This is a genomic window from Cellulophaga omnivescoria, assembly GCF_027915275.1.
Classification (GTDB): domain Bacteria; phylum Bacteroidota; class Bacteroidia; order Flavobacteriales; family Flavobacteriaceae; genus Cellulophaga; species Cellulophaga omnivescoria.
This window is the reverse complement of the sequence record NZ_CP115819.1, coordinates 2,988,358-3,046,028: the sequence shown is the minus strand read 5'-3', so window position 1 is coordinate 3,046,028 and position 57,671 is coordinate 2,988,358. Positions and strand designations below refer to the sequence as shown.

At 31.0% G+C, this 57,671-nt stretch carries 53 protein-coding genes and 1 other RNA gene (2 of these 54 only partly in view); 28 read left to right on the top strand and 26 right to left on the bottom strand.

All coding sequences use genetic code 11. The features are described from left to right. From PBN93_RS13465 to PBN93_RS13430, 8 genes are all read right to left on the bottom strand, one after another. Positions 1-165 carry the start of a LytR/AlgR family response regulator transcription factor gene (locus PBN93_RS13465; RefSeq protein WP_013622251.1) on the bottom strand. Its footprint begins 582 nt before the window's first position, so only the first 165 of its 747 coding nucleotides appear in the window; its start codon is at positions 163-165; its stop codon lies off the left edge, out of view. Between the two features lie 37 nt (positions 166-202). After that, positions 203-1,108, bottom strand: a complete 906-nt coding sequence (gene menA / locus PBN93_RS13460; protein WP_271080858.1) for a 1,4-dihydroxy-2-naphthoate octaprenyltransferase — start codon at positions 1,106-1,108, stop codon at positions 203-205. Between the two features lie 2 nt (positions 1,109-1,110). Further along, positions 1,111-1,719, bottom strand: coding sequence for an SPOR domain-containing protein (locus PBN93_RS13455; protein WP_077405513.1), 609 nt, complete (start codon positions 1,717-1,719; stop codon positions 1,111-1,113). A gap of 151 nt (positions 1,720-1,870) precedes the next feature. After that, on the bottom strand, positions 1,871-2,698 hold the full coding sequence (locus PBN93_RS13450; protein ID WP_077405510.1) for a CvfB family protein: 828 nt from the start codon (positions 2,696-2,698) through the stop codon (positions 1,871-1,873). A gap of 87 nt (positions 2,699-2,785) precedes the next feature. Further along, on the bottom strand, positions 2,786-3,130 hold the full coding sequence (locus tag PBN93_RS13445; RefSeq protein ID WP_077405507.1) for a DUF2853 family protein: 345 nt from the start codon (positions 3,128-3,130) through the stop codon (positions 2,786-2,788). A gap of 41 nt (positions 3,131-3,171) precedes the next feature. After that, a complete protein-coding gene (menD, locus tag PBN93_RS13440; protein ID WP_077405504.1) occupies positions 3,172-4,929 on the bottom strand; it encodes a 2-succinyl-5-enolpyruvyl-6-hydroxy-3-cyclohexene-1-carboxylic-acid synthase in 1,758 nt (585 codons plus the stop codon). A 64-nt stretch (positions 4,930-4,993) separates the two neighbouring features. Continuing rightward, a complete protein-coding gene (locus tag PBN93_RS13435) occupies positions 4,994-6,103 on the bottom strand; it encodes a chorismate-binding protein (RefSeq protein ID WP_077405501.1) in 1,110 nt (369 codons plus the stop codon). A gap of 4 nt (positions 6,104-6,107) precedes the next feature. After that, positions 6,108-6,533 (bottom strand): PaaI family thioesterase, encoded by a 426-nt coding sequence (locus PBN93_RS13430; protein ID WP_077405498.1) that lies wholly within the window; start codon positions 6,531-6,533, stop codon positions 6,108-6,110. 92 nt (positions 6,534-6,625) lie between these two features. On the opposite strand from PBN93_RS13430, the gene PBN93_RS13425 reads away from it, so the two are divergent. Next, positions 6,626-7,273 (top strand): alpha/beta hydrolase, encoded by a 648-nt coding sequence (locus tag PBN93_RS13425; protein ID WP_077405495.1) that lies wholly within the window; start codon positions 6,626-6,628, stop codon positions 7,271-7,273. Then, a complete protein-coding gene (locus PBN93_RS13420) occupies positions 7,270-7,836 on the top strand; it encodes a GNAT family N-acetyltransferase (RefSeq protein WP_077405492.1) in 567 nt (188 codons plus the stop codon). Before PBN93_RS13425 ends, PBN93_RS13420 begins: the two co-directional genes overlap by 4 nt. A gap of 1 nt (position 7,837) precedes the next feature. Here the strand turns inward: PBN93_RS13420 and PBN93_RS13415 are convergent, their stop codons facing one another. Together PBN93_RS13415 and dnaK are read right to left on the bottom strand one after the other, a co-directional pair. Continuing rightward, on the bottom strand, positions 7,838-8,779 hold the full coding sequence (locus tag PBN93_RS13415; RefSeq protein WP_139344249.1) for a hypothetical protein: 942 nt from the start codon (positions 8,777-8,779) through the stop codon (positions 7,838-7,840). A 123-nt stretch (positions 8,780-8,902) separates the two neighbouring features. Beyond that, positions 8,903-10,807 (bottom strand): molecular chaperone DnaK, encoded by a 1,905-nt coding sequence (dnaK, locus tag PBN93_RS13410; RefSeq protein ID WP_077405486.1) that lies wholly within the window; start codon positions 10,805-10,807, stop codon positions 8,903-8,905. A 225-nt stretch (positions 10,808-11,032) separates the two neighbouring features. Here dnaK and PBN93_RS13405 point away from each other — a divergent pair, with 225 nt between their 5' ends. From PBN93_RS13405 to PBN93_RS13395, 3 genes are read left to right on the top strand one after another with little or no spacing between them, the layout of a single operon-like run. Beyond that, the gene (locus PBN93_RS13405) at positions 11,033-12,457 is read left to right on the top strand and encodes an L-serine ammonia-lyase (protein ID WP_077405484.1); all 1,425 of its coding nucleotides are present in this window, start codon (positions 11,033-11,035) and stop codon (positions 12,455-12,457) included. A gap of 25 nt (positions 12,458-12,482) precedes the next feature. After that, positions 12,483-14,318 carry a Xaa-Pro dipeptidyl-peptidase gene (locus tag PBN93_RS13400; protein WP_077405481.1) on the top strand — a complete coding sequence of 612 codons (1,836 nt, stop codon included), beginning with the start codon at positions 12,483-12,485 and terminating at the stop codon, positions 14,316-14,318. A gap of 2 nt (positions 14,319-14,320) precedes the next feature. Further along, positions 14,321-14,812: a hypothetical protein gene (locus tag PBN93_RS13395; protein ID WP_077405478.1), complete on the top strand. Its 492-nt coding sequence runs from the start codon at positions 14,321-14,323 to the stop codon at positions 14,810-14,812. Positions 14,813-14,814: 2 nt separating this feature from the next. Here PBN93_RS13395 and PBN93_RS13390 read toward each other — a convergent pair whose 3' ends face one another. Continuing rightward, on the bottom strand, positions 14,815-15,267 hold the full coding sequence (locus tag PBN93_RS13390) for a 3-methyl-2-oxobutanoate hydroxymethyltransferase (RefSeq protein ID WP_077405476.1): 453 nt from the start codon (positions 15,265-15,267) through the stop codon (positions 14,815-14,817). Between the two features lie 115 nt (positions 15,268-15,382). Between PBN93_RS13390 and panB the strand changes: the two genes are divergently transcribed. Continuing rightward, positions 15,383-16,201, top strand: coding sequence for a 3-methyl-2-oxobutanoate hydroxymethyltransferase (gene panB / locus PBN93_RS13385; protein ID WP_077405473.1), 819 nt, complete (start codon positions 15,383-15,385; stop codon positions 16,199-16,201). Between the two features lie 42 nt (positions 16,202-16,243). After that, positions 16,244-16,942, top strand: a complete 699-nt coding sequence (locus PBN93_RS13380) for an RluA family pseudouridine synthase (protein WP_077405470.1) — start codon at positions 16,244-16,246, stop codon at positions 16,940-16,942. Position 16,943: 1 nt separating this feature from the next. Here the strand turns inward: PBN93_RS13380 and PBN93_RS13375 are convergent, their stop codons facing one another. After that, the gene (locus tag PBN93_RS13375) at positions 16,944-18,488 is read right to left on the bottom strand and encodes a hypothetical protein (RefSeq protein WP_077405467.1); all 1,545 of its coding nucleotides are present in this window, start codon (positions 18,486-18,488) and stop codon (positions 16,944-16,946) included. 146 nt (positions 18,489-18,634) lie between these two features. On the opposite strand from PBN93_RS13375, the gene PBN93_RS13370 reads away from it, so the two are divergent. Beyond that, on the top strand, positions 18,635-19,807 hold the full coding sequence (locus PBN93_RS13370) for a 2-isopropylmalate synthase (protein ID WP_013622232.1): 1,173 nt from the start codon (positions 18,635-18,637) through the stop codon (positions 19,805-19,807). Positions 19,808-19,809: 2 nt separating this feature from the next. Beyond that, on the top strand, positions 19,810-20,928 hold the full coding sequence (leuB, locus tag PBN93_RS13365; RefSeq protein ID WP_271080857.1) for a 3-isopropylmalate dehydrogenase: 1,119 nt from the start codon (positions 19,810-19,812) through the stop codon (positions 20,926-20,928). On the opposite strand, the gene PBN93_RS13360 is transcribed toward leuB, so the two are convergent. Continuing rightward, on the bottom strand, positions 20,921-22,159 hold the full coding sequence (locus PBN93_RS13360; RefSeq protein ID WP_077405461.1) for a peroxiredoxin family protein: 1,239 nt from the start codon (positions 22,157-22,159) through the stop codon (positions 20,921-20,923). The genes leuB and PBN93_RS13360 overlap by 8 nt on opposite strands. 126 nt (positions 22,160-22,285) lie before the next feature. Between PBN93_RS13360 and pheT the strand changes: the two genes are divergently transcribed. Then, complete coding sequence (gene pheT, locus PBN93_RS13355) at positions 22,286-24,712, top strand: phenylalanine--tRNA ligase subunit beta (RefSeq protein WP_271080856.1); 2,427 nt, start codon at positions 22,286-22,288, stop codon at positions 24,710-24,712. Between the two features lie 13 nt (positions 24,713-24,725). Here pheT and PBN93_RS13350 read toward each other — a convergent pair whose 3' ends face one another. Continuing rightward, the gene (locus tag PBN93_RS13350; RefSeq protein ID WP_245799635.1) at positions 24,726-25,280 is read right to left on the bottom strand and encodes a fasciclin domain-containing protein; all 555 of its coding nucleotides are present in this window, start codon (positions 25,278-25,280) and stop codon (positions 24,726-24,728) included. 123 nt (positions 25,281-25,403) lie between these two features. Then, entirely contained in the window at positions 25,404-27,026 is a 1,623-nt protein-coding gene (locus tag PBN93_RS13345; protein WP_077405456.1) for an ABC-F family ATP-binding cassette domain-containing protein, read from the bottom strand. Between the two features lie 169 nt (positions 27,027-27,195). On the opposite strand from PBN93_RS13345, the gene PBN93_RS13340 reads away from it, so the two are divergent. Beyond that, positions 27,196-28,590 (top strand): hypothetical protein, encoded by a 1,395-nt coding sequence (locus PBN93_RS13340; protein WP_077405453.1) that lies wholly within the window; start codon positions 27,196-27,198, stop codon positions 28,588-28,590. A gap of 87 nt (positions 28,591-28,677) precedes the next feature. Here PBN93_RS13340 and fsa read toward each other — a convergent pair whose 3' ends face one another. From fsa to ffs, 3 genes are all read right to left on the bottom strand, one after another. Continuing rightward, on the bottom strand, positions 28,678-29,331 hold the full coding sequence (gene fsa / locus PBN93_RS13335; RefSeq protein ID WP_013622225.1) for a fructose-6-phosphate aldolase: 654 nt from the start codon (positions 29,329-29,331) through the stop codon (positions 28,678-28,680). Between the two features lie 76 nt (positions 29,332-29,407). Continuing rightward, positions 29,408-30,217, bottom strand: a complete 810-nt coding sequence (locus PBN93_RS13330; protein ID WP_077405450.1) for an SDR family oxidoreductase — start codon at positions 30,215-30,217, stop codon at positions 29,408-29,410. Positions 30,218-30,300: 83 nt separating this feature from the next. Beyond that, positions 30,301-30,398, bottom strand: an RNA gene (gene ffs, locus PBN93_RS13325) — signal recognition particle sRNA small type. 88 nt (positions 30,399-30,486) lie between these two features. Between ffs and PBN93_RS13320 the strand changes: the two genes are divergently transcribed. The 7 genes from PBN93_RS13320 (at position 30,487) to PBN93_RS13290 (ending at position 37,204) form a co-directional block, all read left to right on the top strand. Beyond that, a complete protein-coding gene (locus PBN93_RS13320; protein ID WP_077405447.1) occupies positions 30,487-31,536 on the top strand; it encodes a glutaminyl-peptide cyclotransferase in 1,050 nt (349 codons plus the stop codon). Between the two features lie 4 nt (positions 31,537-31,540). Next, on the top strand, positions 31,541-31,933 hold the full coding sequence (locus tag PBN93_RS13315; protein ID WP_077405444.1) for an acyl-CoA thioesterase: 393 nt from the start codon (positions 31,541-31,543) through the stop codon (positions 31,931-31,933). A gap of 428 nt (positions 31,934-32,361) precedes the next feature. Further along, the gene (locus PBN93_RS13310) at positions 32,362-33,093 is read left to right on the top strand and encodes a LytR/AlgR family response regulator transcription factor (RefSeq protein ID WP_077405441.1); all 732 of its coding nucleotides are present in this window, start codon (positions 32,362-32,364) and stop codon (positions 33,091-33,093) included. Positions 33,094-33,231: 138 nt separating this feature from the next. Continuing rightward, entirely contained in the window at positions 33,232-33,648 is a 417-nt protein-coding gene (locus tag PBN93_RS13305; RefSeq protein ID WP_271080855.1) for a hypothetical protein, read from the top strand. An 89-nt stretch (positions 33,649-33,737) separates the two neighbouring features. Continuing rightward, on the top strand, positions 33,738-35,717 hold the full coding sequence (locus PBN93_RS13300) for a tetratricopeptide repeat protein (protein ID WP_077404734.1): 1,980 nt from the start codon (positions 33,738-33,740) through the stop codon (positions 35,715-35,717). A 23-nt stretch (positions 35,718-35,740) separates the two neighbouring features. After that, on the top strand, positions 35,741-36,406 hold the full coding sequence (locus PBN93_RS13295; protein ID WP_077404736.1) for a response regulator: 666 nt from the start codon (positions 35,741-35,743) through the stop codon (positions 36,404-36,406). A gap of 153 nt (positions 36,407-36,559) precedes the next feature. After that, entirely contained in the window at positions 36,560-37,204 is a 645-nt protein-coding gene (locus PBN93_RS13290; RefSeq protein ID WP_077404739.1) for a hypothetical protein, read from the top strand. A 52-nt stretch (positions 37,205-37,256) separates the two neighbouring features. Here the strand turns inward: PBN93_RS13290 and glyA are convergent, their stop codons facing one another. Next, positions 37,257-38,528, bottom strand: coding sequence for a serine hydroxymethyltransferase (gene glyA / locus PBN93_RS13285; RefSeq protein ID WP_077404742.1), 1,272 nt, complete (start codon positions 38,526-38,528; stop codon positions 37,257-37,259). 111 nt (positions 38,529-38,639) lie between these two features. On the opposite strand from glyA, the gene fahA reads away from it, so the two are divergent. Continuing rightward, positions 38,640-39,923, top strand: coding sequence for a fumarylacetoacetase (gene fahA, locus PBN93_RS13280; protein ID WP_077404745.1), 1,284 nt, complete (start codon positions 38,640-38,642; stop codon positions 39,921-39,923). Positions 39,924-40,129: 206 nt separating this feature from the next. After that, positions 40,130-41,314: a hypothetical protein gene (locus PBN93_RS13275; RefSeq protein ID WP_077402352.1), complete on the top strand. Its 1,185-nt coding sequence runs from the start codon at positions 40,130-40,132 to the stop codon at positions 41,312-41,314. 49 nt (positions 41,315-41,363) lie between these two features. Here PBN93_RS13275 and ytxJ read toward each other — a convergent pair whose 3' ends face one another. Continuing rightward, the gene (gene ytxJ, locus PBN93_RS13270) at positions 41,364-41,756 is read right to left on the bottom strand and encodes a bacillithiol system redox-active protein YtxJ (protein WP_077402349.1); all 393 of its coding nucleotides are present in this window, start codon (positions 41,754-41,756) and stop codon (positions 41,364-41,366) included. A 168-nt stretch (positions 41,757-41,924) separates the two neighbouring features. Between ytxJ and clpB the strand changes: the two genes are divergently transcribed. From clpB to PBN93_RS13255, 3 genes are all read left to right on the top strand, one after another. Further along, positions 41,925-44,513, top strand: coding sequence for an ATP-dependent chaperone ClpB (clpB, locus tag PBN93_RS13265; RefSeq protein ID WP_077402347.1), 2,589 nt, complete (start codon positions 41,925-41,927; stop codon positions 44,511-44,513). A 100-nt stretch (positions 44,514-44,613) separates the two neighbouring features. After that, on the top strand, positions 44,614-45,210 hold the full coding sequence (locus PBN93_RS13260; protein WP_077402344.1) for a TetR/AcrR family transcriptional regulator: 597 nt from the start codon (positions 44,614-44,616) through the stop codon (positions 45,208-45,210). Between the two features lie 121 nt (positions 45,211-45,331). Next, the gene (locus PBN93_RS13255; RefSeq protein WP_077402341.1) at positions 45,332-45,877 is read left to right on the top strand and encodes a histidine phosphatase family protein; all 546 of its coding nucleotides are present in this window, start codon (positions 45,332-45,334) and stop codon (positions 45,875-45,877) included. Here the strand turns inward: PBN93_RS13255 and PBN93_RS13250 are convergent. Continuing rightward, positions 45,864-46,601: a DUF6503 family protein gene (locus PBN93_RS13250; protein ID WP_245799605.1), complete on the bottom strand. Its 738-nt coding sequence runs from the start codon at positions 46,599-46,601 to the stop codon at positions 45,864-45,866. The genes PBN93_RS13255 and PBN93_RS13250 overlap by 14 nt on opposite strands. Before the next feature lie 85 nt (positions 46,602-46,686). Here PBN93_RS13250 and smpB point away from each other — a divergent pair, with 85 nt between their 5' ends. Next, on the top strand, positions 46,687-47,148 hold the full coding sequence (gene smpB, locus PBN93_RS13245) for an SsrA-binding protein SmpB (RefSeq protein WP_171974485.1): 462 nt from the start codon (positions 46,687-46,689) through the stop codon (positions 47,146-47,148). Here the strand turns inward: smpB and PBN93_RS13240 are convergent. After that, positions 47,145-47,786 carry a protein-L-isoaspartate(D-aspartate) O-methyltransferase gene (locus PBN93_RS13240; protein ID WP_077402335.1) on the bottom strand — a complete coding sequence of 214 codons (642 nt, stop codon included), beginning with the start codon at positions 47,784-47,786 and terminating at the stop codon, positions 47,145-47,147. The genes smpB and PBN93_RS13240 overlap by 4 nt on opposite strands. A gap of 173 nt (positions 47,787-47,959) precedes the next feature. Between PBN93_RS13240 and PBN93_RS13235 the strand changes: the two genes are divergently transcribed. Both PBN93_RS13235 and PBN93_RS13230 read left to right on the top strand, forming a co-directional pair. Continuing rightward, a complete protein-coding gene (locus PBN93_RS13235; protein ID WP_077402332.1) occupies positions 47,960-48,538 on the top strand; it encodes a PhnA domain-containing protein in 579 nt (192 codons plus the stop codon). A 29-nt stretch (positions 48,539-48,567) separates the two neighbouring features. Then, on the top strand, positions 48,568-49,308 hold the full coding sequence (locus PBN93_RS13230; protein WP_077402329.1) for a tyrosine-protein phosphatase: 741 nt from the start codon (positions 48,568-48,570) through the stop codon (positions 49,306-49,308). Between the two features lie 52 nt (positions 49,309-49,360). Here PBN93_RS13230 and PBN93_RS13225 read toward each other — a convergent pair whose 3' ends face one another. The 4 genes from PBN93_RS13225 to PBN93_RS13210 are packed head-to-tail and all read right to left on the bottom strand — an operon-like array spanning position 49,361 to position 55,583. Next, complete coding sequence (locus tag PBN93_RS13225; RefSeq protein ID WP_245799604.1) at positions 49,361-51,730, bottom strand: GumC family protein; 2,370 nt, start codon at positions 51,728-51,730, stop codon at positions 49,361-49,363. Between the two features lie 15 nt (positions 51,731-51,745). Beyond that, entirely contained in the window at positions 51,746-52,519 is a 774-nt protein-coding gene (locus PBN93_RS13220; RefSeq protein WP_077402322.1) for a polysaccharide biosynthesis/export family protein, read from the bottom strand. Positions 52,520-52,527: 8 nt separating this feature from the next. After that, positions 52,528-54,459 carry a polysaccharide biosynthesis protein gene (locus PBN93_RS13215; RefSeq protein WP_077402319.1) on the bottom strand — a complete coding sequence of 644 codons (1,932 nt, stop codon included), beginning with the start codon at positions 54,457-54,459 and terminating at the stop codon, positions 52,528-52,530. Then, positions 54,456-55,583 (bottom strand): DegT/DnrJ/EryC1/StrS family aminotransferase, encoded by a 1,128-nt coding sequence (locus PBN93_RS13210; RefSeq protein WP_271080854.1) that lies wholly within the window; start codon positions 55,581-55,583, stop codon positions 54,456-54,458. The genes PBN93_RS13215 and PBN93_RS13210 overlap by 4 nt, the downstream gene beginning before the upstream one ends. Positions 55,584-55,922: 339 nt before the next feature. On the opposite strand from PBN93_RS13210, the gene PBN93_RS13205 reads away from it, so the two are divergent. Both PBN93_RS13205 and PBN93_RS13200 read left to right on the top strand, forming a co-directional pair. After that, complete coding sequence (locus tag PBN93_RS13205) at positions 55,923-56,921, top strand: SDR family oxidoreductase (protein ID WP_271080853.1); 999 nt, start codon at positions 55,923-55,925, stop codon at positions 56,919-56,921. Between the two features lie 4 nt (positions 56,922-56,925). Next, on the top strand, positions 56,926-57,671 hold the 5' portion of the coding sequence (locus tag PBN93_RS13200) for a UDP-glucose dehydrogenase family protein (protein WP_271080852.1). 589 nt of this gene lie beyond the right edge of the window; the window shows 746 of its 1,335 coding nt (coding positions 1-746); it begins with the start codon at positions 56,926-56,928; its stop codon lies off the right edge, out of view.

The window sequence follows — 57,671 nt, the reverse complement described above, 5'->3', positions numbered from 1 at the left end:
TATAAGTACTAAATCTACCTCGGTAGTTCTTAGCACTTCTTCTGCTTGCTCATATACAATAACATTACCAACTATTTCATAGCCAATTTCTTCTAGCATAGATTGCATATCATCTGCTATAATAACGTTATCTTCTACAATTAAAATTTTTATGGGTTTTTCCAATTCAGTTGGTTTTATGATGGACTTAATCTATGCTAATTTACAAAAAATTATTAAAACTAAAATAAAACAAAATAGCGAATAAAAAACTGCTTAAGGCTACTATTTTGAGTTCTGGATCCATCGTTAAAGAATCCTTCATTTTTAATACTTTTATAAAGTGTTTAGCCAAAGGAATATAAGCAAACAGCCATATAAAATTAAAAACATTTGTATAGTTATAAACTGTAAATATTAATACACTTATAAAACTAATTATAAGTAATGAATAATGGTACTTTTTTCCGTTTAAAAAACCCATTTTAACAACAATTGTATTTTTCCCAGAGGTTTTATCGGATACAATATCTCTTAAATTATTTAGATTTAACACGGCCACACTTAGTAAACCAATAGTAATTGCTGGTAAAAAAGCCATAAAACAGAGTGTTTTTGTAAGTAAAAACATAAAGCCAAGAACGCTAACTAGTCCAAAAAAGATAAAAACAAACACATCTCCCAATCCTCTGTAACCATAAGCAGATTTACCTACGGTGTATTTGATAGCTGCCCAAACTGCAAAAACACCAAGTACAAAAAAGAGTATTATGTAAATTATACTATCTGCACTAAACGCCGTAAATATTAAACCTGCAATTAAAACTAGGCATAAAATAATAGCTATAAAAATTCCTTTTTTTAATTCTTTAGGAGTAAGTATTCCACTTTGTAACGCACGTTTAGGACCAATTCTATCTTCATTATCTGTGCCCTTAACACCATCTCCGTAATCATTTGCAAAGTTAGATGTTACTTGCAATGCTATGGTTGTTAAAAGTGCTAATATAAAAACAGTTATGTTATTATAACCATACAAGCAAGCCAAAGCATAACCAACTATTATTCCGGATATAGACAAAGGTAAGGTTCTTAACCTAGCGGCATTTACCCAAGCTTTTAATTTCATTTTTAGTTAGGATTCTCTATTTTTAATCTTTTGCCATCTTTATAAGAAGCAACAAAAGCATCTTCAAAACCCATCTTTACAAGCTGCAACCTAAAAGTTCTTGCTTCTTCAATAGTTTCAAAATTACCAATAGAATATGTATAAAAAGGGTTATTTTTTACAAATAACGTGTTTGCTAGTGAGTTAGATACTAAGGTTACATTATTATCTACAAAAGTTTTAACCTGTACAGAGTATATTACTTTTTTCTCCAAAATGTTACGAGCCAAATAAAAGTCGTTTACAAAATTTAACTCTTCATTTTGTTCTTTTAAATTATTTATTCTTGCTTTTATTACATCTAAACTATCTATAGATACAAGGATATTATTATTCTCGGCAGAATTAAAAGCTCTAGCTCTTGTAGATAAACCTGCAGAAAAAGAAGTAAAAACTAAAGTACCTAAGAAAAATACAGCTGCAATTATACCTAATACGTTACGCTGTCTTTTTTTTCTTTTTAGCTCTTTATTCTTAAATTTTATTTGGTCTAATAAACGCTCGTTCATTAATTGAGCCTTATCTATATCCTTGTGTAGTTCTAATAAATCAACTTCTTCTATAAATGGCATATTTTTAATTTACAGGTTGGTTAATGTTTGCTTATAGTTATATGGTCTATGCAATTTAACGTTTTTTACTCTAAAATAAAATTATGAATAACTTAATTTATATAACAAAATTAGTACTGTAAGTTTTATTTTACAAACTAACGTTAATTATTTAACTCAAGTATATGCCATCTGGCTTAATTTCTATTTTTCGTTCTCTGTATAAAGTTCCAATACCTTTTTTAAAAGCTTTTTTACTTAGCTCTAACTCTCTTTTAATATCTTCTGGGTCAGATTTATCATGTAAGCCTAGAAAGCCTCCATTTTCTTTTAATTTCTGGTAAATAGCGTTTGCTACTGGTTCTAAAATTAAATGACCTAGTGGTTGTAAGGATACATCAATTTTATTATCTGGTCTTATATTTTTTATATAACCAATTTGCTTATCTCCAATGGCAATATCTTTAAAAACTTCATTAGCGTAAACTAATCCTTTATGTAAGTTGTTTATTATTACTTCCCACCCAAGATCCGTTTTTCTAGTAAACAAAATATTAACCTCATCATTATTATCTACAGTTAACTCTTCATTAGATAAAAACTTATCTAATTTGTTAGATGCCACTAATCTGTCTGTTTGCTCATCTAAATAACAATAAACAATATACCATTGGCCGTCTACCATTTTAGTACGTTGCTCTCTAAATGGCACCAACAAATGCTTCTCCAAACCCCATTCCATAAAAGCTCCAAAATTGTTTACCTCTGCAACACGCAACAAATGAAAATCGTTACGAATAATATAGGGTTTTAAAGTAGTAGCAATAGGCCTTTCATCATAATCTAAATAGCAAAATACAGTAAGCATATCACCTATTTCAAAATTCTCTGGTACATACTTATTTGGTAATAAAACATCATTACCATCTGTATCTCCTAAAAACAAACCAACACTGGTATCTCTTAATATTTCTAAAGTGTTATATTTTCCTAATTCCATTTTAACTATTGTATGCTTGCAAAAGTACAGTAAAAAAAAGAGGCTACCTTGTTTAAGGTAGCCTCTTTTACATAATTCTTTAAAATTCTATTTATCGTAAACAGACTCTTTTTTAAAGTGCTGAGCTAATTTGTAATAAACTACAGCTCTATGCTTATTTTTGTTAGATGATCCGTATTTGTCCATAACAGCTTTAATACCTTCCATTAATTTTGGGTCATCACTCATCCCCAATTTTTTCATTAAGAAATTTTTCTTTACTGTTTCTAGTTCTTTTTCATCAGAACCAGATACTTTAGAAGAATCTTTATTATAAATAGAAGGACCTAGACCTATAGTAACCTTTGTTAATAAATCCATATCTGCAGTTTCTCCAAATTTATCTTTTAAATCGGCAGCGTACTTTGCAATTAAATCATCTCTTTGGCTCATAATTTTAATATTCTTTTGTATAGTTAATGTTAATAATGCTTCTAAGATATAAAATCAAAATAACTAAGCAAAATTTTATTGTTTATTATTCTAGGTGTTTTCACCTCTAATAAAATAGCCTTATCTGATTCTTTATAAAAATCTTCTAAATGTTGACTTAAAGCATTTTCATCTTCAGCAAACTTATAATCAACATTATACATACTACACAAGTTTTCTATTTCTAAATTATGAGCCGTTTCAAAATAAGTTTTATAATTATCTGTTTCTTCTTGGCCTGGTAAAATTCTAAAAATACCTCCTCCACTATTATTTATTACAATTATTCTAAAATTAGGTTTTACATAGTTGTTCCAAAGTGCATTACTGTCATACAAAAAGCTTAAATCTCCTGTAACTAGTAAGGTTGGTTTTTTATTATATACTGATGCTCCTATTGCTGTAGACGTACTACCATCTATACCACTAGTACCACGGTTACAATACACCTTTAATGTATTTTTTAAAGGAAACAACTGTGCATATCTTACCGTAGAACTGTTAGACAAGTGTACTTGGTAACCATCTGGTATACTTGGTAATATTTGTGAAAAAGCTAACATATCAGAAAATGGAATAGTGTTTAAATATGCTTCTCTTTTTTCTTCGTAGTTTGCTTTTACTTTAGACCATTTTGCAAAATAACTACTATCTACAAATTTTGTTTTATCTAAAAATGCATTAAAAAAAGTGTTTGTATCTACTTTAAAATGGTGAGACAAACTAAAAAAAGTGTCGTATGCTTTTTTACCATCAATATGCCAATGGTGTTTTGGTTTATACGTACGTAAAAATTGTTTAATTTTTTTAGATACAATTAAGCCTCCAAAAGTCAGCAAAATATCAGGTTTTAGCGCTGTAAACAGCTCCTCTTTATCATTGGACTTTTCTATAGGAGCTAAAATACTGTCTATACTGTTAAAAAAAGTAGAATGATGAATATTAGATGTTGTTTCTGTAAACACAATTACAGACTCGTCCTCCGCAACCTCATCTAAAAATTGTTGTTCTATAACATTTGGTTTATTTACACCTACTAAAATCATTTTTCTGGTAGATGTATTCCATATGGAGGCAAAATCATCTAGTGTAGAGCAACTAGGGAGCACTGTATCCTCTTCTTCTTTTACAGATGGGACAACACAACTATGCTCTTCTGTATTATACAAAGGTTCTTCTAAAGGTACATTAATATGCACTGGTGCTAATTCATCAATAGCAAAATCTATAGCATTTTGTAATTCTGCGCTATTAAATGTATTAATATCTTTTTGCTGTTCTTCTACCGTTTTTTTTACAGATAAAAGTTCTGCTCCAAATTTTTTTATTGTGGCCGTTGCGTGGGAAACATCTTGTTTTAAATTTGCCTGATAGCCAATATGGTTTTTAAAAACGTTTTCTTGCCTAATAGTTTGCCCGTCACCTATATCTATCCTATAACTTGGTCTATCTGCAGAAATAACTAACATAGGAATATCACTATAAAAAGCTTCTGCTACTGCAGGATAATAGTTTAACATAGCACTACCAGAAGTACATACCACAGCAACTATTCTGCCTGTATTTTGTGCAATACCTAAAGCAAAAAATGCAGCACAGCGCTCATCTACTATGCTATAACATTTAAAATAAGGGTCTTCTGTGAAACCTATAGTTAACGGTGCATTTCTAGAGCCGGGTGATATTATTATGTCTTTAACCCCTTTAGCCTTACAATGTAAAATTACAGATTGGGCAGTAGGTATGCTAGAGTATCTCAAATTACAAGAATATTTATTAGTAAAAACTGATGCAAAAGTACAGCGTAAACCATTGTTTACCCAATTATTTTAAAATAATACGCAACATTGTACCACTTTTAGCTACAGTTTCTTCCCATTCCTTTTCTGGTATAGACCCATTAGTTATACCTCCACCAACGTATACTTTTACTGTTTTGTTAGTAAGTTCTGCGCAACGCAGATTAACATATAAGTTACTAACCTTTGTGAGAGATGTATACGCCCTGTTTTCAATATTTTTTTTAGTCTTAGACCTAAACTGTTCTTTAGTAAAGTTAAGCTCTCCTAAAAAGCCTGTATAAAAGCTTCTATTATAATTTTCGTTTTTAAGTATAAACTCTTTAGCTTCTTGTTTTGGCAATCCGCAAGTAGCTGGTGTTGGGTGCAGTGCAACTAAAATATCTTGCAAGTTGTTTTGCATTAAACCAGTTATTTTAGTGCGTAAATGCCATAATTTACCTGCTCTTACAGATGTTACTTCTGTAGCTTTTAAATTAGTTACTTTTTCTGCTAATTCTTTTTTTATAAACTGCGTAACTACATCTTGTTCATTATATTCTTTTTCTCCCCAAACCGGCTCCTTTCCTTCTTCATAAACTTGTGTACCTGCTAATGAAGAAGTCTCTATACGCTTATTGGTTACTTTTAACAAAACCTCGGGTGTAGCTCCTAGCCACATTCCTACTTTAGGATGATACCACAAATAGCAAAATGCTGTTTTGTAAACCGAAAGTAGTTCTTTAAATAGTGCTATAGGTTTTGTAGCGGTATGCGTAGTTATACAGCGAGAGAGCACCACCTTTTCTAAATAGCCATTACCAATTGCGGTTATACCTTTTTTAACAAGTGCAATATGGTCTTGTTTTTCTATTGGGGTTGATGAAATACTAACATCATTGTCTATAGTAGAACTCAAAAGTTTATCTGTACTATAGTTTGTTGTTATTATAGTTTTATTTGGAATTAATATTGATGCAGAATTACTATCAAAAGGAGCAAATACAAAGCCTGATTCTTGGTAATTTTTTACGTAGTGTAAAACAGCATCTTCTTGCAACACAGCACTAACTACATCTTCATTAGGTTTTCTGTACACTACAAAAGGTTTTTGTGCATTAAGCTGCTCTTGTAGTCGATCAAAAAAGTGATTCATTTAGTTACTTTTTTCTTGGTAAAGAAATAGTGGTTAACTTACATAAAGAAACCAACTCACCTGCGTTATTGGTAATTCTAATTTCCCACAATTGCGTGGTTCTTCCTTTATGCATAATACTGGCTTTAGCATACACATTACCATCTTTAACACTCTTAACGTGGTTTGCGGTAATTTCTAATCCGCGTACAAAATACTCCTGTCCATCTAAAAAAATATAAGACGCTGCACTACCAACACTCTCTGCCAATGCTGCGGTTGCTCCTCCATGTAAAATTCCGTCTGGTTGATATACCTTTGGTGTTACTGGCATTTTGGCAACTAAAAAATTCTCTCCTACTTCTACATACTCTATATCTAATGTTTCCATTAGCGTATTTTTAGAGTTTTCATTACAAATACGTAGTATTTTTTCTTGAAATTCGTTCATCTCATATTTTTTTGTAAAAATAATCAATCCAAATACAACAAAAGCTATAACTTTAAATTTTGATTTTTTTACACATTTGAAACTACTGTTTTATGCAGCCAACAGAAAAAGAAGTAAGCTATACAACTACCAACTCCTACGCAACCCTTAACAACCTAACTACGGAAACTAAAAATGTATGGTTTGTTTGTCATGGTATGGGTTATTTAAGCAAGTATTTTTTACGCTATTTTAAAGAACTAAACAGTAAAGAAAATTATATAATTGCACCACAAGCACCATCTAAATATTATCTAAACAACAAGTTTACTCATATTGGCGCAAGCTGGCTTACTAGAGAAAATACAATTGCAGAAACAAAGAATGTTATTACCTATTTAAGCAAAGTATACCTTGCAGAAAATATTCCAGAACACTGTAACTTTATTGTTTTAGGGTATTCCCAAGGGGTATCTGTGGTAACAAGATGGTTAGCTAAAGAAAAAATTGAATGCAACCACATTGTTTTATATGCAGGCACTGTGCCCAAAGAACTATCTAATACAGATTTTATATACTTAAACAACAATAAAACCAAAACAACTTATATAGTTGGTAACGAAGATGCTTATTTTAATGATGAGCGTAAAAATTTAGAAAAAACAAGAATTAAAAACATCATAGACCCAAACACCAATTTTATAACTTTTAAAGGTGCGCACGAGGTAAAAAAAGAAATAATAAATTCGTTAGTAGAATGATACATACTATAAACAACCTGGAAGATAATACGGTACAACTATTACCTTTAGAGCAAAAACATATAAACTTGCTTTGGCCTACCGCACAACAAGTAGATTTATATAAATATGGTTCTAATGACGTATCAACATTAGAAAAATTAACCAATTATATAAAAACAGCTATACAAGATAAAAATGCAATTGCCTTTGCTGTGTTTGATAAAAGAACCTCTGCATTTATAGGTTCTACACGGTTTGGCAATATTGACAAAACAAATAAAGTATTGCACATTGGATGGACATGGATATCACCAATAGCCCAAGGAACAGGATTAAACCATAAAATGAAATACCTGATGCTTTCCTATGCTTTTGAAGAATTAAACTTTGAAAAAGTAGAGTTTAGAATAGACGAAAGAAATATAAAATCTAGAAAAGCTGTTGAAAAACTTGGAGCTACACTTGAAGGCATTTTAAGAAAAAATGTAATTACTAAGGGTAATTTTAGACGCAGCTCTTGCTGCTATGGAATTTTAAAAGAAGAATGGCCAAAAATTAAGCAAAAGTACTTTAACAAATAAACTATTGTTTAATTTCATCAGTAACTACTTTCACTTCTTCTGGGTAATATTCTATTTTACGTGTTGTATACGTATTGTCTGGTGATACAACTTGCTTAATCCAATTGCCTTTATCACCATCAAACTGGTGCATATAGGTAATATCATAAGTAGTTTTTGCTTTTTTAACGGTTATTTTGTCTACAACCTTTACATCTTTCTTGTAAGTGTATAATTCCTTTTTATCTAAAGTAAATTTATTTCCAGTAGCATCTGCAACAAAATAATCTTTGTATACTATTTCTCCATTTTCTTTGGTAACAACCTCTTCTGCTTTTAAAGGTTTACCATCTAAAAATTGTTTTGTTAAAGTTATTTTTAGTTTTTCTTTTTTTGCATTTGTTTTGTAAGACTCGCGTATGGACTTTAGTATTTTTCCGTTTAAGTAAAATGTTTGTTCTTTTTCTGTATCTGTAGTTGTATAAGTTATAGTTGTTTCATCTACCTCTTCATCATTAATACGTTTAATAATTTTTAATTTATCCTGCGCATCAAACTCATACTCGTATTGATCTAAAAATTTTTTACTATAGGTTAATATTTTTTCTGTTATATATTTGTTACCTACAGTGTCTATACTAAAAATATGTGCTATTGATGTACTTTTATCAAAAGCGCCATCTCTATAGTTTTCTAAGCGTTTTTCTAAAATTTGATTGTTTTTGTATTTGTAATACGTAATACTATAATCTTGGTCTGAGTATCGTGTTATAGATTTTGTTAGCTTTCCTTCTTTATTAAAATAAAATTCTTCTTTACCATAATTTGTAATTACAGTACTCTTTTTAACATTACCAGTTAAGTTAAAATCTGCTTTGGTAAAAATACGTAGTTCTTGAGCCTCAATTACAAAAGGCAACATAAAAACAATTAACAAGTATAGGTTTCGTATGGTTAAAGTCATACTCCAAAATTAGACTATTTATTATTTATAAAAAACAAAAAACAAGGTAAAAATTGTAGTAATACGTACTAAAAAACCCACTAAAAATTAATTTAGTGGGTTTTAATATGTTTATAAAAAATGTTATTTTACTTCTTCAAAGTCAACATCTTCTACATCATCTCCTTCTTTTGCTTCTGCACCTGCAGCTGCATCTGGTCCTGGAGCTGCACCACCCTGAGCTTCTGCTTGAGCTTTGTACATTTCTTCAGAAGCACCTTTCCAAGCTTCATTAATTTTATCTAAAGCAGGAGTAATAACAGCTAAGTCTTTAGTTTCATAAGCTTTCTTTAATTCTTCTAAAGCTTCTTCTACTGGCTTTTTATTGTTATCAGAAATCTTATCTCCAAACTCTTTTAATTGCTTTTCTGTTTGGAAAATCATTCCGTCTGCTTCATTTAACTTATCTGCAGTTTCTTTAGCCTTTTTATCTGCTTCTGCATTAGCTTCAGCTTCAGCCTTCATTTTCTTAATTTCTTCTTCAGTTAAACCAGAAGAAGCTTCAATTCTAATGTCCTGAGATTTACCTGTAGCTTTATCTGTTGCAGATACTTTTATAATACCGTTTGCATCAATATCAAAAGTTACTTCAATTTGTGGAACTCCTCTTTGTGCTGGTGGAATACCGTCTAAATGAAAACGACCAATTGTTTTGTTATCATTAGCCATTGGGCGCTCTCCTTGTAAAACGTGTATTTCTACAGATGGCTGATTATCTGCTGCTGTAGAGAATACCTGCGATTTTTTAGTTGGTATTGTAGTGTTAGCCTCAATTAACTTAGTCATTACACTACCCATAGTTTCAATACCTAAAGATAATGGTGTAACATCTAATAATAATACATCTTTAACATCACCAGTTAAAACACCACCTTGTATAGCTGCACCTACTGCAACAACCTCATCTGGGTTAACCCCTTTTGATGGTTTTTTACCAAAGAATTTCTCTACTGCTTCTTGTACAGCTGGGATACGTGTAGAACCACCAACTAAAATAATCTCATCAATATCACTCTTAGACAAACCTGCAGATTTTAATGCAGACTCACAAGGAGCTATTGTTCTTTTAACTAAATCATCAATTAACTGATTAAATTTAGCTAACGTTAGCGTACGTACCAAGTGCTTAGGACCAGAAGCCGTAGCTGTTACGTATGGTAAGTTAATTTCTGTTTGTGCAGAAGAAGATAATTCAATTTTAGCCTTTTCAGCAGCTTCACGTAAACGTTGTAATGCCATAGCATCTTTACGTAAATCTATGCTTTCTTCACTATTAAATTCATCAGCTAACCAATCAATAATTTTTTGGTCTACATCATCACCACCTAAGTGTGTATCTCCGTCTGTAGATAATACTTCAAAAACACCATCTCCTAATTCTAATATAGATACATCATGTGTACCACCACCAAAATCAAAAACTACTATTTTTTGGTCAGTATCTTTTTTGTCCATACCGTATGCTAAAGAAGCAGCAGTTGGCTCGTTAATAATACGCTCTACTGTTAAACCAGCAATTTCACCAGCTTCTTTAGTAGCTTGTCTTTGCGCATCGTTAAAATATGCAGGAACTGTAATTACAGCTCTAGAAACATCTTGTCCTAAATAATCTTCTGCCGTTTTCTTCATTTTTTGAAGAATCATTGCAGATAACTCTTGCGGAGAGTACAAACGTCCGTCTATATCAACTCTTGGCGTATCGTTATCTCCTTTAACTACTTTATAAGGTACTCTATCTGCTTCTTTGCTAGACTCAGAGTATTTGTTACCCATAAAACGTTTAATAGAATATATGGTTTTATTAGGATTTGTAACCGCTTGTCTTTTAGCAGGGTCACCAACCTTAATTTCTCCACCTTCTACAAATGCAATTACAGATGGTGTTGTTCTTTTCCCTTCTGCATTTGGAATAACAACCGCTTCATTCCCTTCCATCACAGAAACACAAGAATTGGTTGTACCTAAATCTATACCAATAATTTTACTCATATTATATTACTTAAATAAATTAGCGTTTATATTTTTATTTTTGATTTAAGATAGACAAACAATATGCCAAGCAAACAAAATATGACAAGGTGGCAGTACCCGTTCATAATTAATGATGATTAACAATATGCCATAATGGAATTCCAAATAAACAAATAGCACAAAAAGGTTTAATATATAATTCCAAAATGTATATTTGTCCGTACTAATAAAACGTTTTCGTAAATGGAATGTATAAGTGTTTTTGATATGCTTAAAATTGGTGTGGGACCATCTAGCTCACACACTTTAGGACCTTGGAGAGCTGCAGAAAGATTTCTGCAAGAATTACAAGAAGAACACCCTATAAACAGTGTTAAAACAATACACACAGAATTGTACGGATCTTTATCTTTAACCGGTAAAGGACACGCAACAGACCTAGCTGTAATGTTAGGATTATCTGGTGAAGACCCAGTAACTATGCAAGTACAAAATATTGGTTCTATAATAGAAACGATAAAAAAAAATAACCAATTATTATTACTTGGTAAGTATGCCATTACATATAATACTACAGAGCATATTGTGTTTTTAAAAACTTCTTTGCCATTTCATGCAAACGGTATTAAGTTTTCTGCCACTCTAGACAACGGTACCATTTACGAGGATACTTTTTATTCTATTGGTGGTGGTTTTGTTGTTAAAGAAGAAAGAGTACACGCCAAAGAAAATATACAGGTATTTAAAACTTTTCCGCATCCTATAAATTCTGGAGTTGCTCTTTTAGAACACTGTAATGAGGGTAATAAATCTATCTCTGACATAGTTTTAGAGAACGAACTATCTTTACGTACACCAGAACAAGTAGATACCGACTTAAAAGCTGTTTGGGATACTATGCTAGAATGCATGCATATTGGCTGCCACACACAAGGTACTTTACCTGGTGGTTTAAATGTACGTAGACGTGCTTTTGATATGCACGAGAAACTAAAAGGAGAACTACCTTACAGCTCTCCTGAAGAATGGTTACAAACTATACGTAAAACTGAAGTTAAGTTTAGACAAATACTTAAATGGGTAAGTTGTTTTGCCCTAAGTGTTAATGAAGTTAACGCATCTCTTGGTAGGGTTGTTACCGCACCTACTAATGGTAGTGCTGGTGTAATACCGGCAGTACTTATGTACTATATGGTTATAGAAAACCACCAAGCAGATTTTAACCATATTAAAAAGTTTTTACTAGTTGCTGGAGAAATTGGTAGTTTATTTAAAAAAGGAGCTACAATATCTGCCGCTATGGGTGGTTGCCAAGCAGAAATTGGAGTATCATCTGCAATGGCAGCTGGTGCTTTAACAGAATTACTAGGCGGTACACCAGAACAGGTTTTAATGGCTGCCGAAATTGCTATGGAACATCATTTAGGATTAACGTGTGACCCTATTGGTGGTTTAGTGCAAGTACCTTGCATAGAGCGTAACTCTATGGGAGCTATAAAGGCAATTAACGCTGCAGAACTTGCTTTAGATACAGACCCTGCAAATGCTAAAGTTCCTATAGATAAAGTAATTAATACTATGTGGGAAACCGCAAAAGATATGAACTCTAAATACAAAGAAACATCTACTGGAGGTTTAGCAGTTGGTGTATTTTTAAGCGATTGTTAAGATTTATATTTTATAACTTTACACTATGAAAAAGACATTTAAAATTATTGTAAGCTATTTACTTTTATCTCTAACTTCAATAGGTATAGCTCAAACTGAAAAAACATTACCTGTTTTTAAAGATGGTGAAGCACAAATTGTAGAGGGTTTTAGTGACTCTAACAATTGGATACGTCACGATTTATTTGTTGAAACAACTTTTGATACTGATGGCGATGGAAAACTAGATCGCATGCACGTAAGTGTTACTAGACCAAAACAAACAGAAACCGAAGATTTAAAACTACCTGTTATACTGTGTTCTAGTCCTTATTATGCTGGTACTGCAACAGGTGCAGAAGAAGGTTTATTTTGGAATGTAAAACATGAACTTGGCGAGAAAGCTCCAGAACGCTCACACCCAGAGGTAAAACGTAGAGGACAGCGCCCTATAATATCTAACTCTCATATAAAAAAATGGGTACCTAGAGGGTATATTGTTGTACATACATCTGCACCTGGAACAGGGTTTTCTCAAGGAGCACCAACTGTTGGCGGACCCAATGAAGCATTAGCTCCAAAAGCTGTTATAGATTGGCTATGCGGACGCGCAAAAGGTTTTACTTCTCCGGATAATAAAGAGGAGGTTAAAGCTTTTTGGTCTACAGGAAAGGTAGGTATGACGGGAACATCATATAACGGAACAATTCCGCTTGCTGCAGCAACTACTGGTGTAGAAGGTTTAGAAGCTATAATACCTATTGCCCCAAACACATCATCGTACCATTATTACCGATCTAATGGTTTGGTAAGAAGTCCTGGAGGTTATTTAGGTGAAGATATTGATGTTTTATATGATTTTATTCATAGTGGAGACCCTAGTAAGCGTGCTTACAATAACAAAACTATAAGGGATACAGAGCTTAAAAATGGTTTAGACAGAGAGACAGGAGATTATAATGATTTTTGGGCAGGGCGTGATTACCTTAACAAAATGGAACCAATGAAAGTCGCATTATTAATGTCTCACGGTTTTAACGACTGGAATGTTATGCCAGAACACAGCTACCGCATTTATAAAGCTGCTAAGGAAAAGGGATTGCCTACACAAATATACTACCACCAAAACGGACATGGAGGTCCACCGCCAATAAAAATAATGAACCGTTGGTTTACGCGTTACTTACACGGTATTAAAAATGGTGTTGAAGATGATAAAAAAGCTTGGATTGTTCGTGAATATGATACTCAAGACAACCCTACGCCATATGACGCTTACCCAAATCCTAATGCAACGGATGTTACCTTATATTTAAAAAACGGAGCTCCTACACAAGGAGAATTGCTTTTAAATCCTTTAAGAAAGCAAAAACCAGAAACACTAGTAGATGACCACAACATTTCTATGGAAGATTTAGCACAAGCTACATCTTCAAAAAACAGGTTAGTATTCACTACACCTACACTAACAAGTGATGTTCATATATCTGGATTAGCATCTATTACCATAAAACTTGCAAGTAGCAAGCCTGCAGCAAATTTATCTGTTGCATTGGTTTCTTTACCTTGGAACACAAATGAAGGTGCTGTTATTACAGACAATATTATTACTCGTGGTTGGGCAGATCCACAAAATCACAAATCTATTTCTGAGAGCAAGCCTTTAAAACCTGGTAAATTTTATACTATGACGTTTAATTTACAACCAGATGATCAAATAATAAAAGCTGGTCAGCAAATTGGCTTAGTTATTTTTTCTAGTGATAACCAATTTACCATTTTACCTAAGCCGGGCACAGAATTAACAGTAGATACTAATGCTACACAAATTACACTACCAATAGTAGGCGGGCAACAAGCTTATGAGAATGCAGTAAAATAATTATGGACAACAGAAACTCACTTACATTTAAAGGATTTTTAAAGGTAATGTCTGTAATGCACATTGCCTTTTCTGTTGGCTTAATATTTTTTACAGCTGTAATGTATTATCAGCAACAAAAATGGGAATTTAGTTTGCCAACAAATAGCATTTATATTGTATTAGTACCATTAATAGCCATAACTGGTATAATCTTAGGTAACTATGTTTTTAAAAAGAAAATAGAGCCTGTTTTAAATAAAAAATCGTTAAAACAAAAACTAGAAGTTTACCAATCTGCTTTATTATATAAGTATGCTTTTATAGAAGGAGCTGCGTTTATCTGTTTACTTTTTGCAATGTTTAAAGGCAACTTACTTTACTTAGCCATTACCGTAGCTATTATTGTTTACTTTTTATTTTTAAGGCCAACAGAAAATAAAATAGAACAACAGTTACAACTTAAGGGAGAACAAAAAGAACAGTTTAAAAGAGAAAATGATGTAATAACTTAACATTAATTACACCCTTTTTTACGTCTTGTATCTATTAAATAAATAATTTTCCACTTACCATTATCCTTAAATAACTGAAAAGAATTTACACCACAGTGACTAAATTTCCCATTTAGCCAAAACTCATACTCTGTCCAGGCATTTGCCATATCACCATCTATCTTAATGGTATATGAAGTTAATTTTTCTTTAAAATTTACTTCTTTAGGTATACTTATAATGTTTTGTATAAAATCTGAATAACTCTCTGTTTTTACAACTGCATTACCATCTTTATCTGCTCCTATAGTTTGTAATATAACAGTGTTAGTAGCTACCGCTTTTAATTGCACAGAATCTTGCTTATGAAAAGCTTCAAAAAACAAGTTTATTGTATTTTTAACATCAACTTCGTTAGCTTGTGCAGATACAAAAACACTAAATAAGATTGCAAATGTGAGTAAAATATTTTTCATCATATTAATTTTTATCAATTTATAAAAAATATATCACATTCTTAAGTTTGATAAACACAGTAATTCTTAATCTTTTTTCATAATTTTAACCCATCTAAACTAAATAAAACTTACAATGTCAGTTGCCAAAAAAGAATACAAAAGAGTTACTGTTAAGTCACTCGTAGATATGAAAAAGAATGGAGAACGTATCTCTATGCTTACGGCCTATGATTACTCTATGGCTAAAATTATAGATGATGCCAATGTAGATGTAATTTTAGTTGGCGATTCTGCTAGTAATGTTATGGCTGGTCATGAAACTACGTTACCAATTACATTAGACCAAATGATATATCATGCTTCTTCTGTAATACGAGCTATTAATAGGTGTTTAGTTGTTGTAGACATTCCTTTTGGTAGCTACCAGAGTGACCCAAAAGAAGCTTTACGCTCTGCAATACGTATTATGAAAGAAAGTGGCGCACACGCTATAAAGGTAGAAGGTGGTATAGAAATTAAAGATTCTGTTAAGCGTATACTTAATGCTGGCATACCCGTAATGGGACATTTAGGTTTAACACCACAATCTATTTACAAATTTGGTACCTATACTGTAAGAGCCAAAGAAGAAGCAGAAGCTAAAAAGCTTAAAGAAGATGCTTTATTACTTCAAAAATTAGGGTGTTTTGCTATTGTTTTAGAAAAAATACCAGCTACACTTGCTAAAGAAGTTGCAGAAAGTTTAACAATACCTGTTATTGGTATTGGTGCTGGTGGTGATGTAGACGGACAAGTTTTAGTTATACATGACCTTTTAGGAATGACTAAAGAATTTAATCCTCGTTTTTTAAGACGATATATGAATTTGTATGAAGAAATGGGCTCTGCAATTTCACAATACGTAGACGATGTAAAAACTAGAGACTTTCCTAACGAAGAGGAACAATACTAAATTTACATTTAGTGCATTAGCACTTAATTATAATTATTTATTTTGCATAAAAAAGAAGTTTCTACACCACAAAATCTTCAGGTATTGTATGAAGACAACCATCTTATTGCTATTAATAAACGTGTTGGAGATATTGTACAAGGAGATAAAACGGGTGATGCCCCACTAAGTGATATTGTAAAAGCTTACATAAAAGAAAAATACAATAAACCGGGTAATGTATACCTTGGTGTTGCACATAGGTTAGATAGGCCAACTACTGGTATTGTTGTTTTTGCAAAAACATCTAAAGCATTACCGCGTTTAAATAAGCTATTTGCCGAAAAAGATGCTAAAAAAACATATTGGGCTGTTGTAAAACAGCAGCCTAAAAAACAAAAAGATACACTTGTAAATTGGTTAAAAAGAAACACAAAACAAAACAAGTCTTATGCAAACATTAAAGAAGTTCCAGATAGCAAAAAAGCTATTTTAGATTACACAGTTATAAAAAAACTAGAGAATTATTACTTATTAGAAATTAACCTACAAACTGGCAGACACCACCAAATTAGATCACAATTAAGCGGTATTGGTTGCCCAATTAAAGGCGATTTAAAATACGGTTTTAATCGTAGTAACCAAGATGGTGGTATACATTTACACGCTCGTAAATTGTCTTTTATTCACCCTGTAAAAAAGGAGCCATTAGAAATTACAGCTCCTTTACCAAAAGACCCTATTTGGGATGCTTGCTCTTAACTTAACGTGTTAATTTTTTAGCTTTTTCACGTACAATTTCTCCAACTGGCTTGTTGTGTAAGTGACTCTCTAACCAAGAAATAATATCTAAATACAAAAAGGCTCTTTTTTCATATGGGTGATTCTCATACTTTTTTAGCTCCGTATGTAATTTTTTAAATTCGCTACGTAAATCTGTTGGGTAAATATCTCGTAAGTTTCTTAAAAACTTTATCATTTCCTTTTGTACAGCGTGCATATCATTCATCTTAATTAAGAACTTATATGTACTTTTTAATTGCACCTCTAAATGGTAATCCATACCAGCCTCATAATGCGCAACTAAACTTAAAACACGAGAAAAACACATAAGATCTTCTCTCATTTTTAAGTTTTTGTTGTTTATAATCTTCTTCAAATATTGTATACACATTTTATTATCGCCAACTCCAAAATACAAACAAGCACACTTGTAATACAATAGCATAATGTGGTGTTCATCTATACGGTCTTTATGCTTATTAATGCCATATTCTACAATACGTACCAAATACAAACCTTTTTCAAAAGTACCTTCTAAAAAATGTTGATTAAGTTTATTTGAGTTTAAATACAAAAATGCAAGTGAAGAGATATTATCATTCTTAGGAAAGCTTTTACTCTCTATCATAGCTTCCATTTTTGTTAATGTAGCTTTAAATTGTGAACTATACTTTACATAAAATAAAGATTCTAGCAAGTAATGATTTCCTTTTAAAAAGAAAACAGGATTTAAATAAATCATTTCTTTATTTTCATAAAAAAGATCTACCCATTTATTTGCATATTTATAACAAGATAAAAAATCTTGCGTTAAAAAACTGTACCACAAATAAGCCTTATAAAGCCATAGCTTTTCTCTAAAGCCTAAATCTTCAATATTGTAAATAGGTAAATGATCATTAAAATATGTTTTTACCTTTTTTAAATCCTCATCACTGCGTACGTAACCCACTTTTAACATCATACCGTACAACTGCAAGGATAAATTGCTAAGCTTGCTTGTCATTACATTATGCGCAGACAATTCTTTAGCCTGTATAGCCAATTCATTTGCTCTGTCTGGTATACTACGGGTTATGTATTGAGTTTCTATAATTTTTTCTAGCTCAACTATTTCATAAGCTATATTTTTTTCTTCGTTTTCTATAGCAATACCTTTTACTTTATCTAAAAGTTTTAAACTTTGCTTATACAAACCTTTTTGATACAAAATTGTAGCAAAATCTAATTGCTCTCTTATTTGCACACGTATATTTTGGTTTACAGGATTTAACCTTAAACTCACCAAAATTTGCTTATAAAGATGTGCTTTTAGGTTAGATAATTGCGCTTTTTTTACAATTCCGCTATCTAAAATTACTTTTTCGTTATATGATTTTGCTTTATCTAAAAGATTAAAAAGAGACAAAAATTTTGCATCTGTATTAACTCCTAAGCGACCCACATACAACTTAAATTGTCGCTTTTCTGACTTAGAAAGCGACTTTACCAATACAAACAAGGCATCTTTATGAGGAGTTGTCATCGTAAAAAATTGAATTTAAATAACTGATTATCAATTAATTAGTATTTTAAAAAACAGCTTAAACGTTGTAAATGTTTTTTTGCTGAATCAATATTAATAATAAAGGACTATATATTCGTATAGCAGCCCAAAATTAAATAAATAAAATGAGTAAAGATAAAGTTCAAATATTTGACACCACATTAAGAGACGGAGAGCAAGTCCCAGGATGCAAGCTAGACGCTAAGCAAAAGCTAATAATAGCAGAGCGTTTAGACCTTTTGGGAGTAGATGTAATTGAAGCTGGTTTCCCTATATCTAGCCCAGGAGATTTTAATTCTGTAATGGAAATATCTAAATTAGTTAAAAATGCAACAGTTTGTGGATTAACTAGGGCCGTTAAAAAAGATATAGAAGTTGCTGCTGAGGCTGTAAAATATGCTAAAAGACCTAGAATACATACAGGGATTGGCACATCTGAATCTCATATTAAACACAAATTTAACTCTAATAAAGAGCAAATTATAGAAAGAGCTGTAGCTGCCGTAAAATATGCAAAAACATTTGTTGAAGATGTAGAGTTTTATGCTGAAGATGCTGGTAGAACAGACAATGAGTTTTTAGCAAAAGTATGCTCTGCTGTTGTAAAAGCTGGAGCTACTGTTCTAAACATACCTGATACTACAGGTTATTGTTTACCTGAAGAATATGGAGCTAAAATGAAATATTTATATGAAAATGTAGAAGGTATACATAAGGCTATTTTATCTTGTCACTGTCATAACGATTTAGGTTTAGCAACTGCAAACTCTATTGCTGGTGTTATGAATGGCGCAAGGCAAATAGAGTGTACAATAAATGGTATTGGAGAACGTGCCGGTAACACTTCTTTAGAAGAAGTTGTTATGATTTTAAGACAACACCCTAACCTTAATTTAGATACAGATATTAATAGCAAACTACTTTATGACACTAGTTTAATGGTGTCCAATAAAATGGGAATGCCTGTACAACCTAACAAAGCTATTGTTGGTGCAAATGCTTTTGCACACAGTTCTGGCATACACCAAGATGGCGTAATTAAAAATAGAGAAACTTACGAAATTATAGACCCTGCAGATGTTGGTGTTAACGAATCTTCTATAGTACTTACTGCACGTAGCGGTAGAGCTGCATTAGCATATAGAGCTAAAAATATTGGTTATGAACTTACTAAAACACAATTAGATGTGGTTTACACAGAGTTTTTAAACTATGCTGATAGAAAAAAAGAAGTAGTTGATGAAGACATACACGAAATAATAAGTGTTTGTAAAATAGAAATAGAAACAACGGTATAATTATGAACTTAAAAATAGCTCTTCTTAGCGGTGATGGTATAGGACCAGAGGTTCTTGCACAAGCAGTTAAATGTCTACAATCTGTAGAGACTACTTTTAATCACCATTTCACCTTTTCCACTGCTTTAGTTGGTGCTACCGCCATAGACCAAACTGGCAACCCTTTACCAGATGAAACTTTAGAACTTTGTAAAAATTCTGATGCGGTATTATTTGGTGCAATTGGCGCTCCTAAATATGATAATGACCCTAATGCAAAAGTACGTCCAGAACAGGGCTTACTTAAACTTAGAAAAGAGTTAGGTTTATTTAGCAATATTAGGCCTGTACGTGTTTACCAAAGTTTAATAGACAGGTCTCCACTTAAAAAAGAAATAGTTTCTGGTGTAGATTTCACTATTTACAGAGAGTTAACCGGAGGTATTTACTTTGGAGAAAAAAAATTAAATGAAAAAGGAACGGTAGCATCTGACCTTTGTGAGTATTCTGAAAAAGAAATTAGCAGAATTGCACATTTAGCATTTAAAGCTGCAAAAAGTAGAAGAAAAAAAGTAACACTTGTAGATAAAGCAAATGTATTAGAATCATCTAGACTTTGGCGTAAAGTAGTTACAAGGATAGGTACAAGCTATCCTGAAATTGAATTAGACTTTTTATTTGTTGATAATGCTGCAATGCAAATGATTTTAAATCCATCACAATTTGATGTCATTTTAACCAATAATATGTTTGGTGATATAATTTCTGATGAGGCTAGTGTTATTACAGGTTCTATTGGATTACTAGCTTCTGCATCTGTTGGTACTGATAATGCTATGTTTGAACCTATTCACGGTTCTTTTCCGCAGGCAGCTGGTTTAGATATTGCTAACCCAATAGCTGCAATATTATCTGCTGCAATGCTATTAGAACATCACGGCTTAACAGAAGAAGCACAAGCTATACATATGGCTGTAGAAAATGCCATATTAAACAATGTTGTTACTCCAGATTTAAATGCTGATAGTACTTTAGGTACAGATTACGTTGGCGATTATATAGCCAATAGCATAGTAGATACAGATGAGTATTTACATTTAAACGATGAAAATATAGGCTTAGGAAAATCTACTATTATTTAGTAGATTTTTCTTTTAATAAACTATTTACTGTATTTGTAAAATCGGCTTTAAACTCTGTGTACTTTTCTCCCGTTGCCGGACCATTAAAACCTGTATGTATTTTACGTACATCTCCACTTTTATCAATTAATATTGTTGTAGGGTAAGATAAAATATGGTTTAACATAGGTAATTTTTGTTGCGCTTGCTCCTTGCTAGAGTTGCCATATTGTGCTAATAAAATAGGATACTTTACTCCTACTTTTTCTTTTAAACGTTTTATTTTATTAAAAGCACTTTCCTTTGTTTTAGCATATTCAAAAGCCAAAGAAACTATTTCTAAATCTTCATTTTTATATTCTTTTAAAAACTGAGTTAAAAACTTTGTTTCATCCAAACAATTAGGACACCATGTACCCATAATTTGTACTATTACTACTTTGTTTAGATAAGCCTCATCACTTAAAGAAACAGTCTTATTATTTACATCAGGAAAAGAAAAATTTAATTTTTTATACCCTTTATTTAAATAGGTAAGTGTAGTATCTGCAGGCAACTCATAAGCTTCATTTCTTTTTGCAAAAAAAGGTTCTTTAAAATGATTACCAGAATAAAAAGTACCTGCTAAAACAGAATCTGTAACCTTAGCAGTAAATAAAAATGCGTGTGCTCCATCAAAAGTAGAAAGCCTTAAAGAGTCGCCTTCCATTACACCTTCTAAATACCTGTAATCTCCTGTGGTAGTTCTAAAAGTACCTGTAACTTTAGCATCAACCTGCTTAAAAATACCTTTAGCAATATAACTATTAGTTGTATTAGGACTAAAAACAGTTTCCCAAATACCAGTTACATTTTTACTTGGAGTTTTGCCTATTTTAAATCGGCTTGCATCATTATTAAAAACTGCTTTAAAAGGCACTACCCTATCTAAACTTTCTTTAATAAAACTTCCTGTAATTTCAGTAGCAGTAAATTTCCCTTTTAAATACCCTTCAAAAACAGGCATTTTTATAGTTATAGAGTCGTTTTTTAAATTAATTTCATCTACTTCTATTACTTCATCAGCATTAAAAACTTGTATTGAAATTACGTTTGCATCCTTATAATTTACTGCAAAAGTAAAAGGTAGCACCTCATTATCTTGCACTTGTAGTTGCGCTAACCATTTACCTTCTTCTAATTTTTCTTTTTTTGGCGTTGAACAAGAAAAAACAAAAAGTAAAGCAATAGGCAAAAATCTTAAAATCTTCATAATAAAGTGGTTTTTGTAAAAATCGTAATATAATTTGAAAGCTTACAATAAAAAATGGTAATTGATTAAAATATGTGTTGAATGTCTATACGCATTGTTCTATCTTTGGGGCTTTAAATTTTTAGAATGAAAATATCTTACAACTGGTTAAAACAGTTTTTACATATTGATTGGGAAGCTGATAAAACGGCAGAATTATTAACAGATTTAGGTTTAGAAGTAGAAGGCATTTCTGAATTTGAAAGCGTTAAAGGCGGACTAAAAGGTATTGTGGTAGGACACGTATTAACTTGTGTTAAACACCCTAATGCAGATAAACTAAAATTAACAACTGTAGATATTGGAGCAGATGCTCCTGTACAAATAGTTTGCGGAGCTCCAAACGTAGACAAAGGACAAAAAGTACCTGTTGCTACAATTGGAACTACTTTATATACAGCTGAGGGTGAAGCCTGGAAAATTAAAAAAGGTAAAATACGTGGCGAAGAAAGCCACGGAATGATATGCGCAGAAGATGAACTTGGTTTAGGACAAAGCCATGATGGCATTATGGTATTAGCAGATGATTTAAAACCTGGTACGCCTTGTGTAGATATTTTTGATGTAGAAGTTGATACTGTTTTTGAAATAGGCTTAACTCCTAACCGTGCAGATGCAATGAGTCATTTTGGTGTTGCCAGAGATTTAAGAGCAGGTTTAATACAACAAGAAATTAAAAAAGAATTAATTACGCCACCAGTAACAAACTTTAATGTAGAAAACAGATCATTAAAAGTTACTGTAGATGTACAAAACAACGAGTTAGCTCCAAGGTATTGTGGTGTTTCTATTAGTAATTTAGAGATTAAAGACTCTCCGGCTTGGTTAAAAAACAGGTTGCGCGCTATTGGTTTAACACCTAAAAATAATGTTGTAGATGCTACTAATTATGTACTACATGAATTAGGACAGCCATTGCATGCTTTTGATGCTAATAAAATTAAAGGTCACAAAATAGAAGTTAAAACAGTTGCTGCTGGTACTAAGTTTACAACTTTAGATGATGTAGAAAGAGAACTGCACGAAGAAGACTTAATGATTTGCGACGAAGAAAAACCACTATGTATAGCTGGTATATTAGGTGGTAAAGACTCAGGTGTAACAGAAAACACAACTGCAATATTTTTAGAAAGTGCTTATTTTAATCCGGTATCTGTACGTAAAACTGCTAAAAGACACGGTTTAAATACTGATGCATCGTTTAGATTTGAAAGAGGTATAGACATCCAAAATGTAGAATATGCGTTACGGAGAGCTGCCTCGCTTATTAAAGAAATTGCCGGCGGAGACATTACATCTGATATTATAGAACTATACCCTAAAAGAGTTGAAGATCATGAAGTGTTTTTAACTTATGAAAAAATAAATAAGTTAATAGGTCAGAACATACCAGGAGAAACTATAAAATCTATTTTAACATCTTTAGATATTAAAGTAAAAAATGTATCTGAATCTGGAATGGGTCTTGCAATTCCTTTTTACCGCGTAGATGTACAAAGACAAGTAGATGTTATTGAAGAGATACTAAGAGTTTATGGTTACAACAACATAAACTTTACTACAAAACTTAATGCATCTATAGCTACAACATCTAGGTTTGAAGATTACAAATTGCAAAATATTATAGGGAACCAATTAGCTAGCCAAGGTTTTTATGAGATTATGGCTAATAGTTTAACCACTATAGATTACAATAAACACTCAGAAAACTTAAAAGATAGTAATTCTGTAGCAATGCTTAATCCACTTAGCTCAGACTTATCTGTGTTAAGACAGTCTATGTTATTTAGTGGTTTAGAAGCAATATCACACAACATTAATAGAAAAAATTTAAATCTTAAGTTTTTTGAGTTTGGTAAAACGTATCATAATTACTTAGATAAAAGAATAGAAAACAAACATTTATCTTTGTTTTTAACTGGTAAACAAGAAGATGAAAACTGGTATGCTTCCCAGAATAAATCAGATTTCTTTTACCTAAAATCTTGTATAAGCACAGTATTAAGTAAGCTTGGTATAAATAAAACAACATCTTCTCCTATAGAGAATGATGTTTTTCAGGAAGGATTATCATTAAAGGCTAACAAATTAGCAATAGTAGAATTTGGTGTTATTAAACAAAGCATAACTTCTGATTTTGATATTAAACAAGAAGTTTTGTTTGCTGATTTTAACTGGGATAATATTATAAAATTAGCAGCAAATAATACAATTGTTTTTAAAGAGATTAGCAAATACCCAAGTGTTAAAAGAGATTTTGCACTTTTGCTAGATACAACAGTAAACTTTAAAGACCTTTATGATATTGCCTTTGAAACTGAAAAAAAGTACTTAAAAGAAGTTAATTTATTTGATGTTTATACTGGTGATAAATTACCAAAAGGCAAAAAGTCTTACGCAGTAAGTTTTACTTTATCTGATGATAAAGACACCTTAAAAGATAAACAAATAGACAAAATTATGTCTAAGCTAAGAAATAACTACGAGAAAAAATTAGGAGCAGAATTACGTTAATGTATTAACGTAATTAAATCTGCTTTGGTAAAATTACGCTGTCTATCAGATGCATAACACCATTACATTGTTCTGCATCTGCAGCTGTAATTTTAGCTGATTGACCTAGAGCATCTGTAAGTATTATATCTGTCCCCTTCATTGTTGCTACAATTTTTTTACCTTGTATAGTGGTATAAGTTGCAACACCGTTTCCTTGGCACATTGCTTTTAAAATTTTAGAAGCAGATATTTTACCCGCAATTATATGGTAAGTAAGCAAAGAGGTTAAGTCCTTTTTATTTTCACTTTTTAAAAGCTCTGTAATTTTCTCTGCAGACATTTTACTAAATGCTTTATCACTTGGGGCAAAAACAGTAAAAGGACCATCATTACGCAACAAATCTTCTAAATCTGTGCCTTGCATAGCAGCTAATAATGTTTTGTGTGTTTGTGATTGTTGCGTGTTTTCTACAATAGAAAAATTAGGGTTCATCCCTTGATTATTAGTTGTTGTAGAAGTGTTTTGAGCAGATAAATAGCCTGCAGACAGCAGTGCTATTACTAGATGAATTAGGGGGAATTTCATGCGAATGTAAAAGTAAATATCATTATAATTGTCGGTGAACGGCTTAAGTTCACCGACAATATACAACTTTTACATTACTATACAACTATAAAATGCGCATTTTATCGGTAAAGTAACAATTTGTTAAGATTGATATAACTTTTCTCTTTGCTCTTTTATAGACTTATCAGACATATATTCATCAAAAGTTAAGTACCTATCTATAGCTCCATTTGGTGTTAACTCTATAATTCTGTTAGCAACAGTATTTGCAAACTCATGATCATGTGTTGTAAATAAAACAGTCCCTTTAAAGTTTTTTAAAGAATTATTAAAAGCAGTAATACTCTCCAAATCTAAGTGGTTTGTAGGCTCATCTAACATTACTACATTAGCTCTTAGCATCATCATTCTACTTAACATACAACGTACTTTTTCTCCTCCAGATAATACAGTACATTTTTTAAGTCCTTCTTCTCCACTAAAAAGCATTTTACCCAAAAAGCCTCTAATATGTACTTCTTCTCTTTCCTCTTCCGTTTTTGCCCATTGGCGTAACCAGTCTACCAAATTAATAGGCTTGCTAAAAAAATCAGAGTTATCTGCAGGCAAGTAAGATTGTGACGTTGTAACACCCCATTTAAATTCTCCTGAAGCTGCTTGCTTGTTACTGTTTATAATTTCATAAAAAGCGGTACTAGCTCTAGAATCTTTGGAAATTATTGCAACTTTATCTCCCTTCGCTAAATTTATATTAACATCTTTAAAAAGTAAATCTCCGTCTTCAGAAACAGCAGAAAGGTTTTCTACATTTAATATTTGGTCACCGGCTTCTCTTTCCCTCTCAAAAATAATTGCAGGGTATCTTCTACTTGATGGTTTAATATCATCAATCTTTAATTTAGAAAGCATTTTTTTTCTAGAAGTAGCTTGTTTACTTTTTGCCACGTTTGCACTAAAACGCATAATAAACTCCTGTAATTCTTTAGCTTTTTCTTCGGCCTTTTTATTTTGCTGAGCTCTTTGTCTTGCGGCAAGCTGACTACTCTCATACCAAAAAGTATAGTTACCAGAGTATAAATTTATTTTTCCAAAATCTATATCACCTATAGATGTACAAACAGCATCTAAAAAGTGCCTATCGTGTGACACCACAATAACTGTATTATCATAACCTGCTAAAAAGCGCTCTAGCCAGTTAATAGTTTCATAATCCAAGTCGTTAGTAGGCTCATCCATAATTAAAACATCCGGACTACCAAATAATGCCTGAGCCAATAAAACACGTACTTTAAGTTTAGAATCTAAATCTGCCATAGAAGAGAAATGAAATTCTTCAGAAATACCTAAGTTAGATAGCATTGTAGCAGCAGCACTATCTGCGTTCCAACCATCCATTTCTTCAAAAAGCACCTGTAACTCCCCTATTCTATCTGCATTTTCATCATTATAGTCTGCATAAAGGGCATCTATTTCCTTTTTAATTTTATACAAAGGCTTATTACCCATAACCACAGTTTCCTGTACGGTATACTCATCATAGGCATTATGGTTTTGCTCTAAAATAGACATTCTTTTACCTGCCTCTAAATGCACGTGTCCAGATGTAGGATCTATTTGTCCTGATAATACTTTTAAAAAGGTAGATTTACCAGCACCATTGGCACCAATTATACCATAACAATTTCCTTGGGTAAAAGTTACGTTAACATCATCAAAAAGGACTCTTTTTCCAAATTGAACAGATAAATTAGATACTGATAGCATATTTTTATTTTAAAATTTGTGCAAAAATAGTGAATTAAAACCCCTAATGCCAATACATTTTAACCAATAAACAGTGTATTTTATCTTTCTAATATTATTTTTAACGACACATTAACAATAGTACACCTTAAGGTTCATTAAATTTGTGTGTAACGTTAGCTATTACTATATGAATAAATTTTTACTTTTTCTTTCCATTTCTTTTTTAATAAGTTGCGGCGAGAAACAAAAAAACTCCCCCTACATATACTTTGCTGGTGAAATTGTAAACCCTAAAAACGATAGTGTTGTTCTGTATAAAGATGATCGTAAGGTTTGCGCTAGTAAATTAGACAGTAATAACAGGTTTGCTTTTGAATTAGATTCTTCGGCCGAAGAGGGTTTATACCATTTTGGTCATAAAGAAGTACAATACATTTATCTAGAAAAAGGAGATAGTTTATTAATTAGGGTAAATACCGTAGATTTTGACGAGTCGTTGGTTTTTGATGGTATTGGACAAGAAATAAATAATTTTTTACTAGAAATGTTTCTAACCCACGAGAATGAGGAACTAAACATTGTAGATAAAATGTATGTATTAGAGCCTAGTGACTTTAGCAAAAAAGTAGACTCCTTACATGACATAAAAATAAGTGCTTTAAACAATTTAAAGGTTGATGCAAACTTATCTGATAATGCTGTAACAATTGCTAAAACAGGTATAGATTATACAACTTACTTGTACAAAGAAAAATACCCCTTTAAACACAGAAGAGCACTAAAAGAAAAAGCTTTAAAACAACCACCAGAAGATTTTTATGCTTACCGTAAAGATTTAACATACAACAATCCTAATTACACATACATTACTCCATATTACAATTTTATGAAACAGCACTTTGGTGGTATGTCTTATATAAATTGTAAAGAGGGTTGTGAAATAAATGGTAGTTATTACGTAAATCAGTTGCATTTTAGTGAACACCAATTAAAACTGATTGATAGTATGGTTGGAGAAAAAAACCTAAAAGATAACTTAATGAGAAATGTAGCTTTAAATTACCTTTTACGTTCCGATGATACCTTTGACAATAACAAATTATTTATGCAAGGTTTGCATACCATTGCCGGTAAAAATAAGCACATTGCAGAAATAGATTCTTTGTTTGTTAATATAGAGCGTTTACAACCTAACAATAGCTTGCCAACTATTTATGTACAAGGGTTTAATGGCGATGAGAAAACATTAAAAACTATTAGTGAAAATGATAAAAATGTAGTTTTTTACTTTTGGATGGGTGAAAACAACAAGCACTTTAAACACATTATTAACCGTGTTAACAAATTAAAAAGTGATCCTAATAATAAAAACACATTTATTGGTATTAGTTTAAGAACAGATAAACAAAGTTGGGAAAACATTATAAAATCTAACAATTTAGACCAAGAGACACAGTATAGAGCAAAAAGCCTAAAAACTATAAATAACGCTTTAATAATTAATGGAAAATTAAACAGAGCCATAATTACTGAAAACGGTAAAATTGAAAATGCATTTGCCAATATGTATGGCGAGTTTTAACAGATTAAAAACAGCTTTATTTAGAACACAAAAAAATCCCCTAAAATAATTTTAGGGGATTTTTATATTTTGAAAAAAGGTAATTACTTAGTTCCCTTTTTTATAGTCTTCTAAAAATTTAGCCAATCCACTATCAGTTAAAGGGTGTTTTAATAAACCTTCAATAGAAGATAAAGGACCTGTCATTACATCTGCTCCAATTTTAGCACAATCTATAACGTGCATAGTATGCCTAACAGATGCAGCTAGTATTTCTGTAGAAAAAGCATAGTTATCATATATATGTCTAATCTCGGCAATTAAGTTTAAACCGTCTGTAGAAATATCATCTAACCTACCAATAAATGGAGACACATAAGTAGCACCTGCCTTAGCAGCTAATAAAGCTTGTCCTGCAGAAAAAACTAAAGTAACATTAGTTCTTATTCCTTTGTCAGAAAAATACTTACAAGCTTTAACGCCATCTTTAATCATTGGTAATTTCACAACAATTTGCTCATGTAACTCTGCTAACTCAGTACCTTCTTTTATCATTGCTTCATATTCTGTAGCAATAACTTCTGCAGAAACATCGCCATCTACAATATTGCAGATATCAACATAATGTTTTAAAATATTGTCTTTACCAGTAATGCCTTCTTTGGCCATTAAAGAAGGGTTAGTTGTTACACCGTCCAAAACACCTAGTTCTTGTGCTTCTTTTATTTGTGCCAAATTTGCTGTGTCAATAAAAAATTTCATCTTTTGTTTTTTAAAAATTATGTTTTAAGTAAATATGGTTAACAGTTAATCTGCTTATTTTACAATTGTTACAAAACTACAATTTGTAATGATTCAATAATAATTTTTCATACGTTTTATCTGGTAAAATTTTCTTTAAAAACAATGAAAATTTTTGCATAAAAGCCCCTACTCTATAATGTACTTTAGGCTTTTTAGTATTCATTATTTTAAAAACCATTTCTGCAACCTGTATAGGGTCACTACCTGAGTCTACGTGCTCGTTCATTACATTTAATGTATTACCGTATGGTTTTTTATAAGGAGAGGAATCTAAAAGAGGGGCATGATACCTACCGGAAGCAATGTTTGTAGCAAAATCTCCTGGCGCAATAGTTGTTATATGCACACCAAAATCTTTAACTTCCATACGCATTGCCTCTACAACAAGCTCCAGAGCTCCTTTACTTGCAGAATAAATACCTCTATAAGGCAAGCCCATATAACCAGCAATAGATGTAATATTAATTATTAACCCATTTTGTTGTTTTCTCATCTGCGGCAAAACAGCTTTCATTAAATGTATAGGTCCATTTAAATTAACATCAAAAGCATTAACAATTTCTTTATTAGGTGTTTCTTCTATTGGACCTGTAATACCAACACCAGCATTATTAACCAAAACATCTAAACAACCTTCTTGCTCTATAACATAAGATACAGCTTCATTTATAGTTTCTGTATTTCTTACGTCTAAATTAACTAAGTTAAAATGATTAAAATTTGGATATTTAGTTTTATCACGTGTTGTGCCATACACCGTATAGCCTTTTGCAGTTAAATATATACCTATAGATTTACCTATACCTGAAGAACCGCCTGTTATTAAGACTATTTTATTACTCATATTATGTAAAATAATTATGAGTGCAAATTAACAAATAAATAAAAGATGGTGGAAATTATGCTTTGCCAAATTTAGCGCATAAAAAAAGGCAAGCTACCTACATCGCACCGCTCAACCGCGTACCCTTGCTGCGTTCCCACCCTGGGGGATTAAGCAGGAGCTGGTCGTGTAGGACTTGCCGAGTGCAAATATACAATCTTTTAAATTTTTCGCAATCATTTTTCATTCTAATTTTAATTAAATACCTTGCTATTATTAACAGCATTATTATGAAAACACTTAAGCTTTTAACTTACAGCGCACTAACAGTATTATTAATTTCCTGTGGCGGAGCAAATACACCCGCTTCTAAACTATTTGAAATAGAAGTTAAAGGTGAAAAAGCTAAATTTCATCAAAATGAAACAGTAGATATCACCGTTAAGAATAAAAAAAATAAAACTATTAACGCTATTACCTATAGCATTGATGGAAAAAAAATTAACTTACAAGACAATAAATTAGTTTTAAACACAGAAAAAGTAGGTAACAAAACTGTTACCGCAGAAATAAGTTATGATGATACTGTTGTAGAAGTTTCAAAAAAAATAACCGTGTTTGCAGGTACCTCTCCTAGTATATACACTTATGAAATTTTAAATGAATATCCGCATAATCCAAACTACTTTACACAAGGCCTAGAGTTTTATAGAGACACATTGTATGAAAGCACTGGAAAAAGGGGAAAATCTGTTCTAGTAAAGTTAGATTATAAAACTGGTACTATTTTTAAAGAGCACAAACTAAAGGGTACACAGTTTGGAGAAGGTATTACTATTTTAAACAATAAAATATACCATTTAACATGGCAAAGTAATATTGGTTTTGTTTATAACACTGATACTTTTAAAGAAATAGATCAATTTACATACGGAAAAAGTAAAGAAGGCTGGGGATTTTGCAACGATGGAGAAAAACTATACAAGAGTGATGGTTCTGAAAAAATATGGACGTTAAATCCTAATACTTTAATTGAAGAAGATGCTATTGAAGTATATACAAATAGTAAAAAACTAATAAAAATTAATGAATTAGAATACGTAAACGGTAAAATTTACGCTAACACTTGGCAATCTGGACAAGATGTAGCTGTGATTATAGATCCAAGTAGCGGTGTTGTAGAAGGAATTATTAATTTTAATGGGTTAAAAGATAAAGTTACAAAAACTGATAATGTAGACGTTTTAAATGGTATAGCTTATAACCCAAAGACCAAAACATTTTTTGTTACTGGTAAAAACTGGGATAAAATGTTTGAAGTTAATATAATAAAAAAGTAAGCTTTTGAAAGTCTACCACAAAACCATAAAAGTTACTACAGATGATTTAGATGATCTAAATCACGTAAACAATGTTAGATACTTACAATGGGTACAAGACATTTCTAAAGAACATTGGCAAACATCTGCAAGCAAAGAAGTTCAAAATAACCATATGTGGGTGGTTAGCACACATTATATTGAATATAAGTCTGCCGCTGTTTTAAACGATGTAATTAAGGTTAAAACATATATTAAAAAATCAGAAGGTGCAATATCTGTTCGTATAGTAGAAATGAGAAATGCTGCTACTAATAAATTTATACTAAAAGCAAAGACAGAGTGGTGTTTGTTAAACTCTAAAAGTTTTAGACCCATACGAGTATCTGAAGAAATAAAGAATATTTTTATTGAGTAATACAGATAAATACAAAATTTATATACCTTATTATATATAATACATTTCTTAAAACGGTAAAAGAGTATATTTTACATATTACTTTATTTAAAAAATAGAATTAAACGGGTACTCCTCTGTATTTTAAATAATTTTTTTCAATTATAATAATATGGATAAAATATTATTTCCTTTAGTTTTTATTAAAAAACACACTTAAAAACGTCTTAAATTCGGCTATTTGTATAGTTCTTATTGATTTTATAAACAACCCCTTATAAATTAAAATAAAACAACTATTTATTTCATTTTCTTTTATTTTTGTAAGTTTATACACCAAAAATACAATAATACCAACATTTTAACACTTAAAACCACAAAAAATTAGAGGTTTACCTATAATCAATTTTGTGTATGTATACGTAATTTTATGCTAGAGAACTTTAGCTATGAATTATTCATATACAATAATAGGAAACTCTGCTGCTTCTAACTTACAACTTCAGTATTATTTAGAAGAGTATAAGGACTTTATGTGCGCTGATATTTCGGATAATGCTAACAACGCACTAAACAGTATACTTAAATACAGTCCGGATATCATTTTTATAGACCTTCAGAAAAATGCTTTAGAATATTTTCAGATGGTTTCAAACCTTCATCAATATATTAATGAAATTCCACTAATTATTGGTATAAGTAAAAATAAAGAATATGCTTACGAAGCCATTAAAAATGGTTTTTTTGATTACTGGTTACTTCCATATAATGAGTTTGATGTTAGAAAAGCTGTTTTTAAAATAAGAAAACAATCTCCAAAAAAAGAAACAACACAAACACTTTGTCTTCAATCCTATAAAGATTTTCAGTACATAGAAACTACAGATATACTTTATTTAAAGGCAGATAATAATGCAACAGATATATATTTAAATAGTGGTAAAATAGTTAGCGCTTTTAAAACCCTTAAAACTTTTGAAAATAAACTACCTGAAAACTTTATTAGAATACACCAAAGTTACATTATAAATAGTTCATACGTATCTGGCATTAATTATGGTAAAAATATTTGTGTCATAAAAAAGAGCGATGTTAAACTACCATTCTCAAAAACATACAAACAAAAAATAGATATAATTAAAAATAAAATTAGCAAAAACGCTATTTCAACACAGAATTAATTAAAAACTAACAAAACCAACCCAAACACTAACAAATATATAACTTACACTAACAGATATAATTTCTTACTAATTTTATACGTAGATGATTATACTTTAGCAAAGCAATAAAAATATATTTAACCAAAAAAAACAATTATGAAAAATTTAATTAACCTGCTTGTATTATTTATTTTTAGCCTATTATTATTTTCTTGCGATGTAGACAGCAATTCTAACGACGCACTTTACGACAACATTAGTGTTACAGACGATGATGAAGTAGAAGCCCCTAAAGGTAGTGGCGGTGAAGTTAGCACTGATGATGACGAAGTAGAAGCCCCTAAAGGTAGCGGTGGTGAAGTTAGCACTGATGATGACGAAGTAGAAGCCCCTAAAGGTAGCGGTGGTGAAGTTAGCACTGATGATGATGAAGTAGAAGCTCCTAAAGGTAGTGGCGGTGAAGTTAGCACTGATGATGATGAAGTAGAAGCCCCTAAAGGTAGCGGTGGTGAAGTTAGTACTGATGATGACGAAGTAGAAGCTCCTAAAGGTAGTGGTGGAAAAGTTGACTAAATATCCAAAAAAAACATAAATATTTAAAGCCTTAAATTTAACATTTAAGGCTTTTTTTATACCTTGGGGTATTTAAAAACCCAATCTACGTGCAAAAACTATATACAGTACTTATTATTACGCTATTACTATTTTCATGTAATCAAAAAAAAGAGAACCTACAACAAAAAGAAGTTGTAAAACATCAAAAAAAAACAACAGATACTACAAATATTTTAAAATATAAAAAAGATTCTATTCATAGAAGACAACTACATTCACTAGCATACACATACTTAACACAAGGAGACTCTTTAAAATTTAGAGAAACAAATAAAAAAGTAATTAAGTTATCTCTAAAACAAAATGACTCCACAATATTAGGAAATGCTTATTGGGATTTAGGTTATTTTTTTAACAAAAAAATAAGAATAGACAGTAGCTACTATTATTACTTGAAAGCTCAAAAAATTTTTAATCTTCAAAATAGCGAGGTAAAAGAAGGAAGAGTCTTGAGATCTATATCTCTTCTACAATCACAAGTAAAAGATTATCGAGGCAGTGAAATTTCCACTATAAAAGCTATAGAGTTATTTGATAAAATTGATGATACCGATATAGATTTATACCATTCCTATAATAATTTAGGTTCAGTTACCAATGCCCTTAAAGAACATGACAGAGCCTTAAAATATTATAACAAAGCACAAGAATATTATAAAAAAATAAGACCAAAAAGCAAAATAAACACTGCTTTAATAAACAATATTGCTAATGTATATCGAGATAAAGAAGATTACAATAGTGCAATTAAAAATTATGAAAAAGTACTAGCCGTAGATAGCTTATTTGAAAAAAAAGCATTGTTCTATGCTAAAGTACTAGACAATTATGCATATACAAAGTTAAAAGCAAAGGATACTACAAATGTTGAAAAGCAACTAATACGTGCATTAAAAATTAGAGATAGCTTAAATGACAGTTCTGGGCTAGCAATTAGTCATTTTAATTTAGCAGAGTTCTACATTTTAAAAAAAGACACCTCTAAAGCTTTAGAAAACGCTAAAAAATCCGAAGAATATTCTTTAGCAAGTAAAAACAATAAAAGGCTACTGCAAGCATATGACATTTTAACCTCTATAGATCCAATAAACGCAAGTAATTATGCACATAAATACATTGTATTAAATGACAGTTTAATTGCCGAAGAACGACTAATACAAGACAAATTTACCCGTATAAAATATGAAACAGACGAGGTTATTGAAGAAAAAGAAGAGTTAGAGGAACAAAAACAGATACTTATTTCTTTTGTAATAGGAGCATTATTATTGGCTTTTGCTATTTTCATTATCGGTAGTCAATACGTTAAAAATCAGAAATTAAGATTTGAACAAGAGCAGCAAGAAACCAATTTAGAAACATTTAATTTAATGTTAGACCAAAAAGGCAAACTTGCGCAAGCAAAACAAGAAGAACAATTACGCATATCACAAGAACTGCATGATGGCGTACTTGGGAGTTTAACTGGTATAGGTTTAATTTTAAAAGCAACCAATAAAAGAGCAGATGAAGAAGCAATTGCAGAACGTTTAGATCTTATTAAGCAATTACAAGAAACTGCTGAAGAAATTAGAACAATATCACATACATTAAGTGCTGCATCATCTAAAAAAATGCAAAACTTTACAAATTCAATAATAGAGTTATTACATAATACTGGCAAAGCATCAAATATAAAAACTAGCTTCACGTTTGATAAAAAAATAGATTGGGACAGTTTAAGCGCAGAAATAAAAATTAACCTGTATAGAATGATACAAGAAGGTGTACAAAACTGTGTAAAATATTCTAAGGCAGAAAACATTTTATTAGATTTAAGTATGAAGAATTCAAATTTATCAGTAATTTTATCTGATGATGGTGTAGGTTTTAACCTCCAAAAGAAAAAAAGAGGTATTGGACTAAAAAATATTTATTCTAGGGCAAATAAAATTAATGCTAACGTAAATATTGAGAGTGAAATTGGAGATGGAACAAAAATTTTAATTACAATACCATTAGAAAATAAAAAAGAATCTAATTCATAAACCAGATCAAAGTTTAACAAAATATGCGAACCCTAAAAATATTAGCTGTTGATGATCATCAACTTATACTAAAAGGATACCAGTATACATTTGCAGATATAAACCCAGCTAAATATAATATTAACTTAACCACAGCAAACAGCTACCAAAAGGCAAAACAATTAATAGAAACTAATATTTTTGATGTTGCTTTTTTAGATATACAAATAGAAAAACCAGACAAAGATAATATTGATGGTAATAAAACGGGAGAGCATTTAGGAATGCTTTTAAGAGAAATTTCTCCTAAAACAAAAATAATTTTTCAATCTTCATTTAGTGACAGTTTGCGAATTAGTAACATATTTTCTTCTGTAAACCCAGATGGCTACATTGTTAAAACAGAAGTTAATGAAGAAGTGATTGAAAAAGCGTTAGATAATGTTTTAAATGATAGTACATACTATTCTAAATCTGCCATTGATGTTTTTAGAAAAACAATGACTAACAATATAATGATTAATGAAGATGATAAAGAAATACTATATCGTTTATCATTAGGAATTAAAACAAAAGACTTAGTAGATTACGTTAATTTATCTGTAACAGGTATAGAAACCAGAAAGCGTAAACTTAAATTTATTTTTGATATTGAAAACGAAAATGACCTTGCATTAATTAACGAGGCAAAAAGGAGGGGCTTTATTTAAAAGAATGTAAGTAGCAACTTACGCTGTTAAAAATTTTAACATTTTTTTGCCTATTTAAGATAATAACCTCAAAAAATCTAAGGTTTACGTATAATCCAAACTCAAAAAATCATCATAGCTTTGTAGTAAGTATAACCACCTACAATTGATACTATGATGTCTAACCCATCGAAATACAACGATATACGTTATTCTAATAATGTCCCAGAGTGTATATTAGAACAACTAGAAATTTTTAGAAATGAACTAGAGAAAGCTTATTTTTCTAAAGTGCTTATTAGAATCTTAAACAATAAACCTAGCGCTTATGAAGTAGGTATAGAGTTTCAGTCTAACTTTTGGTTATCTGAAAGTATATGTTTCTATAACAACTCTAATTGGTTAAAAGACAAATTAGATGTACACTCTTCTAGATTAGAGCAATTTTATAAAAGTTTAGAAAAGCTAAGGTGTAACACAGAACAATTTGTAGACATAGCAGAATGTGCTATTTACTTAGCAGATACATCTGTAATTATAAGTAAAGTATGTACCAATAGTATAGTTAATAGTTTAGATGCTATACTAGATACATTAGTTACTAATGTAGAGTGTTTAATGACTGAAAATTTAGAATTACCTACAGAAATACACTTACCAATTTTATCAGAAGATAATATAAGCTTAACCAATATAACTGAAAAATCTTACTTTGGATTCTGGGGACTTTATTATGAGTCTGAAGAAGATGCCGTTATTTATGATGTGCGCAACAACAGCACTAATAGAGGTGATTTGTTTATGATAGATCACATATAAAAAATGGAAAACCTACAAAGGTTTTCCATTTTTTTAACGGTAATAGATATTTTTAATTAAACAATGCTCTTCCTTCCATTAGAGCATTTACTTTTTCTCTTACATTTAAAATAACATCCTCATCTTCAGGATTATTAATTACTGCATCTACAAAATCTACTATAGTCTGCATATCATCTTCCTTTAAACCACGCGTAGTTATTGCTGCTGTTCCAAAACGGATACCAGAAGTAACAAAAGGAGATTTATCATCAAAAGGAACCATATTTTTATTAGCGGTAATATCTGCTTTTACCAAAGCATTTTCTGCATCTTTACCGGTTATGTTTTTATTTCTTAAGTCTATAAGCATCATATGATTATCTGTACCTCCAGAAATAATTTTGTAATCTTTTTTTACAAAAGCTGCTGCCATAGCTGCTGCATTTTTCTTAACCTGAATCATATAATGCAAATACTCATCTGTTAAAGCTTCTCCAAAAGCTACAGCTTTGGCTGCTATAATATGCTCTAATGGTCCGCCTTGGTTACCAGGAAAAACAGCTAAATCTAATAAAGCAGACATCTTACGTAAATTTCCATTTTTAAGTTTAATCCCAAAAGGATTTTCAAAATCTTTCCCCATCATGATCATTCCTCCTCTAGGCCCACGTAATGTTTTATGCGTAGTAGTAGTAACAATATGGCAATGTGGCATAGGATCATTTAAAATACCTTTTGCAATTAAACCTGCCGGATGCGAAATATCTGCTAGCAACAAAGCACCAACACTATCTGCAATAACTCTAAAACGCTCAAAATCTATATCTCTAGAGTAAGCAGAAGCACCTGCAATTATCATTTTAGGCTTTTCTTTAGTTGCTATTTCTTGTATTTTATCATAGTTTAAAACTCCAGTTTCTTCTTCTACTCCATAAAAAACCGGATTATACAAACGTCCAGAAAAGTTTACAGGAGATCCGTGTGTTAAATGCCCTCCGTGAGATAAATCAAAACCTAAGATAGTATCACCCGGCTTTAAACAAGCATGGTATACAGATGCATTGGCCTGTGATCCAGAATGTGGTTGTACATTAACATATTCTGCTCCAAAAAGCTCTTTTGCTCTATCTATTGCTAATTGCTCAATTTCATCAACAACCTCACAGCCACCATAATAACGCTTTCCAGGGTAACCTTCTGCATATTTATTGGTAAGTACAGAGCCTGCAGCTTCCATTACTTGTGGACTTGTAAAATTCTCTGAAGCTATTAATTCTATTCCTTCTAATTGACGTTGTTTTTCGTCATTAATTAAATCAAAAATTTGGTTATCGCGTTGCATAGATATTTTATTGCGTTAATAAAGTGTAAAAATACAAATTGCGATTCTTTAATCAGAAGAAAATAATATATTTGAAAAGAAATTTATCAAAAAAAAATTAACACGTACAATATGCCTATAAAAACTAACGATCCTTCAAAAAAATCTTGGATTTCTGTAGATTCTACTTCAGACTTTCCAATTCAGAATATTCCTTTTGGTGTATTTTTAACCAGGGACGATATTATTACCATAGGTACTCGTATAGGAGACTATGCAATAGATTTAGGTGCTCTGCACCAATTAGGGTATTTTGATGGTATACCGTTAACAGATGATATTTTTTTACAAGATTCTTTAAATGATTTTATATCAGACGGAAAAAAAACATGGCGCTTAGTTCGTAACAGAATTAGCGAAATTTTTGATATAAACAACCCCGCTTTACAAAATAATGAGGAGCACAAAAAAATTGTACTTTTTACTATGAACGAAGTAGAAATGCAATTACCGGTGCAAATTGGTGATTATACAGATTTTTATTCTAGTAAAGAGCATGCTACTAATGTAGGTACAATGTTTAGAGACCCTAACAATGCCTTATTACCAAACTGGTTACATATACCTGTTGGTTACCACGGCAGAAGTTCTACAATTATACCAAGCGGAACTCCTGTTCACAGACCAAATGGACAAACTTTACCTAAAGGTGAAGAAACTCCTGTATTTGGGCCTTCTAAACTTGTAGATTTTGAACTAGAGACTGCTTTTATTACTACAGACGCTAACTTACTTGGTGAGCCTATACCTGTAGACGAAGCAGAAGAATATATTTTTGGTATGGTTGTGTTTAACGACTGGAGTGCTAGAGATATCCAGAAATGGGAATATGTTCCTCTTGGTCCGTTTTTAGCTAAAAACTTTGCTTCATCTATATCTCCTTGGATAGTAACTTTAGATGCTTTAGAACCTTTTAGAACAGCTAGCCCTGTACAAGAGCCTAAACCACTACCCTATTTACAACAAACAGGAGACAAATCTTTTGATATTAATTTAGAAGTAGATATTACTCCAGAAAATGGAGAACCAACTACAGTATCTAAATCTAACTTTAAATACATGTACTGGACAATGGCTCAACAACTTGCTCACCACACCATAAATGGTTGTAAAGTTAATAGTGGTGATATGATGGGAAGCGGAACTATATCTGGACCAACTCCAGACTCTTATGGCTCTATGCTAGAATTGTCTTGGCAAGGTACTAAACCAGTAAAATTATCTAACGGAGAAACCAGAAAATTTATACAAGATAATGACACTGTTACCTTAAGAGGTTATTGTAAAAAAGATGGTGTGCGTATTGGTTTTGGAGAAGTTTCTACTAAATTACTACCTGCAATATCTATAAAATAATTAAAATAATATTTTAAAAAAATTCCCTTTAAAAGGGAATTTTTTTTGCCTAATAATTAAAATATTAGACCATAATTATATTCTGTTATAAAAAATTATATACTATTACACCCAATAAAATATACTATTTACCTATAGCAACCGTTTTCTCTTTTGTATGTTGGCACGACTATTGAAAACATACCTACAATATAAAATTAGACCGTATGAAAAAAATTCTACTATTAACCGCAGTATCAATTTTTTTAGCCTCCTGCAGCGGAGTTAAAAAGACTCAAGAAGCAATTAATACAGGTAACTACTTATCTGTAATACAAACTTCTATTAAAAATTTAGCTTCTAATAAAACTAAAAAAAGCAACCAACCATATATCTCATTATTAGAAGATGCATTTAAAAAAAATACAGAAAGAGAATTAAGTAATATTGCCTTTTTAAAGAAAGACGGCAACGCTGCTAACTACGAAAATATTTTTAATGCCTACACACGACTTAAAAATATACAAGAACAAATTAAACCATTACTACCATTAAAGATAGTAGATGAAAACAGAAATGCAGATTTTACTATTGTTAATTATAATGATAAAATATTGTCTTCAAAAAAACAGTTAGCAGACTATTTATATAGTAACGCTAGTAATTTACTTGCTAACGCAGTCAGTAAAGATGATTACAGAAGAGCATATGATGATTTTAATTATCTAAACGAGTTGAGTCCTAATTATGAAGATAGTAGATTAAAAATTGAAGAAGCACACAACAAAGGAATAGATTATGTTAGAGTAAAGCTTATAAATAGTACAGATAAAATTATTCCGGTACGTTTAGAAGATGATTTACTAAATTTTAACACCTATGGTTTAAATGATTTATGGACAGAGTACCACGCTCAACCAATGAGTACTGTTAAGTATGATTATGAAATGGAAGTAGACTTTAGAGAAATAAATATTTCACCAGAACAGATTAGAGAAAAAGAACTTGTAAAAGAGTCTCAAATTAAAGATGGTTACAAATATGTACTAGATGAAGATGGTGAGGTTGTTGTAGATGAAGATGGCAACAAAGTAAAAACAGATAAGTTTAAAACGGTAAGGTGTAATTTTTACCAATTTACACAATCTAAGTCTGCGCAGGTTACAGGTGTTGTTAGCTTTATAGATTTAAATACAAAACAACAAGTAAACACATACCCTCTAACTAGTCAGTTTATTTTTGAACACAACTACGCAAATTATAGAGGTGATAAAAGAGCTTTAACAAGTGATTTAATTTCTATGTTAAGTTTAAAATCTGTGGAGTTCCCTACCAACGAGCAAATGGTTTATGATGCTGGTGAAAGTTTAAAGGCCAATTTAAAAAACATTATTATAAGACATAAGTTCTAAATAATAAGTAATTATAAAAACGCCCTTGCAAATGCAAGGGCGTTTTTATTTATGAATATTTTTCTAAATCTAATTCTGTTATTGCTCCATGAGATGCGTTTGCTACTGTAACCCCATTTTTTATAACCAACAACTGCGGTGATTCGTGTATTACCTGAAACTTATAACCTACTTCATTAGAAACCTCTCTGTATTGTAACAAATCTAAATAGTATAAATCTGCTTCTTCAGCCGCAAAATTATAAGTGTTTTTAAACATTTTTATAACCATACGGCTAATACCACAACTAGTAGAATGTTTAAAGATAATCTGAGTTTTTGTTTTAGATTTTTCTTCAATTTCTGGTAATTGAGTAACAGCAGTTAAAGGTATCCAAGGCAATTCTTTTTCCTCTTTTTTATTTTCTTCCTTACCACCAAATAAACCTGTAAATATTCCCATTATAAATATTAATTTTATAGTTAAGTCGATCTAAAAACACAACCTTACAACTGACTAAATGTCTTGTAAAACCCCGTAAAAACAGTCATTTTGTCTGCATTACTGTTTTGGTAAGGTAATTGTCTTTAACTCCGTAAAAATACTAATACTATAAAATATACAACATATATGAACATTAATAATTTCACAATAAAGTCTCAAGAGTCCTTACAGCAAGCACAATTGCTAGCTCAGGAACTTGGCAATCAACAAATAGAAAACGAACATTTATTTAAAGCATTAATTAAGGTAGATGAAAATGTAATGCCTTTTATATTAAAAAAGCTAAATGTAAATGTTGCGTTATTAAAACAAATTGTAGACAAAGAATTGCAAAGTTTACCAAAAGTAACTGGCGCAGATATAATGATGTCTCGTGAAGCAGGTAAAACAGTTAACGAAGCTATAATAGTAGCTAAAAAAATGAATGATGAATACGTGTCTACAGAACATTTGTTATTGGCTATTTTTAAATCTAAAAGTAAAATTTCTCAGATCTTAAAAGATCAAGGGGTAACAGAAAAAGATTTAAACGCAGCTATAGCAGAGTTAAGAAACGGTAACAATGTTACATCACAAAGTGCAGAAGAAAATTACAATTCACTTGAAAAATATGCTAAAAATTTAAACAGATTAGCAGATGAAGGTAAACTAGACCCTGTAATTGGGAGAGATGAAGAAATACGAAGAGTTTTGCAAATTTTATCTCGTAGAACAAAAAACAATCCAATGTTAGTTGGTGAGCCTGGAGTAGGTAAAACAGCAATTGCAGAAGGTATTGCTCACCGTATTATTCAAGGAGATATTCCTGAAAACTTAAAAGGTAAAATTATATACTCATTAGATATGGGTGCCTTAATTGCTGGTGCAAAATATAAAGGTGAATTTGAAGAACGTTTAAAGTCGGTTATTAAAGAAGTAACCTCTGCAGATGGCGAAATTGTATTGTTTATTGATGAAATACATACACTAGTTGGTGCTGGTGGCGGAGATGGTGCTATGGATGCAGCAAACATACTTAAACCTGCATTAGCGCGTGGAGAATTGCGTGCTATAGGTGCTACAACTTTAGACGAGTATCAAAAATATTTTGAAAAAGACAAAGCTCTAGAGCGTAGGTTTCAAAAAGTAATTGTAGATGAGCCTAGTACAGAAAGTTCTATATCAATTTTAAGAGGAATTAAAGAAAAATACGAAGCTCACCATAAAGTGCGCATAAAGGATGAAGCTGTTATTGGTGCCGTAGAATTATCGCAACGCTATATAACAAACAGGTTTTTACCAGACAAAGCCATTGATTTAATGGATGAAGCTGCTGCTAAATTACGAATGGAAATTAACTCTAAACCAGAAGAATTAGATGTTCTTGACCGTAAAATAATGCAGTTAGAAATTGAAATTGAAGCTATAAAAAGAGAAAATGACAAGGATAAGCTAAAAATTTTAAATGTAGATCTTGCTAATATAAAGGAAGAACGCAATGAAATTTTTGCAAAATGGGATAGCGAAAAAACTGTTGTAGATAATATACAACAAGCAAAACAAGATATAGAAAATTATAAGTTAGAAGCAGAACGTGCAGAACGTAATGGTGATTATGGTAAAGTTGCAGAAATTAGATACGGTAAAATTAAAGAAGCCCAAGAAGCATTAGAAAAACTACAAAATACACTTGCAGAGCAACAAAGTAATGGTACGTTAATACAAGAAGAAGTTACTTATGAAGATATTGCAGATGTTGTTGCTAAATGGACAGGTATACCTGTAACAAAAATGTTGCAAAGTGAAAGAGAAAAACTATTAGACCTAGAGTCTGTGTTACACAAGCGTGTAGTAGGGCAAGAAGAAGCTATAGAGGCTGTTGCTAATGCAATTAGGAGAAGTAGATCTGGTTTACAAGATGCTAAACGCCCTATAGGCTCATTTTTATTTTTAGGTACAACAGGTGTAGGTAAAACCGAGCTTGCTAAAACTCTTGCATCTTATTTATTTGATGATGAAAATGCACTAACCAGAATAGATATGAGTGAGTACCAAGAAAGACACTCTGTAAGCAGATTAGTTGGTGCGCCTCCGGGATATGTTGGTTATGATGAGGGCGGACAATTAACAGAAGCTGTAAGACGTAGACCTTATTCGGTTATTTTATTAGATGAAATTGAAAAAGCACATCCAGATACTTTTAATATTCTATTACAGGTGTTAGATGAAGGTAGATTAACAGATAATAAAGGACGTGTGGCAGATTTTAAAAATACCATTATTATAATGACCAGTAATATGGGTAGCGCTATAATACAAGAAAGTTTTAACACGCATAAAGACACTACAATAGCTACTGAAGCAGCTAAAACAGATGTATTAGGCTTACTAAAAGCAAGTATTAGACCAGAGTTTTTAAACAGAATAGATGATATTGTAATGTTTACACCATTATCTAAGGAAGACATCACTAAAATTGTACGTTTGCAATTAAACGCGCTAAAAAAGCTAGTAGCAGAGCAAAACATAACTATAGACGCTACTGATGAAGCAGTAAGCTTTTTAGCACTAAAAGGATATGACCCACAATACGGGGCAAGACCAGTAAAACGTATCATACAAAAAGAGGTGCTAAATAATTTATCTAAAGAAATATTATCAGGTAATATTACAACAGATAGTATTGTTTTAATAGATAGTTTTGATGATAAATTGGTATTTAGGAACAATAATTAATATAATTTAATAATAAAAGCAAAAAAGCTTCCTTTATGGAAGCTTTTTTTATGGTTCTATTTTATAGATTTTATATATTCGTAGAAACAACAATTAGCATATGTCCACCAAGGCAGAAAAAACCAAAGAATTTATCATTAAAACTTCTGCTCCAATATTTAGCAAACAAGGCTATATTGGCACCAGTATGAGTGATATTACTAATGCAACAGGCCTAACAAAAGGTGCTTTATACGGTAATTTTAAAAATAAAGAAGAAATTGCTTTAGCGGCCTTTAATTACAACACCACAAAACTCTTAAATAAAATAGATGAACGCCTAAATATAGAAGGAACATCTTTAGACAAAATATACAACCTTACTAGTTTTTATAGACAATATGCTGTTTTTACATTAGATATGGGAGGTTGCCCAATAATAAATGTTGGTGTAGACGCAGAATACAACAACAAAACACTTTCTAGTGCCGCTAAAGAAATTGTACGCACTATAGAAGGTAAAATTGCTGCCGTTTTAGAAACGGGTGTTAATAATAACGAATTAAAGTTACCTGTAACTCCATTACAATTTGCTAAGCAACTGTATACAATGCTACAAGGTTCTGTTGCAATGGCAACAATAACACAAGACCGCAAATACCTATTAAACACTGTAAATTACATTAACCATTTAATAGAAAAAGAGGTTAAGTTATAATTACGTTTAACTACGCATTTAAGTAAAAAAATAAAGGTATTGCTAATACATTAATGTATACTTTTTTTGCTAAAAATAAGTTATACTATATACAACCACATTAAAATAAAATAGTACACAAATGAAATTTTTAAAACCTACTCTTTTAGTGTTACTTTTTACCGTAACATTTGCGTGTAAAAATGATAAAAATAATGCAACAGATGAAGACTTAAACAATACAGTGTCTACATTTTATTTTATTAGGCACGCAGAAAAAGACAGATCTAACTCAGAGAATCAAGATCCAGAACTATCTCAGGAAGGTTTAGGAAGGTCTATTTTTTGGGCAAAGGTTTTTGAGCCTGTTGCATTAGATGCTATTTATTCTACAGAGTACAAAAGAACACAAATGACAGCTGCACCAACATCTGTGCAACAAAATATTTCTGTAACTAATTATGATCCAACAACAATAGAGCCTCAGCAATTTGTAACCGATAATTATGGCAAAAAAGTTTTAATTGTAGGCCATAGTAATACAGTTCCTAAATTTGTAAATGCCATTATTGGCGAAGAAAAATTTAATCAAATAGATGATTATGACAACAGCGGCTTGTTTATAGTAACCATAATAGGCACACAAGCCACTGCTGTAAAACTTAACCTAGATATTAGTAGACAATAATACTTTCTAATTCAATTTTAGATAATAGTTCTAACTCATTATTTTGGAACATTTTATCTATCTCTAAAATATTCATAGATTCAGATTTAGGTTTGTAGTTTTCATAATCTACAAACCTAATTCCGTTTACATAACGTTCATTATAAGCTACTCTAAAACGCATACCGCCATCATTAACAAAAAACTTATACGCTAAATAATCTGGTTTTGCTGTTTCTTTATTAAACCAATACAAGTAAGTATCCTCAAAATCTTCACCACCATTTTCCTCACTAAAAGTAACTTTAATTTTATAGTACTGCTTATTATTAATTGTAACTTCTCCTAAATATTCTTTATTAACAGCAGCGTCATTTAAACCATATGGCAAAAGGGCAAAATAAAAAACTGAATTAATAGCATTGTCATATTTACGAGCAGTAGAATCTGCAACAGTAACAATACTATCATTAACCAATCGTGTAAACTTATCAGCTTTTATATCTGTAACAATTGTAGAATCTTGCTTAAAAATACGCTTCATAATACGCTTGCCATTCTTTTGTAATAAAACATATTTTTTTTCTCTAAAATCAAAAGATAAATTTTTAGTTTTATACAAACTATCACCAGAAATTAATATTGCATTATCTACAATACTTTGTGCTGTAACTATTTTCTTTTTTTCATTCTTACAGGCTGCAAACGCAATTAGTAATAAGAAGAACATACTTTTTTTAATCATAAAATAAAATCTTTAGTGTATTAGTTGTAATGCTTATAAATTATTTACAAAGTTGGTTTAAAATATTCTATTTTTGCAGTCTATGATGCAGAAAAAAATCAATATTAAAAATAAAAGAGCTAGGTTTGAGTATGAGCTATTAGACACTTATACAGCTGGCTTAGTTTTGTCTGGTACAGAAATAAAATCTATTAGAGAAGGTAAAGCTGCTATTACAGAAAGTTTTTGTGAATTTAATGACAGAGGCGAACTTTTTATAATTAATATGCAGGTTGATGAGTACTCACACGGTTCTCACTATAACCACCAACCAAAAGCATCTCGTAAATTATTGCTTAACAGAGGAGAACTTAAAAAGCTAGAAAAAGAAGTTAAAAATACAGGTTTAACTATTGTGCCATTAAATTTATTTTTAAATGATAGAGGTTTGGCTAAAATTAATATTGCATTAGCCAAAGGTAAAAAACTGCACGATAAAAGAGACTCTATTAAAGACAGAGATAACAAAAGAGACTTAGACAGAATTAAAAAGAGTTTTAATAACTAGTTTTTATTTTCTAAAAGCGGTACAAATTTAAAAGATCCAAATTCTTGTTTCTCAAACTCTAGCTCAGATTTACGTACAAACAAGGTCATTATTTGGTCTTCTACCCCAACAGGTATCACTAACCTACCTCCTATTTTAAGTTGTGCTAATAATGGCTTAGGAACTATTGGTGCACCGGCCGTTACTATAATACCGTCAAAAGGAGCTTCTTCTGGATATCCTTTGTACCCATCTCCTAATATTGCCTTTTTAGGCCTAATACCCATTTTAGGAAAAAACAACTTATTTTTTTTAAATAACTGAGATTGTCTTTCAATTGTATAAACTCTAGCTCCTAATTGCAATAAAACTGCAGTTTGGTATCCGCTCCCAGTACCTATCTCTAAAATAACATCGTTAGGCTTTACCTCTAATAATTGCGATTGAAAAGCAACTGTGTAGGGCTGAGAAATAGTTTGTTCTGCACCTATAGGAAAAGCTTTATCTTGGTATGCATGGTCTTCAAAACTACTATCCAAAAACAAGTGTCTTGGAACCTTTTTAATAGCTTCAATAACTTTGGTATCTTCAATACCTTTTTCTATTAAAATGTTAGCCAAAAGATTACGCTTACCACGATGTTTTAAGGTGTCTTTCAAAAGTAAATATGGGTTTGGTTTAGATTACAAATTTAAGAATAAAAACAAGATTTTAAGGCAAAAATAAGCCGTAGATATAAAATAAAAATAAGTCTAAATTAAACTTATAAACTTAGTAAGCTTAGAACAAACATTATATGTATTTTTGGCAATAATTAATAATAAAATACCTTATGAGCATTGAAAGAGAATTAAACAAAAGAAGCCAAAATAAATGTGAACTTTGCTCCAACCCTGAAAATTTAAACCCTTACCAAGTTTTACCTTCAAAAAATAACGATTTACAAGACACTATATTTGCTTGTAGCACCTGTATTACTCAGATAGAAGACCCAGAACAAACTGATCCAAATCACTGGAGGTGTTTAAATGACAGTATGTGGAGCGAACAAATACCTGTACAAATTATTGCATGGCGTATGCTAAGTAGACTCCGTAATGAAGGATGGCCACAAGACCTACTAGATATGATGTACTTAGATGATGATAATTTAGAATGGGCTAAAGCTACCGGAGAAGGTGAAGACCCAGAAGATAAAATTGTACACAGAGATAGTAATGGTGTTATTATTAATGCTGGTGATAGTGTAGTACTTATTAAAGATTTACCGGTAAAAGGGTCCAGTATGGTGGCAAAAAGAGGAACGGCTGTACGTAGAGTATCTTTAGATCATGAAAATGCAGAATATATAGAGGGCAAAGTAGACGGCCAACAAATTGTAATTATTACCAAATACGTTAAAAAAATATAATTTTAGCAATACAAAAAAGTAAAATTACTATGTTTCATTTTTTTAGTAAAAAATATTTTTTAGTTGATTATCTAGAAGGGTATACAGATATACACAATCATATATTACCTGGCATTGATGATGGTGCAAAAACACCAGAAGAATCATTAGAAATTTTAAGTGGTTTTAAAGATTTTGGTGTAACTAAGTTTATATGCACTCCGCATATTATGAGTGGTTATTATCCTAACACCAATAAAAGTATAACAACCTCTTTAGCTTCATTACATAAAGAACTAAAAACTAAAAACATAAACGACTTTACAATAGATATTGCTGCGGAGCATATGGTAGATCCTTATTTTGAAGAGCTAATAGACACAAAAGAATATATGCCCTTAAATAATGATTACATATTAATTGAAATGTCTTTTTTACAAGAGTCAATTAATTTAAAACAAGCTGTTCAGAAGTTAAATAAACTCCCACTATCCCCTATTTTAGCCCACCCAGAACGCTATGCATTTGTACACAATAACTTTAAAAAATATACCTACTACAAAGAACTAGGTACATTTTTTCAGCTTAATTTATTGTCATTGTGTAATTATTACGGTCCTGATGTTCATAAAGCTGCTTTAAAATTGTTAGAGAAAAAAATGTATCATTTTATAGGTTCAGATGTTCATAACACCAGACAGTTAAAGGTGCTAAAAGAAATAAAGTTACAACGTAAAACAATAGAATTACTTAAACCTGTAATAGAAAACACCCACTATAATTTTGAATAAAAAAAGTCCCAGTGAAAAACTGGGACTTTTTATTTTAATATTCTTGCTAGCATTATTTTTTAAACAAATGCCACCAACGTTTTTTATTTACTCCATAACCATAACCATACTTACCTCCATAGCCTAAATCTGCTTCTGGAACATCATTAACTATAAAGCTTAGATTATTAATTTTACCTTCTTCTTTTAAGTGAATAGGGTGCTGAATAACCTTATTTTCTGTAGAACCAGCTCTGGTAACGTACAATAACTGATCTGAATACTTACTTATTAATAATGTATCTGTAACAACTACCATAGGAGCAGTATCCACAATTACGTAATCATACGTTTCGGAAACTTCTTCTAATAGTATTCTCATTTTATCACTCATTAGTAATTCTGCAGGGTTAGGCGGAATTTTACCTGAGTAAATAATATCTAATCCTGTTTCACCATACACCGTTGGCTTTACAATATCCTTTATTTTAATATCTGAAGTTAAATACTCAGTTAAACCAGTATTTTTAGTACGCTTATTCCCTTTTTCTTCTGAAGCATCAAAAAATGTATACAATTTAGGGTTTCTAATATCTGCACCAACTAATAATACCTTTTTTTCTGTATTAGCAAATATAAGTGCCAAGTTAGATGCTAAAAATGTTTTTCCCTCTCCAGATACACTAGAGGTGACATAAATAATGTTGTTCTTTCTTCCATTATTTTTAGATTGAATAAGATAATCTATATTCGTTCGCAAAATCCTAAAGGATTCTGCCAAAACAGATCTATCATTTTTATTAACTAACGAAGCATTTTTACCCATACTTGGTATTTCTGCCAAAACAGGGGTAGAACCTACTAACTTTTCTAAATCTAATTTGTTATGAATTTTGTTATCCAATAAATCATTTGCATAAATTATAGAAAATGGAATGAGCATACCCATAATTAAAAATGCCAATAATATTACTGGTTTTTTAGGTGAAACCGGAAATTTTGTAGGGTTGTATGCGGCATCAATAATTTCACATTTAGGACTGGTAGAAGCTGCTTTTATTTGAGCTTCTTCTCTTTTACGAATCAAATATTGATACAACGCAGCCATATTGTCTTGATCCCTTGAAATTTCATTTAGAGCTCTAGAGTTTCCTGCTGTAGAATACAGTCGAGAATTGGATTTAGCTAGTTGCTTGCTTAAATTATTAGCTCTTACACTGTAATTACTTACTACACTTTTTAAATTAGAGACTATATTACTCTTCATGCTATTCATTTGCTGTGTAAGCTGAATAACATCTGGATGGGATTCCCCAGTACTTTCCAACAGCCTTTTACGTTGCATAGCTAATTGATTATAACTACCAACAGTACCTTGCACGGCATTATTATCTAAATTTGAAACAATTAAACCATAACCTGATTCATTAGAAATAGAATTTACCATCGATTCAGCAATATTTAACTGAACCGTTGTTGCTTGGAGTTCTTGCTCACTTTGCGCACTAATATTCATATTTAAATTTGACTGTGAAGCAATATCCGTTATTCCTCTACCCTCCATAAAGTTTTCGGCAGTGGAATCAATCTCTGTTAAACTAGAATATATTTTAGAAATTCTATTATTGATAAATTCTGAAGTTTTATCGGCTAAGTACTTTTGATTAGCAATTGCATTATCATTATACGTCATTATTAACGTATTCAAAATATCTCTACCTTTTTTAGGATTAGTACTATTAATACTTAAATTAAGTATACTAGATTTCTTTCCTATCTGATTTATGTTAACTTTCTTTTTATAGATTCCTGCAACATCTTCTATTGGTAATACCGTAACTCTATATCTTGAACCAATATAATTATTAACAATATCTTTTTTTGAAGAAATAACTACATCACCAATCTCTGTATTTATTGTAGAGTTAAACTCATATGTTTTTGATGGTTCATCTTCAGATTCAGTAAATCCAATTTTAGTTTCAGAAACAATTTTTATTAGAAAACTACCTTTTTGCTTATAAAGAACCGAGTCTAAACTTTTAAATTCTAATGAAAAAGGATAAGGTGATTGATATACTTCTGTATCTATTACGTTGCCTATGGTCTCTATTTTAATATTTAATCCTAACCTTTTTACAACTTGCATAAAGTTTGATCTAGAAACAATAGACTCAATTTCGTCTTCTACATTATTTTTACCTCCAGACAAAATATCTAAATCCTGAAAGGCACTCAATTCAGATGATTGCGTATTATCCTCTACTATTTTAATTTTTGCTGTAGCATTGTATTCTGGTATAGAGTATCTAATTTTAAAAAAAGCTAAAACTGCAGCTATTATAATAGCTAAAGCAAACCATTTCCAGTGTTTAAGATACGAATTAATAACTAACTTAAGATCTAATTTATTATCCGTATTCATTTTTAAGTTATTCTGCATTAAACTGTAATAATTTTAATTACGAGTTATTAATAAAACCGTTGATGTTATTAGGACTGACGCTATTGAAACAATAATTCCTGCTCTACTATCTTGATTAGATGAATTAATGGCTGACTTATTAGGTTCTACATAAACAACATCATTTTGGGTTAAATAGTAAGCAGGAGAATTAACTGCATTTTTTGAAGTTAAATCTATTCTAATATAATTACGAACTCCATTAAAATCGCGCATAACTAAAACATTATCTCTTCTACCTTTTATTTTTAAATCTCCTGCCAAACCAAGAGCTTCCATAATATTAATACGTTCACCATTAACTTTATATGTGCCAGGCCTGCTAACCTCTCCGTTAATTGTTACTTCAAAGTTTTTTAGTCTAATATTAATAATTGGATCTTTAATGTATACTTCTAATTTTTCTCTTAAATCATTACGTAATTCATTAGGAGACAAACCTGCAACTTTTATTCTTCCAAGAATCGGAAAATCAATCATCCCCTCTAAATCAACTAGATAATCTACCTGCTCTGCCGTTATTCCCCCTTCTTGAGCACCACGATATAAATTAAAAGGTCTTCCAGCCTCTGGCGTTTTTCCTGAAACAAAAATACTTATTAAATCATCTACCTTAAATTTAGTTACAAATACGTCCTCATTTACTATTGTTTCGTAATTTAAAGCATCCTGAAAATAAACGATATCTTTTTTTGATGCACAAGACATTGTTAAAATAACAATAGATAGTGCCACAATTTTCATAGAAATAAACCTAGAGATTTTCATAATTGATTTTAGTTAATGTTAGTTAGTATATTTTTTTCTTCTTTTTTTTGTTTCTCAATGTCTACCTTACAGAGATCAGAATTACTTGAAATAAATTCAGGAACAATATCTTTCATTAAACTTATGGTGTTAGATTTAAAAAACATATTATTTACACATAACTCATCAATTAATGAACGAGTTTTTACATAATCTAACTCTCTCACCTTACTAATCATAATTTTTTTATGGTATGTAGGCATTGTATTTTCTCCGTTGGCTAAAAGTTCCTCGTATAATTTTTCACCTGGTCTTAAACCTGTAATTTTAATATCCATTTCTTCTGGATATTTTAATCCACAAAGTTTAATCATATTTTTTGCCAAATCAAATATTTTAACAGATTTCCCCATATCAAATATAAAAATCTCACCTCCTTCTCCCATTGCTCCTGCCTCTAAAACCAACTGAGAAGCTTCTGGTATTGTCATAAAAAAACGGGTAACATCCTTATGAGTTACCGTTAAAGGTCCTCCCTTATCTATTTGTTTTTTAAATAATGGAATTACAGAACCATTAGACCCCAAAACATTACCAAACCTTGTAGTTATAAATTTAGTTTTATTTTCTTGCTGCATACAACTAATATACATTTCTGCAATACGTTTTGTACCTCCCATAACATTTGTAGGGTTTACAGCCTTATCTGTAGAAACAAAAACAAATTTATCTACATTATGTTGCACAGATAAATCTGCTAAAACTTTAGTTCCAGCAACATTAATTTTTATTGCTTCGTAGGAATTGTATTCCATTAGAGGAACATGTTTATAAGCTGCTGCATGAAAAACAATATTTGGTTTATATTCGTTAAAAAGATAATTTAATCTGTTTTTATCTCTGATGTCACCAACAATTGGAAAAAAATTATGATACCCATTTTGTTTCAATTCTTGCTGCAAATCATATAAAGCAGACTCAGCCTGATCTATAACAATTAAAGATTTATAATTGTACTTGCATATTTGTCTAACTAATTCACTACCTATAGAGCCTGCTCCACCAGTTACAATTACTACTTTATCTTTTAACTCACCAGATATTTTAGAGTTTTCAATATTTATCGGAGCTCTATCTAATAAATCTTCAATTTGAACCTGTTTTATTTGTGAAAACTTTAGCTCTCCATTTATCCAATCTTCTACAGGTGGTACAATTTTAACTTTTACAGGAAAGTCAACCATACTTTCTACAAGCTCTCTAAGTGCGGTTGGATTAATATTCTGAATTGAAAAAATAACTTCAGAAATACCATTATTTACTAAAAATTCTTCGTTTAAATCATCTTTAGCATAAACATTAACTCCGTTAATACTTTTACCAACCTTTTTACTGTTATTATCTACATAACCAACAACTTTAACATTAGATTTTGAGTGGTTGGTAATAGCGCTGTGCGTAATAATACCTGATTCGCCAGCTCCATATATCAAAACTCTTTTTGTGTTATGCAAACTTTTGTTAACAATACTATTATACAATGACTTAAATAAGTACCTAGATGCAGACAATGCTAAAAAAGCAATTAAACTATGCACTATAATAATTTGTAAAGGTATAGTAGTCCAACTAAATAAATCTAACTTTTTGTTAGCTAAAACCAGTAAAATCATTAAAATACTGGATAAACAAATTGCATTAAAAATATTATATACATCTTTAACACCGGTATGCCTAACCACTCCCTTATAAGAACCTGTTATTAAAAAGGCTAATGCCGCAACAACAGCAACAATGGGAATTTGAAAAGGTAACTGAGCTACATCAAACTCTAAAGTTAAATTGTATCGTATTAAATATGATAGTATAAATGCAACTACCATAATTACAATATCAATTGCTAGCACAAGCCACTTAGAGGCATATCTAGTAACATTGTTATTTAAGTAATTCTTAATCATAAAAACTGAGACTTAATTTTATTTACTACTCTTATTAAATCTTTTTGTTCTAAGTTAGAACCGCTAGGTAGGCATAAACCTCTTTCAAAAAGATTTTCAGAAGTTCCGTCCATATAACTTTTGCAATCCTTAAAAACTGGCTGTAAATGCATAGGTTTCCACAACGGACGAGACTCTATATTTTCTTCCAATAAAGCTAATCTAATTTTTTCTCTAATTTCAAAAGATGGAGTTAGAATACAACTTAACCATCTGTTAGAGTAATAACCTTCAGGTTCATTTAAAAATTCTATTTCCTTTATTGAATGTAAATTATCATAATAAAACTGATAATTGGATCTTCTAGCGGATACTCTATCGTCTAGAACCAACATTTGTCCACGACCAATACCTGCCAACACATTACTCATCCTGTAATTATATCCAACTACATTATGTTGGTAATGTGGTGCTTCTTCCCTGGCTTGTGTAGCCAAAAAAACTGCCTTATTTTTTATTTCCTCATCGTGGGCAATTAATGCTCCTCCTCCAGAGGTTGTTATAATTTTATTTCCGTTGAAAGAAAAAATTCCAATTGTACCAAAACTTCCACATTTTAAATTATTAACAGAACTTCCCAATGCTTCTGCACTATCTTCAATTACAGGAACGTTATACTTATCTGCTACCTCTTTTATTTTATTCACTTTATATGGCATTCCATATAAATGTACAGCTATTATTGCTTTTGGTTTTTTTCCATTTTCAATTCCATCTTTAATGGCTTTTTCTAAAAGCTCAGGTGAAATATTCCAAGTTTCTTTTTCACTGTCCACAAATACAGGATTAGCCCCCAAATACTTAATTGGGTTAGCAGATCCAGAAAATGTAAACGTTTGACATATTACATCATCACCATTAGAAACCCCAAGGATTTCTAATGCTAAATGTATAGCTCCCGTTCCCGAACTAAGTGCTGCCACATATACATTATCATTTACATAATCAGAAATGGCTTTTTCAAAAAAAGTAACATTAGGCCCAAGAGGAGCTATCCAATTGGTATCAAAAGCTTCTTTTACAAATTTTTGTTCATCACCTCCCATATGGGGAGAAGACAACCATATTTTACTTAGTTCTGGCATAGTGTTTATTTACTAGTAATTGTGTAATTTAAAAACAAAACATTTTAATCAAATTTATTGCAATTTCACTCAACATCATACAACTATACCATTAATTCGGTAAACATGTATTTAAATCGATTAAATACTATCTATTGCATTTATAAAAAGGTATAGTTAAACACTAATATTTACCAAAATATGTAGTTTAAAATTAAAGAGCTTATCATTTTTTTAAATATTTGTAAAAGTACCTAAGACAACAGTATTAATTAACTATTCATCGGAAAATATAATTTTTTACATAAAAAAATAGTTTCTTCGTAAACTCTAATAATTAATTTTCTCACTAAAAAACAAATGAATATAAAATCATTAAATTTAGATTCTAACTTACATATTTTAGTCACTGGAGGCGCTGGTTTTATTGGCTCAAATTTATGTGAATCATTATTAATAAATGGAAATAAAGTAACTTGCTTAGATAATTTTGCTACTGGAAAGAAAGAAAATATTTCACCTTTGTTAGACCATGTTAATTTTAAATTAATTACAGGTGATATCCGTAATATAGATGACTGTAAACTTGCATGTAAAAATGTAGATTACATACTACACCAGGCCGCCCTTGGATCCGTACCAAGGTCTATTAACGACCCAATCACCAGTAACTCTGTTAACGTATCAGGATTTTTAAATATGTTAGTTGCTGCTCGTGATGCAAAAGTAAAAAGGTTTGTTTTTGCTGCCAGTTCTTCAACCTATGGAGACTCTATTGAACTTCCAAAAATTGAAGAAAATATAGGTAAACCTCTTTCCCCTTATGCTATTACTAAATACGTAAATGAGTTGTATGCAGATGTATTTTCTAAAACGTACGGCTTAGAAACCATAGGTTTAAGGTATTTTAATGTTTTTGGAAGAAAGCAAGACCCAAAAGGGGCTTACGCCGCTGTAATTCCAAAGTTTGTAATGCAATTTATGGCCCATGAATCACCAACAATTAATGGTGATGGATCTTTTTCCAGAGATTTTACGTATATAGATAACGTAATAGAAATGAACATAAGAGCACTAACAATAAATAACAAAGAAGCCCTTAATACAATTTATAATGTGGCTTATGGTGAACGAACGAATTTAAATGAGTTAGTAAATATATTAAGAGATTATTTAAGTGAATTTGACCCTAAAATAAAAAATATAGAAGTTAATTATGGCTCCACTAGACAAGGTGATGTTCCACATTCCTTAGCTTCAATAAAAAAAGCAGAAAAATATTTAAGTTACAATCCGCAATTTGACATAAAAAAAGGGCTAAAAGAAGCTGTAACTTGGTACTGGAAAAATTTAAAATAGAAAAATGAATTTAACAATTATAGGAACTGGATACGTTGGATTAGTTAGTGGAACTTGTTTTGCTGAAATGGGCAATAACGTAACCTGCATAGATATAGACTCAAAAAAAATTGAGGGTTTAAAAAATGGTATAATACCAATATATGAACCTGGCTTAGAGTCAATAGTTAAACAAAATATTAAAAATAAAACTTTACACTTTAGCACAGATTTAAAAGAAAGTTTACAAAAATGCGACATTGCTTTTATAGCCGTAGGTACACCAATGGGGCAAGATGGTTCTGCAGATTTAAAATACGTATTACAAGTAGCTAAGGAAATTGGTGAACATATGACAAATTCTTTAATTGTTGTTGACAAATCTACTGTTCCTGTCGGTACAGCAGACAAAGTAAAAGCTACAATACAAAAAGAACTAGACAATAGAAATGTAAAAATAGATTTTGATGTAGTTTCTAACCCCGAATTTTTAAAAGAAGGAGATGCCATAAGTGATTTTATGAAGCCAGACAGAGTTGTTATTGGCTCTAATTCAGAAGAAGCAACAGAAAAAATGCGTCAGTTATACAAGCCATTCTTTAGAGTTACCACAGATAGGCTTATAGCTATGGACGTAAGATCTGCAGAAATGACTAAATATGTTGCTAACGCAATGCTTGCAACTAAAATTTCTTTTATGAACGAAGTTGCAAATATATGTGAGATTATAGGTGCTGATGTTAATAAAGTTAGAATAGGAATAGGTTCTGA

Coding starts and splice junctions, on each gene's coding strand:
- menA (WP_271080858.1), bottom strand. CDS start 1,108: ATGAAATTAAAAGCTTGGGTAAATGCCGCTAGGTTAAGAACCTTACCT.
- PBN93_RS13455 (WP_077405513.1), bottom strand. CDS start 1,719: ATGCCATTTATAGAAGAAGTTGATTTATTAGAACTACACAAGGATATA.
- PBN93_RS13450 (WP_077405510.1), bottom strand. CDS start 2,698: ATGGAATTAGGAAAATATAACACTTTAGAAATATTAAGAGATACCAGT.
- PBN93_RS13445 (WP_077405507.1), bottom strand. CDS start 3,130: ATGAGCCAAAGAGATGATTTAATTGCAAAGTACGCTGCCGATTTAAAA.
- PBN93_RS13435 (WP_077405501.1), bottom strand. CDS start 6,103: ATGAATCACTTTTTTGATCGACTACAAGAGCAGCTTAATGCACAAAAA.
- PBN93_RS13430 (WP_077405498.1), bottom strand. CDS start 6,533: ATGAACGAATTTCAAGAAAAAATACTACGTATTTGTAATGAAAACTCT.
- PBN93_RS13425 (WP_077405495.1), top strand. CDS start 6,626: ATGCAGCCAACAGAAAAAGAAGTAAGCTATACAACTACCAACTCCTAC.
- PBN93_RS13420 (WP_077405492.1), top strand. CDS start 7,270: ATGATACATACTATAAACAACCTGGAAGATAATACGGTACAACTATTA.
- PBN93_RS13415 (WP_139344249.1), bottom strand. CDS start 8,779: ATGACTTTAACCATACGAAACCTATACTTGTTAATTGTTTTTATGTTG.
- dnaK (WP_077405486.1), bottom strand. CDS start 10,807: ATGAGTAAAATTATTGGTATAGATTTAGGTACAACCAATTCTTGTGTT.
- PBN93_RS13405 (WP_077405484.1), top strand. CDS start 11,033: ATGGAATGTATAAGTGTTTTTGATATGCTTAAAATTGGTGTGGGACCA.
- PBN93_RS13400 (WP_077405481.1), top strand. CDS start 12,483: ATGAAAAAGACATTTAAAATTATTGTAAGCTATTTACTTTTATCTCTA.
- PBN93_RS13395 (WP_077405478.1), top strand. CDS start 14,321: ATGGACAACAGAAACTCACTTACATTTAAAGGATTTTTAAAGGTAATG.
- PBN93_RS13390 (WP_077405476.1), bottom strand. CDS start 15,267: ATGAAAAATATTTTACTCACATTTGCAATCTTATTTAGTGTTTTTGTA.
- panB (WP_077405473.1), top strand. CDS start 15,383: ATGTCAGTTGCCAAAAAAGAATACAAAAGAGTTACTGTTAAGTCACTC.
- PBN93_RS13375 (WP_077405467.1), bottom strand. CDS start 18,488: ATGACAACTCCTCATAAAGATGCCTTGTTTGTATTGGTAAAGTCGCTT.
- PBN93_RS13370 (WP_013622232.1), top strand. CDS start 18,635: ATGAGTAAAGATAAAGTTCAAATATTTGACACCACATTAAGAGACGGA.
- leuB (WP_271080857.1), top strand. CDS start 19,810: ATGAACTTAAAAATAGCTCTTCTTAGCGGTGATGGTATAGGACCAGAG.
- PBN93_RS13360 (WP_077405461.1), bottom strand. CDS start 22,159: ATGAAGATTTTAAGATTTTTGCCTATTGCTTTACTTTTTGTTTTTTCT.
- pheT (WP_271080856.1), top strand. CDS start 22,286: ATGAAAATATCTTACAACTGGTTAAAACAGTTTTTACATATTGATTGG.
- PBN93_RS13350 (WP_245799635.1), bottom strand. CDS start 25,280: ATGAAATTCCCCCTAATTCATCTAGTAATAGCACTGCTGTCTGCAGGC.
- PBN93_RS13345 (WP_077405456.1), bottom strand. CDS start 27,026: ATGCTATCAGTATCTAATTTATCTGTTCAATTTGGAAAAAGAGTCCTT.
- PBN93_RS13340 (WP_077405453.1), top strand. CDS start 27,196: ATGAATAAATTTTTACTTTTTCTTTCCATTTCTTTTTTAATAAGTTGC.
- fsa (WP_013622225.1), bottom strand. CDS start 29,331: ATGAAATTTTTTATTGACACAGCAAATTTGGCACAAATAAAAGAAGCA.
- PBN93_RS13330 (WP_077405450.1), bottom strand. CDS start 30,217: ATGAGTAATAAAATAGTCTTAATAACAGGCGGTTCTTCAGGTATAGGT.
- PBN93_RS13320 (WP_077405447.1), top strand. CDS start 30,487: ATGAAAACACTTAAGCTTTTAACTTACAGCGCACTAACAGTATTATTA.
- PBN93_RS13310 (WP_077405441.1), top strand. CDS start 32,362: ATGAATTATTCATATACAATAATAGGAAACTCTGCTGCTTCTAACTTA.
- PBN93_RS13305 (WP_271080855.1), top strand. CDS start 33,232: ATGAAAAATTTAATTAACCTGCTTGTATTATTTATTTTTAGCCTATTA.
- PBN93_RS13295 (WP_077404736.1), top strand. CDS start 35,741: ATGCGAACCCTAAAAATATTAGCTGTTGATGATCATCAACTTATACTA.
- PBN93_RS13290 (WP_077404739.1), top strand. CDS start 36,560: ATGATGTCTAACCCATCGAAATACAACGATATACGTTATTCTAATAAT.
- glyA (WP_077404742.1), bottom strand. CDS start 38,528: ATGCAACGCGATAACCAAATTTTTGATTTAATTAATGACGAAAAACAA.
- fahA (WP_077404745.1), top strand. CDS start 38,640: ATGCCTATAAAAACTAACGATCCTTCAAAAAAATCTTGGATTTCTGTA.
- PBN93_RS13275 (WP_077402352.1), top strand. CDS start 40,130: ATGAAAAAAATTCTACTATTAACCGCAGTATCAATTTTTTTAGCCTCC.
- ytxJ (WP_077402349.1), bottom strand. CDS start 41,756: ATGGGAATATTTACAGGTTTATTTGGTGGTAAGGAAGAAAATAAAAAA.
- clpB (WP_077402347.1), top strand. CDS start 41,925: ATGAACATTAATAATTTCACAATAAAGTCTCAAGAGTCCTTACAGCAA.
- PBN93_RS13260 (WP_077402344.1), top strand. CDS start 44,614: ATGTCCACCAAGGCAGAAAAAACCAAAGAATTTATCATTAAAACTTCT.
- PBN93_RS13255 (WP_077402341.1), top strand. CDS start 45,332: ATGAAATTTTTAAAACCTACTCTTTTAGTGTTACTTTTTACCGTAACA.
- PBN93_RS13250 (WP_245799605.1), bottom strand. CDS start 46,601: ATGATTAAAAAAAGTATGTTCTTCTTATTACTAATTGCGTTTGCAGCC.
- smpB (WP_171974485.1), top strand. CDS start 46,687: ATGCAGAAAAAAATCAATATTAAAAATAAAAGAGCTAGGTTTGAGTAT.
- PBN93_RS13235 (WP_077402332.1), top strand. CDS start 47,960: ATGAGCATTGAAAGAGAATTAAACAAAAGAAGCCAAAATAAATGTGAA.
- PBN93_RS13230 (WP_077402329.1), top strand. CDS start 48,568: ATGTTTCATTTTTTTAGTAAAAAATATTTTTTAGTTGATTATCTAGAA.
- PBN93_RS13225 (WP_245799604.1), bottom strand. CDS start 51,730: ATGCAGAATAACTTAAAAATGAATACGGATAATAAATTAGATCTTAAG.
- PBN93_RS13220 (WP_077402322.1), bottom strand. CDS start 52,519: ATGAAAATCTCTAGGTTTATTTCTATGAAAATTGTGGCACTATCTATT.
- PBN93_RS13215 (WP_077402319.1), bottom strand. CDS start 54,459: ATGATTAAGAATTACTTAAATAACAATGTTACTAGATATGCCTCTAAG.
- PBN93_RS13210 (WP_271080854.1), bottom strand. CDS start 55,583: ATGCCAGAACTAAGTAAAATATGGTTGTCTTCTCCCCATATGGGAGGT.
- PBN93_RS13205 (WP_271080853.1), top strand. CDS start 55,923: ATGAATATAAAATCATTAAATTTAGATTCTAACTTACATATTTTAGTC.